This is a genomic window from uncultured Psychrosphaera sp. (genome assembly GCF_947500655.1).
In the GTDB taxonomy this organism is placed as follows: domain Bacteria; phylum Pseudomonadota; class Gammaproteobacteria; order Enterobacterales; family Alteromonadaceae; genus Psychrosphaera.
The window spans coordinates 1-57,671 of sequence record NZ_CANMSK010000017.1 but is presented as its reverse complement, the minus strand read 5'-3'; the positions used below and the strand labels follow the sequence as shown (position 1 = coordinate 57,671).

The window sequence follows — 57,671 nt, the reverse complement described above, 5'->3', positions numbered from 1 at the left end:
ACACAACAAGTGGCTTAGCAAAACCAATTACATTTTCTCTTAGCTGCTCATGCTGACGTACTAAATACCCAGCCAAAAAACTAAAGAAGAACAACTTAGCGACTTCTGCTGCTTGTAAATTAAAGATCCCTACTGACAACCAACGACGACTACCATTTACGGTAGAACCGACCAGTAAAACCGCAATTAATAATACGACAGCAACAAGTAGCAATTGCATATTAAAACGTTGCCACCACTGCATTTTAAAGAACAAAACAACCAACATAGACATTAATGCAACAATAATAAAGCCAGCGTGTTTAATAGAAATATAATACTCGTTATTGTATAACTTTTCCGATATTGGCAAAGATGCTGAGGTCACCATAACCCAACCAAACGCCAATAATGCAAGTACCAGAAATAACAAACCTCGGTCATAAAAAACCGGCTCTTGTTCTTTTATTTTGTTCCGTTTAGTTAAACTAACTAAACCAAAACCAATTTTACTCATTTAGTTAACCCACTTATGGCGGCTAACACATTGTCTTTAAAGTCAATTCCACGGTGTTGATAGTTCTTGTACATATCAATACTTGCACAAGCGGGTGATAATAAAACGATATCCCCTTGCTGCACTAATTTAACCGACTGCTCTACAGCTTCAGCCATAGAGTTCACTAACACTAATTGTTCTGGCTTTAAGAATTCAGTGAATTGAATTTTATCTTTACCAAAGGCAATAACCTTTTTAACATGTTTATTAATATCGTCTCGTAATTCAGAAAGATCAGCGCCTTTTGCATCACCACCGGCAATCAATACTATGTTCTTTTCAGAAGATTTTGCTAATCCATTTATGGCAGCTTGTGTTGATGCAACGTTTGTTGCTTTAGAGTCATCCACAAACAAGACACCATTAGCATCGGCAATAAATTTACAGCGATGCGGTAAGCCAGTGAAATGACTAAGATTATGAAATTCTTCAACAGGGTCAACACCTAGGGCATTGGCTAATGCTAATACAACTATCGCATTTAACCCATTATGTGAGCCAGATAAAGACAGCTGCCCTAAATTACCAATTACTTCATTATTTAAAACGAGCTCTTCAGTTTCTTTATTAAAGTACCAGTAACTTTCAGCACGAGACTGTGCCTCTGTACCAAATGCATGTACCTTATTACAATTTAATAACGGTTTGGTTTCAAAGTCATCATTGTTATATAGACATAATTTTGAGTGTTGATAAATACGAAGTTTCGCTCGGCTATATTCAGAAAATGACTCATATCTGTCCATATGATCTGGCGTAACGTTAAGCACAGTTGCCGCTTCACATATTAAGCTGTGGGTTGATTCCAACTGAAAACTTGATAATTCCATAATGAAAATATCAACAGGTTCACCGTTATAACCATATTCAATAACATCCAAAACCGGCACACCAAAATTACCGCAGGCTACTGCATTTTTCCCCATGCGGCCTAAAAAGTCTTCAAGCCAAGCTACTACAGTAGATTTACCATTTGAGCCCGTTACCGCAATAACTGGTTTATTATTAATACGTGCAAATAACTCTACATCACAGAATACATTTTCGTTATAACGTTGGGCATTTGCTAATGCAGGTTCTTTTAAACTGATCCCTGGGCTAACAATGACATAATCAAAATCTTTAAATTCGTCAATGTTGAACTCACCAAATTGACGCTCAACCTGATTAATAAAACGTTGATCTTTTTCTGCTATTGGCGGAACTAAACGAGAATCAAAAATTTTGGGCGTTATGTCTTTATCCAACATAAATCTAAGAACTGACATGCCAGACATGCCCATACCAACAATAGCTACTTTGCTATGCTGTAATTCTTGAATAAATTTATTGTTCAATGTGTTAGACATAATGCTCTCTGTTTTTAAATTAGCGAAGTTTAAGCGTTGCTAAACCAATTAAAACTAAGATCAAAGAAATGATCCAAAAACGCACAATTACTCTAGGTTCAGGCCAACCACTTAATTCATAATGATGATGAATTGGTGCCATTTTAAAAATACGTTCACCACGTAATTTAAAAGACCCTACTTGTAAAATCACCGACATTGTTTCTATTACAAATACGCCACCCATAATAAACAACACTAACTCTTGGCGAACTAACACGGCAATAATACCTAAAGCTCCGCCCAAAGCTAATGAGCCAACATCGCCCATAAATACTTGCGCCGGATACGTGTTAAACCATAAAAAGCCAAGGCCTGCACCAAAAATTGCAGTACACACAACGGTAAGTTCATCTGCTTTTGGAATATAAGGAATATGTAAGTATTCAGAGAAATTAACGTTACTGGTTAAATACGCAATTAACGCTAACGCCGCGGCCACCATAATAGTTGGCACAATCGCAAGCCCATCAAGTCCGTCTGTTAAATTAACCGCGTTACTGGTTCCAACCAAAGTAAAATACACCACTAATAAATATAACAAACCAAGTTGCGGCATTACGTCTTTAAAGAAGGGAACCACTAATGATGTTTCTGCAGGGTGTTCAGCATTCATATATAAAAAGACGGCAACAACAATGGCAATAACCGACAACCAAAAGTATTTCCAACGAGCAATAAGCCCATTACTATCTTTGCGAATAACCTTACGATAATCATCAACAAAACCAACAATTCCATAACCAAGCACAACGGTTAGGACAACCCAAACATATTGATTAGAAAGATCAGCCCATAATAAAGTACTCACAGCAATTGAGCCTAAAATAAGAATGCCGCCCATGGTGGGTGTACCTGACTTACTTAAGTGACTTTCTGGACCGTCATCTCTAATTGTTTGTCCAATTTGCATACGTTGTAATTTACGTATTAATTTTGGTCCAAAATATAATGACAACACCATAGCTGTAAGCACACTTAGGATGGCTCTAAATGTGATATATGAAAACACATTAAAACCAGAATAATACTGCGTTAAATATTCCGCTAACCAAACTAACATAATCTTACCTTTCTCATTTTCTTACTTGCTTAAACTATTATTAGCAATTACTTGTTCAACTATCTGTTCCATTTTTGCACTTCTGGAACCTTTCACTAATATTGAAATTGCACACTCTGTGTTACTAATTAATTGTTCAAGCTTTGTTATCACATCAGCTTGAGAACTAAAATGTTCACCTTTTTCATTCATTACCGACGACGCACTTTGGCTTAATTCACCAATTGACATCAATACATCTATATTTTTAGTTAGTGCGTACTCACCTACTTCTTGATGATAACGTCTAGTGTCTGTTCCTAGCTCTGCCATATCACCTAATACAAATACATTCTTACCTTCATAGCTTGACAATAAATCAATGGCCGCTTTAACCGACTGCACATTCGCATTGTAGGTGTCATCTATAATTAATACGCTATCTGAAATTTGGTGTATGTCGACTCGACCTTTCACACTGGCCATGTTTAACAAACCAGTCTTAATTTCCTGTAATCTTGCCCCAACTGAATAACACGCAGCCGCAGCAGCTAATGCGTTCGTTACATTGTGTTTTCCAGGGAGAACCAACTCAATCGAAATACTTTCATCATTAATATGTAAAGTGAATGTTGCACAGCCAAGTTTATTTAAGCTTATATTTGAGGCGGTGACAGTACCCGGTATAGAGTTCAGTTCAGCACTTAAACCAAACTGTAAAATATGTTTTGGATTTGCATGAAACTTCTGATTTAAACGTGTTAACCAATATTCTTTAAATTCAGAGTCACCATTTACAATAGCGATACCGTCATCGTTTAAACCGTTAAAAATCTCACCCTTAGCTTGAACCACACCTTGAATACTGCCAAAACCTTCCAAATGCGCTTCTGCAACATTATTTAAAATAGCGACATCCGGCTGAGCTAATTCTGTGGTGTAAGCAATTTCGCCAATATGATTTGCGCCTAATTCGATTACCGCATACTCATGACTCGGCTCTAAACGCATTAATGTATGAGGTACACCAATTTCATTATTAAAATTGCCATTAGTAGCTAATACATTACCTTTGAGAGATAAAATAGCAGCACACATTTCTTTAACCGACGTTTTACCGACACTTCCAGTAATCGCTATGGTTTTAGCATTAACGGTAGATGCAACTTTTGCGGCTAATTTGCCGTAGGCAATCAGCGTGTCTTCAACCACAAATTGAGGAATATCAATTGGACTTGGTGTATCGACAATAACTGCGATAGCCCCTTTATTTTTTACATCTTCAATAAAGGCATTACTGTCAAAATTAGGACCGCGTAATCCAATGAATACATGCCCAGCTTTAATCGTTCGGCTGTCCGTTGAGAAGGCCACAACCTTTTGCTCTGAGCAGTTATCACTAGGCAGATTAAGCACTTGCTCATCGGTTAACGATAACGTGTCTTTGATCCATTTTAACGGGACATTTATCATATCATGCCGCCATGATTGGTAAATGTAGCCATTAGTTTTTCAACATAATCCCGTTCATTGTAATCAATACTTTCAGTACCGATAACTTGATACGTTTCATGACCTTTACCGGCAATTAAAATAGCATCACTTGCCGTTGCACTTTGTAACGCAAGTTCAATGGCTTCTTTACGGCTTTTAATTATTTGATAATTTGAACCTGTCATTCCAGCTTCAATATCCGCAATGATCTTATCTTCATCTTCTGTTCTTGGATTGTCGTTAGTGATGATCACATGGTCTGCATGCTCTTGAGCAAGCTTCCCCATAATTGGACGTTTACTTACATCACGCTCACCGCCACAACCAAAAATAACGTATAACTCACCGGATAAATGTTTTCTTACCGCTAACAAAGACTGTTCAAGTGCATCTGGAGTATGAGCATAATCAACAACAGCAACGGGCAGGTTAGGTTTTACAAATAACTCTAAACGTCCCGGAACCGGTTTTAATTGACTAAAATGACCAGCAACAATTGGCCAATTTAACGTTAACGCAGTTGCAAAAACAGCCGCTAAATTTAAGCAATTAAATTCACCGTAAATTGGCAATTGTAAAAAGCACTCTTCTTTAGCGCCGATAACTTGCCATTCTATGTCGATTGATAAGCCATGTGTATGGCACTCAAAACCACGAATATAAACATAATCTGAATAAGCTTTAACGTTATCCGATTGACCATAAGCAATCACTCGAGTTTGATTGGCAACCATATCCGCAAGGCGACGACCATATTTGTCGTCTACATTTATCACAGCACATTTAGGTTGGTATTCATTAAATAGCTTTGCTTTGGCTTCAAAATACGCTTCCATCGTACCGTGGTAATCAAGATGGTCTAACGTTAAATTGGTAAAGATGGCAACGTCTAAATCTAGTCCTTCAATGCGCCCCTGCTCTAAAGCATGAGAAGACACTTCCATTGTTAATGAGCCATAATTTTTCACTAAAAACTGACTAATTAAACGATATATTTCGGTAACACCCGGCGTGGTATTACTACTTGGCTGTAAGTCGTTTATCGACCCAGTGCCAATAGTGCCAATAACCGCAGACTCTTGCTGTAAACAAATTTGGCTTAATTGCGCCAAAAGATGACTAATAGAGGTTTTACCATTGGTGCCAGTAACCGCTATAACCGGCATAGAAACCGACTGATCTTTTATATAAAACTCTTTGGCTATATTAGCTATTTTTCTCTCTAAATCTGGTACTAACACCACATTACTTAGCTTATTGTACAAGTGTTCATCACAAGCGTCAGATACTAAAATCGCCACCGCGCCTAAGTCTAATGCTTTGTTAATATAACTAGCACCGTCTTGGTCAAAGCCTTTTGTGGCAATGAATATATCACCTTTAGTTACCTGTCTACTGTCAGGTATTAAACGTGCAGAAGGCTCAAGTACAACTTGAGCCTTTTTTAATTGCTGTCCTATATCTTGCCAATTAGTCACCAGAGCTCTCCCTTTTAACATCAGCCAACTGAATTTTAGATTCCCCTAATGCATCGGGCGCAATGTTCAATGTTCTCAATGTCTGTCTCATTATTTTCGCAAAGGTTGGGGCTGCGGTTTCTCCACCATAATAATAATCCCCTTTCGGTTCATTAATCACCACCACTATTGCTATTTCTGGATTAGATACTGGACCTACTCCAGCAAATACATTGACGTAGTCATTTCCATAACCACCGCCAACCGCTTTTATACTTGTACCTGTTTTACCTGCAACGCGATAACCTTTTACAATTGCACGTTTACCAGAACCATCCGCACTCACCACACTTTCCATCATGGCAAGTACGTCATTAGCAATCTCTTTGCTGATCACTTGCTCTTCTGGTTTTTTCAATTCTGTTTTAACAATAGATAACGGCTTACTTACGCCACCAGCACCAATAGTGGTATACATTTTTACTAATTGAGCCGCCGTTACTGAAATACCATAACCGTAAGATAAAGTCGCAACTTCAATATCAGACCAACGTCTGCGTTCATTGAATATCCCAGTGCTTTCACCAATTAAATCAATACCACTGTAATCAACTAATCCCATGCGGTAAAAAATATCTAAAAATGACTCTTTAGGTGTCGATAACGCTAATTTACTAGAGCCCATATTAGAAGAAAATTTAAGTACATCCGCTAAACTAATTTGACCACGGTTTCTCGGATCAGAAACTCGGCTGCCGCCAAGGCGCATATAACCCGGTGAAGTGTCGACTAAATCTAACGTACCGTATGAACCATAATCTAGCGCATTAATAACTGATAAAGGTTTAACCGTTGAACCCGGTTCAAAAGTGTCGGTAATTGCTCTATTACGAATACTGCGTAGTGGTACATTATTACGATTGTTAGGATTAAATGACGGGCTATTTACCATAGCTAATACTTCCGCCGTTTTTACATCAACGACAATGGCAGAGCCGGATGTAGCTTCGTAAGTCTGTACTGCTTTTTTAAGTTCTTGATAAACGGCAGATTGAATTCGTTGATCTATGGTCAATACTACATTTTGTGGTTTTGAACCTTTTTCCTCTTCCAAAACTTCGATTTCTCGGCCTTTGGCGTCTTTAATTATTTTACGCTTACTTGGCGTTCCTATCATCCAATCATTATGACGTAACTCTATCCCCTCGATGCCTTTACCATCTATGTTGGTAAAGCCAACAATATGCGCGGTAATTTCACCAGCCGGATAATAGCGTTTTGACTCTTCTCTTAAACGGACACCAGGAATACGAAGCTGCTGAACATAATCGGCAACAACAGGGTTAGTTTTACGTTTAAGATAAATAAAGCGCTTTTTTGAATTGTTGGTAATACGGGCTACTAATTCATGCTCTTGCATATCTAAAACTTTCGCTAAGGCTTCCCACCTAACGTCAGTTTCAAATTCTGGATACTCAAGTACTTGTTTAGGATCGGCCCAAATAGTTTGTACTGGTACACTTACCGCTAATTCTTCGCCGTTTCTGTCAGTGATCATGCCACGTTGAACGGTACCTTCCTTAATACGAACAGTACGGTTATCACCTTCTATACGTAAACGGTCAGGTTGAATAATTTGTAAAAATGCAGCTCTGGAAACCACAATACTGAAAACTAAAACTAAAGACACAACCACAAACTGAAAACGCCAACGGTTAAATCCCGGCTTAGCGATTTGTTTGGCTTGCTTATTTGATTTATTGCCAAGCGGCTTTTTACCGAGCGACTTTGCATTAGCAGAGCGTCGGCTTTGAGTTTGTTTTTTATTCGTCTTTGAGGATTTATTTAGCCAATCTTTCACGGTAGCGTCACCACAACTTCTTCATCCGTTGTTGGACGTTTCATACCAAGACGATTACGAGCAATGCTTTCCACTCTGCTGTGTTCAGCCAAAGAGCGTTGCTCTAATAACAGATGACGCCAGCGTAAGTCTATATCGTCGCGTTGTTGCAACAATACATCTTGTTGGATCACCATTTGTCTATTAAGTTGTGCCCAATGAACGACAGTGATAGCAAAAATAACATTAAGTAATAAAAACCCAAGAGTAAATTTATACTTACCTATATCCTTAAAGATCAGTTTTGCTAATTCGCTATCGATTATATTTTTCATTAGGCTAGCCTTTCAGCAACTCTAAGAACTGAGCTACGCGCTCGACTATTTTTAGTAATTTCTTCATCTGTTGGCTTATTCGCTTTACCAATAGGCTTAAGTTTAATGCCAACATTTAACTCAGCTTCAGTCATAGGCAGACCTCTTGGTACTTGCTTGCCTTGACTTTCTTTACGAATAAACTGTTTTACAATGCGGTCTTCCAACGAATGGAAACTGATCACAGACAATCTGCCACCGGCTTTCAATACATTTAATGAAGCTTCAAGTGCAGCTTCAATCTCGACCAACTCGCTGTTGATATAAATACGAATACCTTGGAATGTGCGAGTTGCAGGATGTTTCTTTTCCGCTTTGCTTTTTGGTACACAGCTAGCCACCAAAGTCGCTAAATCTGTTGTGGTTAATAAAGGAGACTCTTTACGCGTTTCCACTATTTTTCTGGCAACACGCTTAGCAAACTTTTCTTCACCATAGGTTTTTAAGGCAAATGCAATATCTTCTTCTTCCGCTTTAGCTAACCAAGCAGCAGCACTGATACCGCTGGTATTATCCATACGCATATCTAAAGGGCCTGGTTTCATAAAACTAAAACCACGGTCGGCTTCATCAAGCTGTGGAGAAGAAACGCCTAAGTCCATTAAAATACCGTCTACCTTGCCAATTAAATCATGTTTTTCAATAATAGCTTGTAGCTGGGAAAACGGACAATGATCTATATGAAAGCTTTCATTGTCTGCGAATTTTTTTGCCGCTTCAATCGCGGTTGGATCTCGGTCAATTGCATATAAACGGCCATCACTATTAAGCTGTTTTAAAATTTCACCCGAATGACCACCACGACCAAATGTACAATCGACATAAATACCATTTGGCTTAATTGCCAAAGCATCAATTGATTCTTTTAATAAAACTGAAACGTGTGCTTCTGTCATTACCCTGCCGTATATTTATTTAATCGGTTTATCTACTAATCTGATCATCTATCAATCAGGTTAAAACTAAATTAGAGCGAAAAGTCTTTTAAACTATCTGTTAACTCAAAGTCGCCTTCAAGTTCAGTTTCAATATCGTCCAACATTTGCTGATGCCACTTATTATCAGACCAAATTTCAAATTTGTTTAATTGGCCAACCAACATAATAGGTTTATCTAAACCAGCATGTTGTCTAAGTGCCGTTGGTAATAAAATACGACCACTTTTATCCATATCAACTTCATGTGCGTTACCAAGTAAAACACGCTGAACCCTTCTTTCATGAGGGTTCATTGATGAAAGCTGACGTAGCTTATATTCAATCTCTTCCCATTCCACTAATGGGTAAAGTAATAAACATGGTTGATGGAGATCGACTGTACAAATCATTTTCCCTTCTGATTCAGACAGCAACGAGTCACGATGTCGAGTAGGTATCGACAACCGCCCTTTACTATCTAAAGAAAGTGGATTTGCACCGCGAAACATTGTTCACTCCATTTATGTGGTAATAACCACGTCTATATATTCAATTAGGGATGAAAGTAACACATACTCCCACTTTTTCCCACCAAAGAACAGTTTATGCTTCAAATGTAAACATTGTCAAGTTTCATAGATATTCGAATTTCATCTATTAAGCTTGTTAAATAGGAGTTTTAAATAGTTGTTGAGTGAATGTGGGGTTTTGTGGGATAAGAGTGTGTTTTTTTATTTTTTAGTAGCAGAGCGGGTTAACTCTCTAACTCGGTGTCTTAACTTTGTCATTATATATTCTTGAACTCTAAGGTTTCGCCTCTCGGCGAGTGACCTTTTTGCAACAGCTCAAAAATGTAACCGAAAAAAGCCGCCCGCAACCAAATATCTATTTGTATTAAATACTAACTTTAATCATCAAATACGGAAAAACATTCGTCCATGAACATTTTCCTCAATCGGGCATCCATGCCCTACCGATTTGAGAAAAGTTATATTTAACACAGATATTTAAATCGGGAGTTAGATCAAGAGCTAAAAAACAGATCAAAAGCAAAGAAGCCCATTAGCTAACGCTGATGGGCTTTTATCTGGTTTAATTTACCCCTACGCTTTTATCCTTTTTTCCATTCAAAGCGATATTTGGATAATTTTTTAGTTTTATCAATTGTTCGAATTAAATGCTTTTCATTATATAATTCAATTATCAGTGTTTCGTTTAAAAGGCTGGCATCCAAGTAGTTATAAGAGTTACTCTTAGCAATACGAGTATAAGGCTTTCCTATTGCAGCTAGGAGTTCTTTTAGCTCAGTAGTATCAAAATATTGAACATTAGTAATATAAATTTTTAGTTTTTCTTCCTGAGTTATACTTGATTTTAGTATAGCCATTAAAACTTCATACGGAATTGGGTATTCGAAGTCAAACTTACTAAGAACTTTGTATAAAGCTATCGCATCTTCTTTTATTAACTCATCTTTTCCGTATTCTAGGACAGTCATAAGTTCTATTTCGTTAAGGTCATAATGTAATAAGCCCATTAATTGTTCAGATGCCATTTCTTGAATATATGTAACACTAATGAGGTCATCACGAAAGTTCGACATAAAATACTGTATTGCTGCTGGGTTGTTAGTATTAACATACTCAAAATTATCAGAATCTAATTCTAAACATTCAGATTCAATAATAAACTCACACTCCTCATCACTTAATTTTTTATTTATTTCACCTGCATAAATTGTATAACCAGATGTATTTAGTAGAAACTTAAATAAAATAATATCAATTGTTTTTTCTAGTGCAATTTCTTCAAAGTGATGAAATAAAGATTCATCACCAAGTTCTCCAAAATAAGAATTTAAATTATCTAATTTTTTAGCAATATTTATTGGCATATTACAAATATATGCTTTGGACTCTTCAGAATATTCTTGGCATGCTATAACTATGTTTTCTTTGCTGTACTTATATTTTCCAGCCTGCAGTAAACGCTTAGTTACATCGTCAGAAAAATCGGATGTAATATAATCCAACTCAAAAGTATGATTAGTAACAATATCTTCTATATTTTCAGGGGTTAGTTTTGGCAGTTTGAATAAGTGAATATAATCAACAATAGCATCCATTATTATTTGCTTATCTTTAATAGCTTCTATAACTAAACTTAGTTCCGTATCAAACAACTTATTTATTAATCGTTGATACGCTTCATCTATACCTTCGTTATCCCAAATGTTTAGTTCGTCACTATGAGAGTGGAAAAAACAATACGGTAAAGGTGTATTTTCATTAATTCCATTTAACACTTTAAACGATTCTATATTTAACATTACAAAATCATTCTTAAGAAAAAAACTTATTTGTACCTCTGTTAATTTATTATTAATCGATGTTGTAAACTTTGAGTCTTTTAATGTGTTCTTCAATGCTTCTAATGTAGGCAATAGTCCAGAATTTTTAAGAGTGCCTTCAGAAATCGACTTATTACATTCCTTTTCTATATCAATTATTTGAGGTTGCCTTCTTAGAAAAACTCTTATATTTTTTTGGTCTTCTTTTATTTTTATTTGTTTATGAATAAGTATTGCACTGAAAAAATCATATTTATCAAAACCTTCAAAATCTGGCCTAGTTAAAATTGTTGAAATAATATTGGGGGCTTGGTTGGTTATTTGATTAATAATGTGTTTTTTATATTCAACAAACTCTACCCATTTTAATAGTTCCGAATAATCACTACGTTCAAGGGCTCCACGCACCATCGAATCAATGCAATCTTGATATTCGATTATCAAACTTGCTTTAGAACAAATGACTTTTAAAAGTCCATAATTTACAAATGACTTACTCTGCATATTTTCATAATTAAATACTTTCAAAACATTATCTATGTCTAAAGAATTCACTATATTGGTTTCAGGATCCGTATCTTTGTTACTTGCTATAGCTTTTACAAAGCCCTGTTGTGTTCGGGTTAACAGTCCATCACCTTGCCTACCTATGATCATTTCAAACTTTTCATTTAAGTAGCCATTTATTAATAAATAATCTATCAAAGGATTTATGTATACAATCTGTTTTTGTGTCTTTGCTTTTGTGTCTTCTGGTTCCTCTTTTAACTTATATTCATCAGTGCATTCAAAGTGATTATAGGTTTGATATATTTTATTTTTAATACCTTCAAACTGTAAAATTTCTTTAACTGTTGCATTTCTCATTTTTTTAAATCATTTTCTAAACCTTTAATTGTTTCATTTTGTTTTTGTATTTGTTGGTCTAAATCAGATTTAAACATCTCGATTTGATTTGAAAAGACTTTAGATTGATTTAAAAATTCGTCTCCAGTGACAGGAGTTCTTATAACCTCACCTTGAGGTTCGTTGTAAAACGCTGTTTCATAATAGGCTGCTTTATTCATATTTTTGATCTTACTTAGTGATAGATCAAATGTATCTACACCATTTATACTTAGTATTTTTGTTTTATATTTCAAGTCTAATTCGTGTATTGCATCTATGTATACTTGCTTCAATCTATCTTCATAATTTCTAAGTTGTTCAATTCCTCGTACAGCAGCTAACTCAGAACCTAATATTTCAATATCAGTGTTAATATTTTTAATAATATTGGTACGTTCTATTTCTGCACGTCTAAATATTTGAGCTATATAACCTTTGCCATTATTTAACCTTTCAAAGTCTTCACTATATAAAACCTTATAAATCATTAGTGCTAATAACGATTCGTATTGATTATTTGAATCAGACGGCTCATTTAAGACAACTTTTTTATAATGGTAGTATTCCATTACAATTTGTTTAATCTCTCGAGGGTTTGTGAAATAAACTGATATTTGCCTTAAAAATCTTTCTCCAAAGTCGTTATGTAGATCCAATAATTTTAGCTGTGTTTCAAATACGGAATAAGAGTTAGCTTTAGACATAATTGGAACAATAGGAATTATGACGTCAAATAATTTAGTTAAATCTTGACTTGTAAACAGTTCATCTTTAATTGCATAAATAAACTTAACAGGTAAAGAGTTTTCTCCTACTGACTTTCCAATTTCAGCAGCATCATTAATGATTTTATTAATCTCTGATAATTTCAAGAATATACTGGGAGTTTTGAATCTATCAACGTCCTCTATTACAACTAAATTTACTTTGCTTTTTTTAAAGTAATAAATAATTTCTTCTAAATGATTGTCAAAATCTGGATCACCTTGTGATGAATCATTATGTTTGACCTCTGCTTCTATTGCACCTAACGCGAGGTGAGATATCCGATATTGTCTAACTAAATTTACTAGAGGTTTTATTAAAACAGCGGACGTTATAACAAAAGTTGAATACAAAAAGGTTGCTATAACTATTTTAGCTCCAGACCAAAATGTATTTCGTGGTGTTAATTGCTGGAGAAGAGAGCCGAGGGTAAAATCTGGGTTGAAAATAACAAACGTAAATGAAAGAAACCACAAAATAAAAGTTAGCCACATACCAAAACTTATTTTGTCTAATTCAAATATAGTCCGGTTACGAAATACTCGAGATTCTTTACTCCCCAAACGGTAGAGTAGTTGTTTCAGTATTCCAGCTTCAATTTTTTGTACATCTACATCATGACAATTATCAAGATGTTCGTACTCACCAGTTAAACCTTCAACTAATGGTTTTTTTTCTTTCTTCTGACTCGTTACATCTGTCAACGTTTTAAGCGATATTTCTATCGACTTAATTTTTCTTGATTTGTTTTGGTTATCAATAGATCTAGAGTCATTTTTTACAGATGGACTTGCTCCAAGAGTGTTAAGGTAGGTACTGATTATTGAACTTTTTCCTCCAGCAAAAGAGGAAGTTAAAGCTATATTACATATTCTTTCATCCCTCGCGAGAATCATCTCATCTAGTGAGTCCAAATATATTTGGATATCGTTTACTTTTAACTGGTTGTCATGACTCAAGTCAGGTAAATTTTTGACTTCATCCATTTCAGTTGTCATGCTTTTAAATCCCTTTCACTATATGAATACCGTAAACATCCACTCTAAATTGCACAAACATATAAGTCAATTTTTGTACAAGAATTGTAATAAAACGGGTCAGGGTTAAATTAAGATTTATAACAATGACACTCACCTTTGAATTCAAAAACGAACCGCAAGGTTCGCTCTGCTTTTGCTCTTTGCTTTTCTTTCCCGATTCAAAATATCTGTATTCAATATAACTTTTCTCAAATCGGTTGGGCATGGATGCCCATTGAGGAAAGGTTTTCAGGGACGAAAGTTTTTCCGTATTTGATGATAAAAGTTACTATTTAATACAAAGTGATATTTTGGTACGGGCGGCCTTTTTCGGTTACATTTTTGGGCTGTTGCAAAAAGGTCACTCGCCGAGGGGCGAAATAATATCTATCAATACGCTCAGTGCAACAGAAATAATTCTTTTAGAAAAGAAAGAACACAAGCCTGCGCCTTTTTGGGCTGTTGCAAAAAGGTCACTCGCCGAGGGGCGAAACCTATAGTGAATTTAAATACAGATATCAAAGTTAATACTTAAACTCAGTTTTATTAAGGATAAGAATATTGATTGGAAGCGGCGCTCTGTTTCATAATAAGAGCAGGTTACGTTTTTGGGCTGTTGCAAAAAGGTAACTCGCCGAGGGGCGAAACCTGATACTTCAGAGAATATCTATTAAAGATAACTACATAGATATTAATATATAAAGCGAATTATCTTTTAAAGAAGAAACTAAGCCCACGCCTTTTTGGGCTGTTGCAAAAAGGTAACTTGCCGAGGGGCGAAATAAGATCTATCAATACGCTCAGTGCAACAGAAATAATTCTTTTAGAAAAGAAAGAACACAAGCCTGCGCCTTTTTGGGCTGTTGCAAAAAGGTATTGTTCACATCATGGATGATGGGATGCCATCAATACATGGATGTATTATTGATGGCCGCATGGATGTGCTCGCTTAGGTTGTGTCGGGAACTGACAACCTGCCACAGCATGGATTATGCACTTAGGTTGTGTCAGGAACTAACAACCCGTTTCAGCTTGGGATAACTTCTTAGGAAATAACGACTTTTAACAGCTTTGTAACTTCATCTGTTATTGTTTGTGGTGCTTTTTCTAAGAACTCCATATCACATTCTGAGAAATCTAAAGACTTTACTTGGTGTATTAACACTGCGCCTTGGGTCGATAAATTATTAGGTAGCACGACTTCCAGTTTCATATTGCGGCTGGTGCTGGTGATTGGTGCAACAATTGCAAAACCAGTATGCTCATTAAACACCTTTCTGGAAACCACAAAAGCAGGTCGTCGTTTCATAATTTCACGACCTGTGCTTGGATCAAAACTTAGAGTAACAATGTCTCCTTTGTCAGGCACGTACATTAAAGCACTTCCTTACCTACAGCTGGCATTTCTAACCACTCTTTATCTTCATCTGTCACTTTGAAGCATTCCTTAGGGCTACCATCTAACAAAGACTCTAAAGTCACTTCTTCCTCAACTGGAGTTAAGATTATCTGACCATTTTTTATAGATAAATCTAATTGTGAACCTACCTGCAATCCCAATGTATTAACAATTGCTTTGGGAATGCTCACAATATTAGCCCCACCTGATTGTCTAATTGCAACAGAAGCCATAACGCTTTCTCCTCTCAAACATGTTATACAAAAGTATAACATGTGTTTTATAGAAGTATAACTTTTCAAAATATTTTACTTTCACTAAGTGCAGACTTGGGAATAACGGAGGCAGTCAGCTTAAATAAAACGGGTCAGGGTTAAATTAAGATTTATAACAATGACACTCACCTTTGAATTCAAAAGCGAACCGTAAGGTTCGTTCTGCTTTTGATCTTTTCTTTTCCTTCCCGATTCAAAATATGTGTATTTAATATAACTTTTCTCAAATCGGTTGGGCATGGATGCCCATTGAGGAAAGGTTTTCAGGGACGAAAGTTTTTCCGTATTTGATGATAAAAGTTACTATTTAATACAAAGTGATATTTTGGTACGGGCGGCCTTTTTCGGTTACATTTTTGGGCTGTTGCAAAAAGGTAACTTGCCGAGGGGCGAAATAAGATCTATCAATACGCTCAGTGCAACAGAAATAATTCTTTTAGAAAAGAAAGAACACAAGCCTGCGCCTTTTTGGGCTGTTGCAAAAAGGTATACTTCACTTCATGGATGAAGGGATGTCATCAATACAGGGATGTTTATTTGATGACCGCCGAGGGGCGAAACCTGATAGTTCAAAAAATATCTATTAAAGATAACTACATAGATATTAATATATAAAGCGAATTATCTTTTAAAGTATAAACCTAAGCCCCGCCGTATCACTCTTCAAAATCACCTAATTCTTGTTCAGAAGCTGCAAGTAATTGTTCAGCACCTAAAGACGCAATTGATGTTAATCGCGCATTTGATGGACGAAACTGAGAGCTTTGTGATTTGGACTCAATGATCTTAACCATTTGCTCATAAAGGTCAGCGCTGACCATATAGCCTGCCGTTTTATTATTTGATAAAACAGCAACAGGTTCATTAATAAAATAGTCTGTTGGTTTTTTTCTTAATTCAGAAATTGAAACCGTTTTTTCAGCCAAAATTGATTGAATTGCCATACATCACCTCAAACATATAAAACGCACTTAATTATGTACTAAATTTTGTACATTGCAAGTTTGTTTTATATTAAGCGAACACCTCACTCAATAAGACCCAACTCTTTATAGATAAAACGGGTCAGGGTTAAATTAAGATTTATAACAATGACACTCACCTTTGAATTCAAAAACGAACCGTCAGGTTCGTTCTGCTTTTGGTTTATTTCTCCATCACAAAATCACTTTGTTAAATATTATTTTTTATGAAATTCGAAGCATGGATGCTGAGAAAGGGCTGTTTGTCAGGGACGACTTTTCAGTCCGTTTTTGTAAACAAAAATAACTATTTGATAAAGTATTAGATTTTGTTTGGAAGCGGGCTTTTTCGCCTACCTTTTTTGGCTGTTGAAAAAAGGTATGGTCGCCGAGGGGCGAAACCTTAGAGTTAAGCCAAATACAATGTCACGGTAATCACACAAAAAAAAGAATACAGCGCCTTTTTGGCTGTTGAAAAAAGGTATTGTCGAGTACATGGATGTACTCGCTTAGGTTGTGTCGGGAACTGACAACCTGCCACATCATGGATGATGGGATGCCATCAATACATGGATGTATTATTGATGGCCGCATGGATGTGCTCGCTTAGGTTGTGTCGGGAACTGACAACCTGCCACTTCATGGATGAAGGGATGTCCTCAATACAGGGATGTTTATTTGATGACCGCCGAGGGGCGAAACCTGATAGTTCAGAAAATATCTATTAAAGATAACTAGATAAATATTAATATATAAAGCTAATTATCTTTTAAATAAAAAATAAAGTTAAAACACTTTCCCTTGAACACTCCAGCCATTTTTAGTGAAAAGATTAATTAACTCTTCATGTATGGCACCGGTTGAGAATTTAAAAGATTCGCCATCTGATGATGTGATACTTGTGCTTAAGGAGATCATTCCTTTTTGACGTGTTTTCCCCATACTAAAATAAGAGGAGATTGAGTCCGCTTCTTGTTGGCCTGCTTTCCCCATTCCCAAAGCTGAAAAGATTGAGCTCCTTTGTTTTTTTGCTTCAATTAAATAATCACTAAAAATAGCTTTTTTATTAACGTCATCTAGCCAAAGCTTGATATAAAACTTAACGGCTCTACTTTCAACGTCACCTTCACTTCTCATAGTTAAGGAATATTCAAAGGGGCTAAGTAAATAAACACCTTTGTTAGCATCATGAGTGAAGGTTAAATCATTAACAGTAAATTCACTTAGTCTTTTATCTATTTCTTCTACACTGACTGGAGTCCCCGTCTCGGCTTTCCATCTAAAAACCTTATTACTAATAGCAATAAATATAGGTACAAATAAAACGATCACGCTGATAATAAAGGTAACTATTATTGAGCTAGGCGCTTGATTATTAACTAAAGCAACGCCTATTAGGCTGATAATGCCAAAATAAAGAAGTATATAAAAAAACATTTGTATGGTTTTACCAAACATAACCACAATCTCACTCTAAATCATTGATTTAAATAGCGTTAATGCTAGTTTATATGTATATAACATTCAATCTAATTCTACTATTTAACTTCACTCTAATTTCAGCTTTTTTGGGTTTTTAAGTTGTCACTTTGGGAATAAAAAACGTGGTAAAGAAAAAGCTAAGCCTCACCTTTTGACAAATAAAAACACGACTGTCCTAGCCCAGGTAAAATCTGATCTTTAACTTTAACATTCATGCATAAAAGTTAGTAAACATTTTCTTAGGGATTACCCTACAATTAGCTACTAGTTTGTAATACTTGTTACTGTGTACGGGCTGATTAAGGTATTATTCATGTCTCAACAAAAAATTATTATTACAGAAAATAGAAAATCGGCAGTTAAGTACTTGTAGTATTTACTTTTATTGTTGTTTTCATGAGCACTTTTATTTTCGTTGTCATAAATTGCAGTAATATATTTCACAGTTTTCCATAATAGGTAGGTAAGGTTTGAATACTCAGTCGACATCTAGCCAATCGCAAGGCTTATTACTTTTTAAGTTAACTCAACTTCAAAGTTTTGCATTGGGTACATTAAAAATAGAAGAGATTGTTCCTTACCAGCCTCTGACTCAAATTCCTAAATCGGATCATAATGTCCTTGGCGCCGCTAATTTCCGTGGTAGAACAATTGCCGTTATTGATATGGCTGCTGCTGTTGGATATAAGGCAATAACTGAAGAAGAAAAAAAGGATGCTGTCATTCTTATTACTGACTGTAGTCGTATGACAGTTGGCTTTTTGGTTAGAAAAATTGAACGTATTATAGAATGTAACTGGAAAGATATAGCACCTCCACCAAGTGACTTAGGTACTAGAACTTACATTACTGGTATTACCCGCTTTGAAGATACGCTTATTCAGTTATTAGACATTGAATTGTTACTTGCTCAAATATTTCCTGATGACAGTGATCATGCAGTCGAAATTACTGGCGTACAAAAAGGCTTATTACAAAACTCTAATATCCTATTAGTGGATGACTCTGCTGTTGCTCGTAAACAGTTAGAAACTGCATTAACCAATATAGATGTACCATTTAAGGTCTGTAAAAATGGTAATGATGCGTTAGCGGTAATGAAGGACTGTGCAGAAAAAGGTAATCCTATTGATATATTAGTCAGTGATATAGAAATGCCGGGATTAGATGGCTACGAACTTGCCTTTGAAGTACGAGATCTAGCAAAACTTGCCGGTACTTATATTATTTTACACAGCTCTCTTTCTAGTAACATGAGCCTTGCTCGCGCAAATGAAGTTGGTGCCGATGAAGCATTAACAAAATTTGAAGCTCAAGAGCTAGTTAATGCCATGCTTAAAGGCGCAAAACAAAAATAGTACTAGCACTAAATCATGCTTAAACATTTGCTCAAATAGAAACGTTATGACTAACCTCGGTATAAGTACCGAGGTTTAATAAGTCCCATAAAGATGTTGATAAATTTAGAGTTTCTACCTATTAAAATTGCGACACTAACTTTCTCTCTTTTTTGACGTCCTCTTCTGATATACCTTTATTTTCTGACCATTGAATATTTAGAGTATTATTTTTAATAAAAGTTAATATGCTAGTCCTTTGTTTTATATTACAAAATAAGAGTGAATTTAATTCAAGTGAAATTCCACTTGTGTTGGCGCAATTTCTGCTATTTTAGTTTTTTTTTTTAAGGACTGATATTGTGGAAACTTTTCTATCTAAGCATCAAGATACAATGAAACGAGTCATAAAGGGTGTTAATCAGCATGAAAATGGCTTGAGATCGTTAAGTACTTGGTGGGAAAAGATAGCCCTTATCGGTAAAATAAATAGTCACCAAGTTGCTTCTACTATCTTAGAAGATATGGATGACACCCTAGGTCAATTTAATAAATTGCAAGGCCGTTTAATTGAAAGTTTAGTTAATGAACATACCCGCAAAGTTATCCAACAAAATGTTTCTCGTAGCCAAATGGCAATTGATGTATTAATTCGTAATTTGTTTGAACGAACTGCCGATATTGGCTTTTTAGCCACCGACCATGATGTTACTCAATTCTTAATAAATACCAATAAAACTGAAACTGACAGGGAATTTATTGAGCAGCGTTTACGTGCTTATATCAGTATTTATTCTGTCTATAGTGATGCCCTTTTATTAGCACCCAACGGTGAATTGGTTTTTCAATTAAGCCAGCCTACCCGTAATGGTGTAATGTCGGATGAGATGATCCAACAAGCCATAAAAGACCCTACTGAATATGTAGAGTATTTTGGTAAAACTGAGTTAATGGGAAATTCCCAACCACACCTTTTGTATGCCAACGCGGTTGTTGAAAATGGTAATGTGGTCGGCGTTATTGTTTTATGTTTTCGTTTTAATAACGAATTAGAAGGTATTACTAATCGGCTACTATTAAAAAATGAAGTCGACCATTTTTTTCTCTGCGATGGTACTGGTGAAATATTACGAGCGCCAAGCAACAATAAATTAGATGAACAATTAAAACTAACATTAGCCACTGAGCCAAAAATAGTCACGGTTAATAGTAATAGTATGATTGAGATCTGTGCTAAAGGTCAGGCCTATCAAGATTATGCAGGCCCAAAAAATTGGCATATAGGTTCTTTATTGCCAATTGATAGAATCAATGATTCTGATAGCGATACATCGGATGCCACAACAGAACTATCTGATCTTACAGGTATTATTTCTGAAGATTTATTTGATATTCGCCGTCAGTCAATATCGATTAATGACGATCTACAACTAATAGTATTAAACGGTATTATCACTGCGGCTCGTAAAGATGCGGTGGAATTTATGCCTGTATTGGAAGCCATCAAGAAAATTGGCCAAGATATCAATAATGTGTTTTCTGACTCCATTGAATCTTTATTCTCAACCATAGTTTCAAGTCAACTAAATAGCGTACGTTTACAAGCTAGTTTAGCGGTAGATATTATGGATAGAAATTTATACGAACGAGCCAATGACTGCCGTTGGTGGGCGGTAAGTAGCATTTTAAGAAAAGCCTTATCAGCAACAAGTCCAGACAAAGAAATAATCCAACAAACGTTAGCTACAATTCATTCTTTATATACGGTTTACCACACACTATACGTTTATGATAAACAAGGTCATTATGTGGCGTTCTCAGACGACCAATACAATGACCAAATAGGTCAGAATATTGAAGCTAATTCTGGTGCAGAGGCTGTTTTCAAATTAACCGATATATATCAATATACCGTCTCACCTTTTAAAGAGTTTGACTGCTATCAAGGAGCTTCTACCTACATATATAACGCAGCTATACGTGATATGTCGCAAATGGATAATATTATTGGCGGCATAGGTATTGTATTTGACTCAACTGTAGAATTTAAGGCCATCCTTATCGATATTTTGCCCCGTGAAAATGGTGAAATAAAATCAGGTGCTAAGGCACTATTTACCACAGAGCAAGGCACTATCTTGGCAAGCTCTTCAGACGAATATTCTATTGGCGAGGTTTTTATTCCTCAAATAGATATGACCGAACTAGACAAAGAAGGGACTATTGCAACGGTTACTCATTTAAATGATAGTCCTTACCTTATTGGCGGAGCAAAATCGTCGGGTTATCGCGAATACAAACGTGATGATGGTTATAACAATACAGTTATCGCCTGGGTATTAATACCAATTGAATTAATGAATTGATTAGTTCAGAGCTATGTTAGAGGTGTGAGAATAAGCAAAATTTGTGTCGATATAGTTATTCTCGGCTTTGTCTTCTGAGTCGTTCTATCTCCTGCATCCATGCAGTCGTACATCAAATAAATTTTGCGCTGCTCATATGAATAGTTTGGCGCACCTCTAACAAGCTCCCAAAGGGCGAGTTTAAAAGCTTCATATGCTTTGTTGCCCTACAAGGATGTAGGGTAAGGTGACAATGCAGGAGCATATTGTCTTTATTGATTTCAACAAGGGAACAACCATTCTCTTCAATCAATGCCTCACCTATGAACCTTTTAATTCTCGCTGAATAACTAATTCATTAAGACAATTGGTATAACTCCTTGCTAGGTACCTTATTAATACTCCTGATGTAATTACTAAACTTAGCTCTGCAATTAGCTTAATTCCTAGCTCTGCACTTAACTCTGTGCTTAAAAGTTTTAATACTTCCTTCACTCTTATTCTTCTATTTTAAAAAAATAACATAACAAGCAAAACATTGATCTAGTTCAATATAGTTACATATTGCTAGGCGCATTATTAACTTAGGCAAAAAATTATACATTTTGTACAACACTAGAGTTAATAAAGGGAAGCGTTATGTCTTTAAAAATGAATTCCAAATTTGATATTCCAACAACTGCAGCAGATGGTTTTGAACATGAGCCTGATGCCTCCAAAGATTTTTGGCATCACCAAAAATTGAACACCTTACCACCAAGAGATTACACTGCTCCTTACTCTCGTCATAAGCCGTTACCGACTCCGGGTGTAGAAAAGCGCAAAGCTTGGATTATTGGTGGTGGAATTGGAGGGCTTGCCGCTGCATTTTATCTTATACGTGATGGCCATATGCCTGGTAAAAACATCACTATTTTAGAAGAAATGGATATTGCTGGCGGCTCTATGGATGGCTCTGGTGATCCAGAAAACGGCTACATAATTCGCGGTGGCCGAGAAATGAATTGGAATTACGACACCCTTTGGGATATGTTCCAAGACATTCCAGCCCTTGAACTACCTGAAGGTTATTCTGTACTTGACGAATATCGACTGGTTAACGACAACGATCCAAATTACTCTAAAGCACGGTTAATTAAGACAAGCGGTGAGATTCTAGATGACCAAGACTTTGGGCTAAGCAAGTCTCAACAGTGGGAAGTCGTTCGCTTAATACTCAAACGCAAAGAAACCTTAGACAATCTCAGCATTGAAGACTATTTCAGCGAAGGTTTTTTAAAAAGTAATTTTTGGTTTTTATTCCGTACCATGTTTGCCTTTAAAAACTGCCATAGCTTGTTAGAAACTAAACTGTATTTGCATCGCTTCCTAGACTCCATCGACGGTTTTGGCGATATGTCTACCTTGCTGTTTCCAAAATATAATCAATACGACACGTTTATTAAGCCAGTAATCAACTACTTAAAAGACAAAGGCGTTACGTTTCAGTTTGATACTTGTGCACACGACCTTGATATCAATTTCACAGGCGATAAAAAAACAGTTACTGCTATCAACACTGTGGTTGACGGTAAAGAATTACAAGTTGCAGTGGCACCAGAAGATTTAGTCTTTGCTCTTAATGGCTCAATGACAGAACAAACGGCTTATGGTGATATGGAGACAGTGCCAGTCCTTACTTGCGAAAATGATGATCCAGGAAAAAACAGCGGTTGGGATTTATGGAAAAACTTAGCGGTAAAATCACCTGTATTTGGTAAACCTGATAAATTTTGTGGCAATGTTGAAAAGTCTATTTGGGAGTCAGCGACGCTCACATGTAAACCTTCAGCGCTTATTGATAAATTACAAACTCTAGCGGTAAACGACCTTTATTCTGGCCGAACAGCAACAGGCGGCATTATTACCGTTACCGATTCAAACTGGTTGTTAAGTGTGACTTGTAATCGTCAGCCTCATTATCCCGAACAACCAGACGATATATTGGTGATCTGGGTTTACGGTTTATTGATGGACAAAAAAGGCAACCGAGTTAAAAAAACCATGGCTGAGTGTACAGGCAAAGAGATCCTTGAAGAATTATGTTTCCACCTTGGTATTGTTGATCAACTTGATGATGTTGTTGCCAATACAAAAGTACGCACTGCATTAATGCCGTACATTACCTCACAATTTATGACTCGCGCTTCAGGCGACAGACCAAAACCAGTACCAGAAGGTTGCACTAACTTAGGCTTTGTTGGTCAGTTTGTGGAAACTCGCAACGATGTCATTTTCACTATGGAAACCTCCATAAGAACTGCACGTGTTGGTGTATACAAGCTATTGAATATTCCTAAACAAGTGCCGGATATAAACCCAGGGCAGTATGATATTCGTAGCATGTTAAAAGGGGCAAGAGCTCTTAACAGTGGTAAGCCTTTCTTTGGTGAACGTTTGTTACATCGTTTACTGGATAAAACTTACTTTGCTCATATTTTGCCTCCACTGCCGGAGCCAGAAAGTAAAAAAGATTGGCATTTTCAAGAGGAAATGAACGAATTACTGGGCAAAGGCAATACTGTAATGCATAAGTTTGGTGCTTGGGTAAGTTCACTGAGAGAAAACTTCTCAGGTAAAGACAAATAGCTAACTGCGTTTATCTGATTTTTAAATAAACGTTTACATACAAAAAAGCCGCGGCTAATTTTTTAGCAAGCGGCTTTTTTATAACTGACTTTTATGGCTGTTTTTCGTCATGTTTTATAGCTATCTTTTATAAAATCGCCCCTAAAAACAAAGTTATAAACAGCTATTATTTAACTTACTTTCTACCTGTGTAAGCGTAAATAATTGAATCAATAATTGGACTCCATAATTCTTTTGTACCATCAATATCTCGTCTTACCCAAAAATAGTAATGTGTTTCCGACCAATTCCAATAATATTGTTCATTTAATTCCGCTGGTAAGTTGAAACTATAACCACCTTCTGGCCAAGTACCATCTAACAGCTTTTGCTGGTATTGAGATTTAAATTTATTAAACGATGCTTGGTCTTTTTCAATCATGCGATAGATGATTTGTAGGCCAGCTAAGTTATTCAACAGTCCATACTTTTCCATCCTGGATTTAGTCGCCGATACAAAGGACTTATTACTTAATAGCTCTGACACTACGCTACCAAAATACTTTACGAACTCTGGATTGTAATGACCAAAGGTGTATTTTGAGGTTAATACTAATTGATCATCATAATGTGGCCCCGACAGGAAAATACTCATAGGCATATCATTTTGTAATGACTCAAAAGGCACTAAAGAACGCAGGTATTCAAATGTGTTAAGTAGCCCAGGTCCTTCCGTTAATCCGTAATCATGGCTCCACCCTTCCCTAACAGTAACGAACACAGCTTTAGGCAAGTTTTCAATAACATAGGTTAATTGTGAATACAGAGCCGACTCTCGTATCTGTTGCTCAGACACCTCTGTGTGATCCTGCTGTGCTGTATTGTTTTTTATTTCAGAGTTCAGTGCCAAAGTGGAAAAGGAGGCTCCAAGGCAAACACTAAACATCAAAGTTACTGATGCAAACCAATTTATTACTTTGGTTTGCTTTTTATTAAACTGACTTCCGTTGTTTTGTTTTATTTGTTTACGCATTAATGTCACTCAAAGATTGATAATTAATTAAAGAAAATAGCCCAAATGACCTTCCATTTTATTGCTATTAGCCCCTCATGTTTTGTCATTGTACCAACATCTTTGTTTACCAGATACTGTAATTAAAAAGCCCCACTACTTTTATCATCTAAAAATAGTAAGGCTTTTTTCAAATCACAGACTTAAGTTTTAACTTAGTCTTTAACTTAAGCTACTCGTTAAAAGAATCCCATTGGGTTTGCATCATAACTTACCAACATGTTTTTAATTTGTTGATAATGCTCCAACGCTATTTTATGTGTTTCGCGGCCAATGCCTGATTTTTTGTAACCACCAAATGCAGAGTGAGCTGGATAATGGTGATAACAATTCATCCATACTCGGCCCGCTTCAATACCACGCCCCATACGATAAGCAAGGTTTGTATCACGAGTCCAAACACCAGCACCTAAGCCAAAATCACTATCATTGGCAATCGCTAATGCTTCGGCTTCATCTTTAAACGTAGTAATACTTATTACAGGGCCAAAAATTTCTTCTTGGAAAATGCGCATATCATTTGTACCTTTGAATAATGTAGGCTCAATATAAAAACCATTATCAAAGCCTTCAACTTCAGCAACATTACCACCGGTAAGTAGCTCTGCACCTTCATTTTTACCAATTTCAATATACTCTAAGATTTTTTCATATTGAGCTTGAGATGCCTGAGCACCAACTTGTGTTTCTGTATCGAGTGGATCACCACGTTTAATGCTTTTTGTTCGTTCAATTACTAATGCAATAAACTCATCGTAAATTGATTCATGAATTAAGGCACGAGATGGACAAGTACAAATTTCACCTTGGTTAAAGAAAGCTAATACTAGACCTTCCACACATTTGCTAATGTAAGACTCTTCTTGTTGCATAATATCAGCAAAGATAATGTTTGGAGATTTGCCACCTAACTCAACCGTTGAAGGTATAAGGTTTTCTGCTGCACATTTTAATACACCTTGCCCTACTGGTGTAGAACCTGTAAATGCAATTTTAGCAATACGCTTACTAGACGCTAGCGCTTGTCCAGCTTCTTTACCAAAGCCATTAACAATATTTAATACGCCCGGCGGTAATATATCTTGGATTACTTTTACTAGTTCAAGAATAGAAACCGGCGTTTGTTCTGCTGGCTTTAAAACTACACAGTTACCTGCTGCAAGTGCTGGCCCTAATTTCCATGCAGCCATTAAAAGAGGGAAGTTCCAAGGTATTATTTGACCAACAACGCCTAGCGGTTCATGAAAATGGTACGCTACTGTATGTTCGTCTATTTCTGCAGCCGTGCCCTCTTGAGATCTTAAACAACCGGCAAAATAACGGAAGTGGTCAACAGCTAAAGGAAGATCAGCGTTCAATGTTTCACGTATTCCTTTGCCGTTATCCCAAGTATCGGCCACAGCTAACGCTTCTAAATTTTGCTCAATTCTGTCAGCAATTTTCAATAACATATTAGAACGTTCTTGAACTGATGTTTTTCCCCAAGCTGCTTTTGCTGCATGGGCAGCATCTAATGCTAAATTAATATCTTCTTCTGTAGAGCGAGGAATACGACAAAATACCTCACCATCGACTGGACTTACGTTATCAAAATATTGTCCTTTTACTGGTGCGACCCATTCGCCTCCAATAAAGTTACCGTACTCAGCCTGAAATGTAATAAGGCTACCTTCACTTCCCGGTTTTGCATATATCATAGTCATTTTCTCCGTTTCATTTTTAGTAGAAATAAACCTGCAACTCACTGTAATAACAATAAAAAAATATAACTTGCCTGTCAGTCCATAAAACTTGCCCATCAGTCCACAACGCTCTTTTTGAAAATCGATTTTAATAATGCATTTATGATTAAGTAGTGAATAAATGTGTTGACCAATAAACAATCAAAGGTGATTATGGGCAAAGTAAAAATCTGGAAGTCACTTCACGATTGACAAAAATCAGTAATGAGTCAGTAATGGAATAAGAGGTGTAGATGAAGCATTCTTCGTATATGGAGAAAACGCTGCTCCAACATAAACGTTCGCCCGTTAAATTGGTCGAAAATCGAGTCTGCTTTGCAGGCCCTCACTCTGAGTTAAGTATTTACGATACTTATGAGCAGGCTGAAAAAATCAGCCTTAAAGCTGAGTCTTTACTCTATTGTGGCATGGTTAGCGGTGCCAAAGTCATGCATACACAACACTTGAACGACATATCTTTTCTTCCACACGAATCTTTTATACTTTCCCCTAATGAAGAAGTTTTTATAGACTTTCCTGACGCGCAATTAAATAAGCCAACAACCTGTTTAACAATAGAAATTTCTAAAGAACGTGTGGCTAAAATTTGTGAGCGAATGAATGATCTTTTAGCCCATTCATTACCAACTGGCGCATTTATAGATCCAAACCAACCGCTACATACCTTTCATACTCAAGCAACCCAACAAGTATTAGACCGATTAACTAGTCACTATATACAAGATGATCCAGACCGTGATTTATTAGTAGATTTTGGCGTGAGTGAATTGGTTACGCGGATATTAAGGCATCATGGCAGAGACGCCTTACTGCATTTTACTAGAAGTGCTCCCGATGCAAACGGACTCACCAGTGTTTTACATTATATTGAAACCAACCTCGCCTTACCTTTAGAGCCAGACGAATTAGCAAAAATAGCCTGCATGAGCCGCAGTCGCTTTTATCAAACCTTCAAGCTACAACTCGGTTGCACACCGCTTGAATATCAGCATCAACGCCGAATGAATAAAGCTTATCAGCGCTTACAAGAAAAACAATCGGTGACCGCCGTGAGTTATGAATTGGGCTATCAAAGCCTGAGTCATTTTAGCCGACGTTTCCAACAACACTTTGGTATATCACCAAGTCAAATATGCCAAACAAAAACAGACCAATTAAATTGATCTGTTTTGTTTTGTAGTTTTGTAGAAACATATCAATAAATAAAAAACGCCACTGAGGCAGTTAACATTAACTTCCACTATGGCGCTTTACGTTAGCTTGGTCATCACTATTTCATTTACTAAATAGTGAATAACCAGCTAACCGCTTTGTATTTCAATTTATAACTCAGTTATGGTTACCCGCACATCACGTAACTCTGTGCTATAACCATCGGTAACACTAATAGTCACTTCATAAACGTTATCTAAATCAACATCCTCTGGTGTTGTAAGTGATTTGGCATTAATAAACGTCAAACTACCATCGGCGCTGTCAATACTGAACAAAGCGGCATCATCACCACTATCAATTGCATAAGTTAATGTTTGGCCGTCAGCATCAGTTGCTGAAAATGTTGAAACAACCGTTTCACCTTCAACAACATCAAGCTCAGTTCCCGAAAATCCAGTGTGTAGCTGAACTTCGTCACTTTCATAATTAGCCGTCATGACGTCAACATATCCATCTTCATTCACGTCCGTTACATAGATTGCGTCTATCGTATCGACCAATGTGAAGTAATCTTCACGCTTGGTAAAGCTTTCTTCACCATCATTTTCATATACAATAATACCGGTGTTATAATCAGTTCCAACAATAAAATCAACATCACCATCATTATCGATATCCGTTGCAGATAGAGATAAGGCAAAGTAATTTTTGGTTGAGATAATCACCTCAGTAAAGTTACCATCACCATCATTTTCAAGCCAAGAAAGCGTATAAAGGGAACTAGGAGATGAGTAAGCTAAATCCACATCACCATCGCCATCAATATCAGTGGCAATAACCGCGCTAGCACTTCTATTATTGGTGGTTAATACCTCTTTAGTAAACCCTTGACTACCATCATTTTCATACCATTCTACAGAACTATCATTAGTAGAAGTGGATATTAAATCGATATCACCGTCATTATCGAGATCGGCTGCGGTCACAAAGCGAGTACCATCGGCATCAGTAGTGACAACGTGTTTCATAAAGAATTCATTACCATCATTTTCATACCAAGCAATGGTGTCGTCGTTAATAGAGGCTGACATTAAATCAATATCACCATCACCATCGACATCTAATGCGTAAACAGAATAAGCACCATCAACACCAGTTGCTACTATGTATTTAGTGAAATTTTCATCACCGTCGTTCTCATACCAAGCGATAGTGTCGTTATCATTAGACGCCGACATTAAGTCAATATCACCATCACCATCAATATCTAACGCATAAACAGAAAACCCTACAGAAACTGTATCTGTTACAACATATTTAGTGAAGTTTTCAGCCCCATCATTATCATACCAAGCAATAGTACCATCGGCAGATGATATGGATACCATGTCAATATCACCATCGCTATCGATGTCTGCTGCATAAACAGAGCGTGGGCCATCAACGACATCATCAACAATATTTGTTGATACTACGCTGTAAGCATGACTTACGTCCCACTCTGGAGTGAAGCTATTTCCTGCATCATTTGGCGTAGTGTCACTGTTGTCACCAACACCATCGCCATCTGTATCTAGTGTTTCACTATCATCTAATGGAAAAGCGTCATTAGTATCTAACACACTATCATTGTCATCATCGGTATCGCTATTGTTACCAATGCCATCGCCATCGGTATCAGTTGTTTCAGTTGCATCCTCAGGGAAAGCGTCACTGTAATTTGATACGCCATCTCCATCAATGTCAGTATCATTGTCATCACTGATACCATCACCATCTAAATCACTTTTGATAATGACACGTACATCACGAAATACATCATTGTAACCATCGTTTACACTAATCGTTACTTCATAAATGTCATCACCATCAGCATCTTCTGATGATAACAGTGTTTTAGCGCTAGCAAATGACACACTACCTGTACTAGTGTCTATGTTAAACAACGCAGAATCATCACCACCTGTAATTGCATAAGTTAGTGTCTGTTCGTCAATATCAGTGGCTGACAATGTTGATACAAAGGTTTCGCCTTCAAAAACATCAATCTCTAAACCTGAAAAACCAGAATATAAAATAATGTCATTACTGCTAGCGTTAGTTGCGAGCACATCAACATAACCATCGTCATTCACGTCCGCCGCATACACAGAATAGTTATAACCATCACTGCTAAATTTATTACTAATAGCTGTGAAATTTTCGCTACCATCGTTTTCGTATCGATAAAGACCATCGCTATATCTACTACCAGAAAGGAAATCAACATCACCATCATTATCTATATCACTAGCATGCAATGATAAAATATAATTAGTTGACGTTGTAACCACTTGCTCTGTAAAACCACCTACTGCATCATTACTAAACCAACCCAGTGTTTCGTCGTCTTCTGAGGTATAAGCCAAGTCAAGATCACCATCACTATCAACATCAACGACAGTAACCGCTGACGCACCTTCAGCATTCGTTGTTAAAATTTGTTTCGTGAAATTTTGACTGCCATCGTTTTTATACCAAGCAATGGTGTCGTCATTTTCAGAGGCTGACATTAAATCAACATCTCCATCATTGTCGATATCTGCGGCTGTTACAGAACGAGCCCCCTCAGCGTTAATGTCCACGCTACGTTGAGTAAAGATCTCGTTGCCGTCATTTTCATACCATGCAATGGTATTGTCTAATGCTGAAGCTGACATGAAGTCAATATCACCATCACCGTCCACATCTAATGCATAAACCTTCTGAGCGCCATCAGCCGTGTTTGTAACAACATGTTTAGTAAAACCTTGACTGCCATCGTTTTCATACCATGCAATGGTGTCGTCATAATAAGATGCAGACAGTAAATCAATATCACCATCGCCATCAACATCCAGTGCATAAACAGTGTTAGCACCATCAGCATCAGATACTATAATATGCTGATTAAAACTTTCACTACCGTCGTTCTCATACCAAGCAATGATGTCATCATCGAAAGATGCTGCTACCACATCCATATCGCCATCATTATCCATATCAATAGCGTAAACAGAACGAACACCATCAAAATTACTATCAATAGTATTGGTTGATAACACGAGGTACACAGCACTTGCATCCCACACAGGAGAAGCACTATTATTGGCATTATTAGGAGCTGGGTCGCTGTTATCACCAATACCATCACCATCAGAGTCTACGGTTTCAGTACTATCTAATGGGAAAGCATCGTCAATATCTAAAACACCATCATTATCATCATCAGTGTCGCTATTGTTACCTACACCATCACCATCACTATCAATTGTTTCTGTAGCATCATAAGGTAAGTCGTCGTCGTCATTTAATACGCCATCGCCATCAATATCAGTGTCTTGTTCGTCAATCACACCGTCGTTGTCGGCATCACCAATAATAGTTACGCGAACATCACGAGTGATAATAAAGTACCCGTTATTCACACTAATGGTTACTTCATAAACGTTATCTGCATTAGCATCACTTGGCGCTGCCCATGACTGAGCTGTAATAAATGACAAACTTCCATCGGCACTATCAATATTAAATAACGCGGCATCATCACCACTATCAATAGCATAGGTTAGTGTTTGACCATCGGCGTCTGTCGCTGAAAACGTTGATATAACAGTTTTACGCTCAAATAGGTCAATCTCCACACCTGAAAAACCAGAATACACAGTCAGAGTATCTTCTGTATTAGACACCGCTACTACATCTACATGGTCATCGCCGTTAACATCTGCGGCATAAACTGAGTTTATATAACGGCTACCGGTGAAATAACCATCGTGTAGTGTAAAGTTCCCGCTACCATCATTTTCAAACAATTTAATTTCAAAGTTATAATTATTACCGGAAACAATATCCACATCACCATCAGCGTTTATATCCGTAGCATATATAGATAAAACCTCATCAGCCAATGTTGTGATAGTGCGCTCTGTAAAGCTAGCTAGCCCATCATTTTCAAACCAAGTAATCGTGTCATTTTTTCTAGATGCTGACACTAAATCAATATTACCATCGCCATTAACATCAACAGCAAGCACTGTATTAGCTCCGTCTGCACTCGTCGTTAATATGTTTTTAGTGAATACTTGATTACCGTCATTTTCATACCAAGCAATCGTGTTGTCATCATAGGATGCTGACATTAAATCAATGTCACCATCATTATCGAGATCGGCAGCCGTTACTGACCGAGCATCTATAGCGTCGGTAGTAACAATATGTTTAGTAAACCCTTCATCACCATCATTTTCATACCAAGCAATGGTATTGCCTATTCCAGAAGCAGACATTAAATCAATGTCACTATCACCATCAATATCCAATGCGTAAACAGAGTGCGCTTCATAAGCATTAGTCGACACAGCGTGCTTTGTAAAACTTTGACTACCATCGTTCTCATACCAAGCAATAGTATGGTCATTAAAAGACGCTGACATTAAATCAATATCACCATCGCTATCGATATCTAGCGCATAAATAGAACGAGGATCGTAAACATTGCTGGTAATAAGGTGCTTGATGAAGTTTCCACTACCATCGTTTTCATACCAAAAAAAGTCAGTATCGTAGTTCCCCCCAGCGATGAGATCAACATCACCATCGTTATCAATGTCTGCACCATAAGTCGCTGCGGAGTCTACAATGTCATCGTCAATCACTTGTAACGATAAAGTGCTGTAACTGGCCTCATCATTCCATACAAGAGAAGTTGTATCTTCAGGCTCTATTAGCTCTGTTGGATCTGTCGGATCTGTTGGATCTGTTGGATCTGTCGGGTCTGTCGGGTCTGTTGGAACTGTTGGCTCTGTTGGCACCACTATTTCGTCAGTTCCTCCACCAGAGGAACCACCACACCCTGACAAAAACAAGGTGAGCACACATATCAAAAGACTAAACTTAAACATCAAACACCTACTTTATGTATAAAAATCAGAACCTTACACCAAATGTAAATTTCAAAAAAACTTGGTAAGTAAGTCATTGTAGTACGGATGCACAAGCATACCGATCAGTAAGGTCGCGAGTCTAGCAAGTGAAATCAACGATGTAAATACGTGTTTATAATAGAATCAAAATGACTTGCAAATATAGATTTTAAAGGGATTACAAAACACGAACCATGTTATGGAATTTAACGTCATTCATAAAAACATGATCGTAAGCTGCCAAACATATATTGCTATCATTGTTATTAAAGTGGGCGGAATAATTTATATCTCATCAATGATGTGAAGTCTCTGAGATGTGACGGAAAATAGCGTAAGTAAAACTAAGGTAAGGTGATTGACAATAACGCACCAGCATTTGTGTTGCTAATAGTTAACTTACCTTGATGTAATTGGATGATGTCGTCACAAAGTGACAAGCCTAAACCGTGACCTTGTTTTTTAGTGGTGTACAAAGGGGTAATTGCATTTTCTACGTTGGAAAAACCTGGCCCGTTATCTTGAATGTTAATGGTTTGTTCTTTTCCGTTGTTGGTCTTTGATACGGTTATTACACACTGATTTGGATTTGCTTCTTTTGCATTTTTTAATACGTTAATGATTAACTGTTCAAACAACATGGCGTCGGCAAAACATTGAGTGTCACCTTGATAAATAACATCAACGCCTTGTTCATAAGCATTTTGCTCTATTAATAGCTTTAAGTTGAAGTGCTGCGGTGTTGGCTCTGGCAGTTTGCTTAATTGGATATAGGCTTGAATAAACTCCAATAACCTTTCGCTGCGATTTCTTATCCGTGCTAAGGCTGAGTTGATTTGCTCTCTAGGCATGTCATTGGCGCTTAATATTGAGTCGGCTAATGATGCTATAGGTGTAATTGAATTATTAAGCTCGTGAGAAAGTATTCTAATTAAATCTTGTTGTGATTCCCTTCTTACTATTTGTAATTGGCGTCTTATATAACTTGCGGTGATCAAACGTAAGCTGTTGTTTGCTAGTGAAAAGCTTTCTACTTTCCATTCATTGTTTAACTTAGGGTGATGACATTGGTCCTCAATATGAACAAAACCACATTCTTCCATTGTCATGCCACGGCATAATGGCGAATTGAGACTTTTGTACATAGCTTGATTAAAAAACACCAATTCATTTTCAGCGTTAAAAATAATGACAGGGAAAGGCCATTGCTTAAATACACCATATAAAATATCCAGCTCAGCTGCTTGAGGCATTGCCTTCTTAGAATGTACTTCTGCTGCTTGCTCACTTTGAACAACAGAGTTAACACTATTCATCAGTAACTCACGAATAGGTGTAAATAGTAAATGGTAAGTGTGGTAACAAAGATAACCAACAAAATAAGCAATCAAAGTTGTTAATGACAAGCTCAGTAACACATCATGGTAGTTAACGTATAACAGGCTATAGGAAAAGATAACCATAGTTATACCAATGACTATAAATAACCACTGCAACTGGCTACGGATTCGTCTTAGCTTTTTTACTGAGTCTGTTTTAAGAATATCAGACTGCGCTATTTCACTTTTCACTAAATCATTCATGCCAATTGGTACTTTTCTAATCGTCTGTAGAGTGCATTCCTAGAAATACCTAAATCCGTAGCAGCTGCGCTTATTTGACCATTATTTGCTTTTAATGCCTTGTTTATTCGCTGAATTTCCATTTCTTCCAGTGTTTGCTCTGTGTGTTGTGGCTCTGACTGTTTTAGGTCTGCCTGTAGTCCAAATTGTACTTTCGTTTTCCCTGTTAAATCTAAATTCAAATGTGAACTATGTATATTAGTGCCAGAGTTTATTAATACTGCCCTTTCTATAACGTGACTTAACTCACGAATATTACCTGGCCATGAATACCCTTTTAACACAGACAGTGCCTCCGGTGAGATATGGTTAGTAGAGCGGTTATATTTTGTTGCCATCTTTTGTATAAACTGCTTCGCTAATTTTTCGATATCATCCGCTCTGTCCCTCAGTGGTGGCAAGGTGATAACAAAAGTATTAAGTCGGTAAAGTAAATCTTGTCTAAACAAACCATTTTTTATGGCCTCATCTAAGTCTTGATTGGTGGCGGCAATAAGTCGCACATTCACTTTACAAGATGTACTTGCACCTAAAGGCGTAAATTCACCAGACTCTAAAACGTGCAGTAGTTTGGGTTGCAGTTGTATAGGAAGTGTACCAATTTCATCCAAGAACAGTGTTCCTTGGTCTGCACGTAAAAAGGCACCGTCACGATTACTTTTGGCATCGGTAAATGCGCCCTTTTCATGCCCAAACAATTCACTTTCAAATAACGTTTCTGCAATTGCTCCCATGTTCAGTGGTAAAAACGGCTGGTTACTTCTACCACTTAAATCATGCAGCCGTTTAGCTAACATAGACTTTCCAGTGCCATTTTCACCTAAGATCAATATATTGGCATCTGTTGGTGCAAGCTGCTGTATTTCATTCTCAAGTTCAAGCATTGATTTAGAAGACGTTATCCAGCTATCGGTTTTGCTTGCTTGGGAATGCGGTTTATTACAATATTGCCCCACCTTAGATAATAACGCATTCTTATTCCACGGCTTTTCAATAAAGTCGCTAGCTCCCATTTGAATTCCATTTACGGCAAGTTCAATGTTAGCCCATGCGGTCATTAGAATAACAGGTACGTTAAATTGAATAAGCTTGCTTAATAGCTCGATACCTTCTGCACCAGAGGTGGTATCTCGGCTGTAATTCATGTCCAATAAAATAAGATCTGGCTTTTTTCGTTCCACCATAAGTAAACACTGAGTGGGATCTTTTGCCTCTAACACTTTGTAGCCATGTTGAGTAAACATCACAGCAAGCGCTAGACGAATATCTTCGTCGTCATCAACCACTAATATTGTTTTTTGCTTCATCTTTTATTGAAAGTGGCCAAAGCCACTTTCCCTTATGTGCTGTTTAATTTTCTCTTAATGCTTTCATTGGATCTTTGTTTATCGTTTTCCATACCACCAGCGTAATGGCAGAACACACGATAGCCAATAATAATACATTAAAGAGTAACAATGACTGCCAAGAAAAGTCTGGGATCTCGATGATTTTTTCTTTTAATATTAAATAGATAGTAGACGCTAATAATACAGAAATAATTACCGAGCTTAACAATAAACCACTAAAGTCTTTTATTGTTTTTTTCAATAACGACATTCTTGACGCGCCCGTTGCCATTCTCACTGCTAATTCAAAACGTTTCAATTCAGTAAAGCTAAGCGCCATGCCGTTACTGCCTAACGTTGCCAGTAACAAGGTTAAAAAGGTTAACATCAACACAAAATAGAACTGTACTCGCTTACCTAAGTTAAGATTATCCAATGATTCAACTAAATTCCGTACAATAATATTCTTTATAGGTAAATCGCTCGACCGTATCGTCGACTCCAACAAGTCATGGTCTATATGTTCACCATTTGGTACTTGCAGAATTACCTGAATAGTTTGTGGCCCTAGGTTGACTTTAGAATAACTTAAACCAAAGCCATTAACCCCATCATTCATACGATCGTAATGGTTAGCAATTACACCAATAATTTGTTCTTTATCAAGTTCAGTCCCCAAAACACTTGTAATTTCACCATCTTCCGACAAGTTTTTCGCCAAGGTTTCATTAATAATGACCACTTTATCGTTGTTATTAAATTCCTCTTCAGTCATGTTTCTACCGGCAATTAACTTAAGTTTAAATGTAGGAATATAATCCGGTGCAATATGTTTATAACCGTAAGTTAAGGTATTACCATCCTTGGGGTTTTCGCTAATTTTTATTCCTCGGAACGTTAGCCCTAAAGGCTCACTTTGACTTTTAAGTACGTTAGCGTGTGGGAAAGCTGATGTAACAAGTTCTGACATCTGTTTATGGAGTGCTTGGTTATATTCTTGCCTTTTTTTAAGTTCTTCCTTACGCGCAAGTTCATCCTCAGGTAATGGGTCTTGAGACAACTCCAACTCTACAGATGCTGAATATATATTTTCTATTTCAAAGCCTAAATCGACATTAAGTTTGGAATAAGCCGAATCCGCTAACATCGCACTACCAGTTAAAATAATCACTGCGGATGAAACTTGAGCAACAAACAAAAATTTACTCATAAAATTAGCTTTAACCGAATTTACCCCTTTATTACCTGAGTTTAACTCCATTAGTAGCTGTTTATGATCAAATTGTTTTATCGCTATTGTTGAAAAAACCAAGTTAATTAATAGAACGATACAAACTGAACTTATTATAGTGAAAGCATCCAACTGTATAAGCTCCAAATGTTTGATATTACCTCCACTCACTATAGGCAATAAACGAATAACCCAAGCCGCGCCTAACAGTCCTAAAAATGACGACAGTAAAAACGTGGGTAAATTTTCAATAAAAACCATTCTTTTTAACTTGCCGACACTGGCTCCAAGAAAAAGCTGAGTTGCAAATTCTTGTCGCCTCTTTTGATAATAAGCAATAAACAAATTTAAAAGATTTAAGCTCGACATTATTAACAGCACTATCACTGTAACTAATAATAAAATCAGCATAGAGTTTTGCTCATCAAGTAAAACATCACGAAATAACGTTACCTGCACGTCTTTTTCAAACATTTTAAGCCAACTGTTCTTAGATTTTTGCTCTGGATTATTTTCAGCATAATTATTAAAAAACTGAATAAGATCATCGGCTGTAAGTGCTTTATTGTTTTGCCTAAAAAACAAATCCATTGAAGCACCTACAGTGCTACTTTCAGCATTTAACAGTGCCTCATCTAAAGAATAAAATTGCCATATTTGTTGCTCATTTTTTTCAGAAAGTGAATTGTAAGAGATCAAGTTTTGATAAATCCCTTTGATTTGGCGGGTTTTATCGTTCACTTCAAGCGTAGTATTTAACACGTTAATATTAGCTTGATACGCATTACGCCATAAGGATTCACTGATCCAAACGCCATTATCTATATTTTCCTTATTAGGCGCTTCCCCCAACATCAACCTATTATGAGTAACCACTGTTGGGAAGTTAGTTGAGGCCTCAAATTTTGTAACCTCCACTTCAGACTCATTAATATTTAAAGAGTCACTACCCGAGCGCAACGATCCAAAATCACCAGACTGATGGTAAGCCTTAGCCAGTTCAGCCAAACGCTTTTCATCAATATAAGGGATTATTACTACGTCTGAAGCTTTAAGGTTAAACTTTACTGAATAAAGCGTTTCTTCATTTTTAATATCGGGTAATGGTTTTAATACCATATTGCTGATCATTGCAATAACCGCTAATACACCAGCAAGGGTAAGACTTAACGTTAAAACAACGGGAAGTGATAACCTGGGTAAGGTAAATAAACGAGAGATGCCTTGGTAAAATACTTTTAAATAGAAGTTCATTCCGACACCTCGCTATTCTCAACCATGATTTTACCGTCAAACAAACGAATATGTCGGCTTGCCATTTGACTGTACCTTTCATCATGGGTCACCATAACAATGGTTGCCCCTTGTTGATTTAGCTGCTTTAACAGCAACATAACCGCATCGCCATTTTCACTATCCAGATTACCGGTTGGTTCATCCACCAATAACAAATCTGGCTCACCGACTAGCGCTCTGGCGATAGCGACTCGTTGTTGTTGTCCACCTGATAATTGATTTGGTGAATGGTCAATCCGATCAGCCATATTCACAGCTGCAAGTTGCTTTTGTACTAAATGCTCAATATCTTTTGGCGGCTTTGCTCTGTGTTCTAACGGCAACGCTACATTTTCATAAACGCTTAAACTGTCTATCAAATTAAATGATTGGAAAACATAACCAATATGTTGGTTTCTAATTTTTGAGCACTCATCCACAGACAAGCCCTTTACATTAATGTTTGCTAATTGGTATTCGCCTGATGTTGGCGTATCTAATAAGCCTAAAATACTTAACAGTGTGGACTTTCCACAACCTGACGGACCAGAAATAGCAATAAACTCGCCTTTTTCTATGGTTAAAGATATATCCTGAAGCGCCATCGTCTTAATTTGACCTTTGCTAAATTCCTTTTGGATATTGCTTATTGTGACTAATGTCGTCATCGATTTATTCCTTAATTTATGGGGCTTCTAAAGCCAGTTGATTGTATGTGTCCCACCGCTTCATGTCATTAACTACTAATACATCACCTTTTTTAGCACCAGATGAGATCAGTAATTGATGATTTGATAATTCACCAAAGTTAATGGTGGTTTTTTCTAACGTGGGATTGTTATTGGTTTGCGTAAAAATAGACATTTGAGAAAGCGGGATTAACCCAGGCTTTTGCTCTACAAACAGTGCTTGTTTTTTATGAGTAATAAATAGTTCTGCATTTAAAGGCTGTGAAGGTTTAATGGTTTTAGGTAGTTCGCTGGTTATTGCTGCTTCTGCTACCACAAAACCGTTCTCAATCACAGATCCCATTTGCGTAATATGGCCTTTAAGGTGTTGGCTTTTATTGGTAATAATTATTGGCGAGCCATGAGCCACAAGCTGAGCAAAACGTTGAGGGATATTTATTTGCGCAATCAGTTTGTTTTTAGAGCCAACTTTACCGATTTGAGAGCCTGTGGTTAATCGTTGCCCAACTTCTATGTCTAACGATTGTAAAGTGCCATCGATGCCTGCGGTGATATTAAGATCATTTATTTTGGTACTTAAGCGTTTAACATATTGTTGCTGTTGCGTGATGAGTATTTGTTGTTGTTCTAACTGCAACTTATGCATTTCTAATAACTTTGTATAACGATACTGAGCAAACTCTGTGCGCTTTTTTATTTGCGCATAAGCCAATGACGAACGCTCTAATTCAATAGCTCCCGTTATACCTTGCTCAACTAATCGAGTATTAACATCAACATCCAATTTAGTTGTTTGAATTTGGCTATCCATATCTGCCAAGTCACTTTGAAAAGCTAATTGCTCATTTTGTTTTAAAAATTTGAAAGATAAAAACTCAGATTTCATTCTTTCTAGCTTTAGTTCAGCTTCATAATGATCTTGCATTAAATCTGGATTTGCCATTGTAGCAATGACGGTATCTTTGCTTACATCCGCTCCTGGACGTATAAACACTTCAACAACTTGCCCTTGGCTAGGTGCGGTAATTAACCGTTGATATTCAGAAGCATATGAACCAAACACAGGAAGATAGACATCAATGTCCCCTTGCTCGACCACCACAGTATTTAGCTCTGACTTATCTAGAGTCGGAGTTCCAGGGTTAAGCGTTAAGTACAATGAAGCAACAGAGGCTGTTAAAGCCAAAGTAAGAAACAAAAACTTTGTCGTTTGAGAACGTTTCGTTGCGGTTAAATTTATTTGCATTATTTTCATTTAGGTTTTAGTAATAACCTAACATTGAAAGTTTAATGCCAATATTTTTCTACTTTAAATTCAACACGTTACTAATTTACAGAAATATAAGGGGACGTTTAAGTTCGGAACCGAACACATTTGTTCGATTCCGAACAGGTGAACAATAATCAAGAAACTTATAACTCGAACTATTTGCCTGATTAATAAAGAAAATACTCCCTAAACTTGAATTAAATATGCCCAACTTTTACTAGAATAATTGTATCTTGTTCTACGTATGGATGATGGCGGCTTAAATGCGGAGAGCGTATCCAGGTTCCTGCTGGGTATCGGCCATGTTCGTCAATGAACTCGCCTTGTAAAACAAAAATCTCTTCGCCTCCCATATGGGTATGCGGTACAAATTTTTCTCCGGCTGGCCAAAAAACTAATGCAGTGGATTCTGTACCAAAGCTATGTAACGGCATTACCTGTAAGTTACCTTGTCCCTGTAACCACTGGGTTTGTTGCGTATCTATTCTGACCTGCTCGGAGTCATTGGCTTGAAATTGATATAACTTTACAAACAGTGTGCAGCCGTCTTTGCTAAACGGACTGTGGCTAAAACCTTCTGGGTTTCTTATGTAAGTGCCTGCTGGGTAATCGCCAGTTTCATCAGAGAATATCCCGTCTAACACAAATATCTCTTCACCTTTTGGGTGTGGGTGTTCTGAGAATTGAGAGCCAGCTTCATACTTAACCACGCTAGTCGCATGTCCACGTTCTTGTTCTGCTCTGGCTAATGGCTTACGCCACACACCTTGCGCTGGGCTTGGTTGCCATGGTTGTTGAGTGGTGTCTATAACAACCTGTTGTTCAAAGTTCATATTTAGCATAATGTTTGCGTCTCTTTGCGTATTTTTAGCGTGCCAGTAACACGTTACTAGTGACGAAATAGTTCATCAGATAGTAAACAAGCCATTTAAAGTATATGCCAATATTACGCTCCATAGCTAAAAGGCTAAAGTCATATCTATAAAAACGAGAGATTTTATTATTGTGCAGTTGTGTAGGCTACAAGCTATTGACGCACTATGAGCTGGTCCACGTGGGCTTTATTAACTGTGGACTGTAGTTTTATAACTGTTGGGCTTTAGCTCTATTGAGAAAGAACCGTGTTAGTTTACTGAGCTTTTGATTAAAGATTTAACCGAGTTGTGAAAATTGGCGAATTAAGTTGTGGTAAACATTATGTAAACGGTCTAATTCTTCGCGACTGGTTTTATCGTCTGCTATTAGGTTTTGAATGGTGCGATCTAGCTGGAACAAGGTTTGTCTTAAGCTCGTGTCCGCTATCATGCTTTGCATCCATGTAATGGCTGCCACACGTTGACCTGAGGTAACTGCATTAACTTTGTGTAAGCTGCTAGAAGGATAAACAACGGCATGCCCTGCTGGTAGTTTAACTTGTTGCTCACCAAATTCTGTAGCAATAACTAATTCGCCACCTTCATAATCACTTGGATCATTTAAAAATACAGTCATGGACACGTCACTACGTAATACTTCCTGAGTACCTAGAATACGCATAATAGCGGCGTCTACGTGATAACCATACTCTTGAGTTTCACTGTATAAGTTAAATACTGGTGGAAATATTTTATGCGGTAAAGCTGCAGATATTAATGTTGGATGTTGACCAATCTTCGCCAACAACTCATTTGAGAGTTGGCGAACGTTGGCGTCTGAACTATCAGCTTGATTGTTATTTTTTACCGATGATGCCATTCCCATTGCGGTGTTAGTGCCGTCTTGCCAAGGCAAGTCAGATAACGTTTGACGAAAGTAACTAACGTCTTGGGCTGATATCAAAGGTTCAATAACAATCATGCTGTTTCTCTAAAGTTAAAACTCGTAAGTTGCGGTTAGTTTAGTACTAGCTGCATTACCTAAATACATAAATGCACCACTGCGATATGCGGCAGTATAATATGTTTCGTCAAACGCATTACCAATATTTAATCTAAATGTTAACGCATCTGTTGCGTAATAGTTAGCAAATAAGTTAACCACTTGGTAGTCAGGTACAACAATGCTGTATCGGTTATTTTCAGCATCATAACCAGCGGCCGTATCAGGTTGTCCTGCATACATTTCGCTTTGATACGCATAATCACCACCAATGACAAACTGGTCGTTAATTTCATATCTTACTTGTAAATATGCACTGTTTTCAGCAAAGTTACTTAATGTTAAACCAATATTACTTTCGGTAATAGAGTCTATTACTTCTGCGTCCATTGATGTTGCTGAGAACTGAACACTTAACTGCTCTGTAATATCACCAACAAAACCAATCTCGATACCTTTTACTTTATTTTCGCCCGTATTCAGCGTGCCTAATGCCGCGTAGTCATCATCACCAACACTTTCCATTACATCACGTTTAGTGATTTGGAATAAAGAGGCTGTGAACATAAATTTGTCATCTAGCGCCATAAACTTAGTGCCGATTTCAATATTTTCTACACGCTCAGGATCTGAATCAGGAACTTGGTCCACTGAACCACAAACACCACCATAACCACAACTTGCGCCTAAGTCAGACTCGCCACCATTAATATTGGTTGCTGTGCTGTAATTAGCATAAACATTAACGTCTTCTGAAAGGTCATAAATTAAGCCAATGTTACCATTGTACATAGTGTCTGAATATTCATAAGCGGTTTCTACATCTTGTCTTAAAGTATCATTACTGTAATCAAAACTATCTAACCTAGCGCCATAATAAAGATCAAGTTGTTCATTAATCTTAAACGTGTCCATCATGTAAAGTGATACAGTTTCAATGTTCATAACGGCATCATCATAATCATCGCTATAAGTTCTGCCCATCAATTGACTGATGTTACTCACTTCATTGCCTTCGCCATCTAAAATACAATATGCACCAGCATCGCCTCGTCTACCACTTGTTACACAATTAGTAGGATTAGCATATTCAATGTTATAAACACCGTTGCTAACGCTTTCATCAGTAAATTCAAGACCAAAAACAAAGTTATTCTCAAAACCTAAAACATCGGTATTCCAGAACAAGTTAAATTGTGAACTAACATACTCAACGTCTTGATTACCTTGGTGTGTACTTAAACTAATAGTTGCAGCACCTGGGGCAATGGTATCGCTATCGGCTCTAACTGTGCCACTTGCGCCTGTAGTTATATAACCATTTTGTGTTTCACCAATACGTGTTGCATTGTAAAGCGTTACGTTATCGTTTAATTCGTATTCGGTGCGTAAAGTAAACGTTTTTACTTCAGAGTCTAAAAAATCTGAGTCTTGTGCGTAAACCGGAATATCAGCAAAAGGTTCGCGAGTTTCCGTATCAAAGTAGCTGCCTAAATCTGATACGTCTTTTGCATCTAAATAATAACCGTCAGCGGTAAACGACAATTTGTCAGTTGGTAAATAAACACCCGATACTTGTAGACCCGTTCTTTCGCTTGAAATATCTTCACGGCCAGGCTTATCTTTGTCAGATAATAATGCATTAACACGAATAGCAGAGATGTCAGACAGCGGTAAGTTATAATCTAACGTAACACGTGAATATTCATCTGTTCCTAAACCGGCTTCAACACGGCCAAGGTTGTAAGCAACAGATGCTTTTTTAGTAACGCTGTTTACTGCGCCACCAGATGAACCACGACCAGCAAACGTTGAACTTGGGCCTTTTGTAATTTCAACACGCTCAGTAGCAAAACTTTCGCGCGTGCTCATACCTGGATCACGTAAACCATCAACAAACACGTCACTGCGTGCTTCATGACCACGGATAATATAACGGTCACCAAATGCGTTACCGTTTTCGCCAGTACCTAAAGTAACACCGGCTTGCGCTGATAAAATATCTTTAAGGTCGGTTTTACCGGCTTCTAAAATTTGGTCTTGAGTAAGTACAGTAATAACTTGCGGCGTATCAACAAGTGCGGCAATACGACGAACATCACCAGAATCTTTATTCAAATAAACTGAACTTCTTACACCGTGAACACGGATTTTTTCCATTGTTTCATCGGTTTGCTTAATTTCACATTTAACATCTTTACTGTCTGCACATGCTTTTTCAACTTCGCTATTGTTAGCTTGGTCTGCATACACAAACGGGGCAGAAAACGCTAAAGCAGCAGCTACTGCTTGAGCACCAAGTGCACGTTTATGGTTTGTATTATTTTTATCCATTATTAAATCCCTTGTTAATTTGAAAGCTTGAATTAAATTGTTGTGTAAATTTTCGCATAGGATAAAGAATAACAACTACATTGTAAATAAGAATCGTTATCATTAACGTTTATATGGTTAAATTTCAACCGCAGTAATAACTAGATATTTGAGAAGATAGATCAGGGGTGTGCTGACAGGATGGCTCTGGAACGGATGTTCCCCGTAAAAGTAGGTACAGGGACACCGCTTTTTACATATTTGTTATGCATTTTCATCAGGACAAGGACATTCTTGATGTTTTCTGCATAACTTAAAATTCATCCCGTGAGCTAACACCATTAAGCTTGCGCCTAATAGGGTAAGTACTTTTTCACCAAGTGGGTTTGGGTTTAGTGATATTTGTTATTTGAAGTTTAGAGGTTAAATTCAGTTATCAATGCAATGAAAAATAAGCAGAAACTTCGCTTTACCCTACAAGTGGAAAATGAGTAACTGAGCTTGATTTAAATTATCTGGAGTGAAGGTAGCTTTATTGCTTGTTAAGTGACCATACGTTACAATGTACCATTTAACGTACATGAACACTTTGGAGATTCACATGGATGCTATAAGTTACACAGCCGCAAGAGCAAATTTAGCAAATACAATGGCGGACGTCTGCAATGATCACGCACCTATAATAATTACACGTAAAAGTGAAGATCCTGTTGTTATGATGTCGCTAGAAGATTATAACGCCATGGTGGAAACTACATATTTATTAAGATCCCCTGCAAATGCTAGAGACCTTTTAGAGTCTATTGCCGAGCTTGAAGCTGGCAATGGCACTGAAAGAGAACTTATTGAATGAAATTAACATTTTCAACAAACGCTTGGGAACAATATCTTTACTGGCAAACCACCGACAAAAAAATACTTAAACGTATTAATTTACTTATTAAAGATATTCAAAGAACACCTCAAGAAGGTATTGGTAAACCTGAAGCATTAAAACATGGATTATCGGGGTATTGGTCACGCCGTATAAACGATGAACATAGGATTGTTTATAAACATCAAGATGACACCATTCTGATTGCTCAGCTCCGATACCATTACGGCACATAACGGCTAACTAATTAAACTAAACAATTTGTTGGACTAGCTTGTTGCATCGTTTGTAACTAAAAATGACAAACCAAAGTGAATCACTGTTTATTCTCTTGTTAGCTTTACCACAACATTAAGCCAACTGTTTTTTTGTCCTTTTGAGTGACTTCTTATATGCCGATTTGACTCTGATTTATTTTTGATGTTAAAACATGATCTTGCCAAAAACCAGCTATTTTTAAATAAGACTTTGCCAACCCTTCTTTTTGAAATCCAAGTTTATCTAATAACTTGCCAGAACGAATATTTGATGGAATATAATTAGCCATTACTCTATGTAAATTATATTCAGTAAATACGTACTGTATTGATGCTTGGAGCATTTCAAACATTAAACCTGCCCCTTGCTTTTTCTCAGAGATTGAATAGCCAAGATTACAAGCTTGAAACGCACCATGAACTATATTTGAAAATGTACATGAACAAATAATTTCAGATTGACTTTTATCAAAGACAACAAGAGAAATTGAAGAGCCTAAATGAAAATTTTCAAAGTTTAACTCTACACGTTTTTTAGTTTCTTCAAACCAAAGTATTCTTTGACTCTTGTTGGCTCCCACGGAGATAAATGGCTACGATTATCATTTTCATATTTGATGAGAAACTCAAAATCGTCGGAATTTAAAACTGAAATAATTAAGTTTTCAGTTTCTAATTCAGGAATCAATTTCAACCCCAATTTCTCCTAGGCATATAACTTTCCTATAACGGGCGCAAGCATATGGGGCATAATGGCGAAACAGCCCCGCGTCTATGCGTCCCAGCGAACTAAGATAGTGAGTTTATTGGGTTGTTATGCGCGTAATTACACTCTACATTATTTCAGCTCGGTTATTTTATTAAGAATTTACATTTTTTGATTTCCAAGCTATTAAAATTATCATGCCGAGAATTGAAGAGCCGATGACAAAGCCTGACCAAAAGGAATTACTTAGGCCAAAAATCATCTGAGGTTCCATATTTGCCAGTAAAGGAACGACTACCGCAAGTAATAGAAGCAGACTAACCCACGCAGCAGTGAATGATTTGTTTTCAATTTTCATATTTATTTCCTTATGTGAATATTTTCTCAAAGCTCATAACGAGGCTGTAGAATTACTCCAACAACCCAAATTGATGAAAAATCTAGCAACTGTAACAAATGCTAAGCGGCTAAAAATGGCTGGCTATAATAGCGCTTTATGGTCTTGTTATATGCACGCACTGCTAATTATTGATTTTTGTTTATTAATTTCACTAGCTTTTTTATCTGCTTCAGCAATAGCCAAATCTATTTTAGCCTTTCTACACTTGTCAGATAGCTCCTTACCCATAAGGTAGACTTGATCTTTTTGTTGCTGAGCTAAACCCTCTACACCATTATATTGATCTCTATCTTCTGGCATTCTATCTTTTTGATAGGCTGGTGCTTGGGTTGCACTACAAGCTGATAACAAAACGATCAGCGAAATTGGAATTAATTTATTTAACAATGTTTGATACTCCTTGTGCATATAACAATTTAATATCGACCCAATGGGTCGTATTTCTGCCGACGATTGGGTTGTTTCTATTCTGTCATTATTTTTAGCACATAATTTAAGCTATTACTATCTATAGACTTTATAAATTAAGAACAAATTTCATACAAGACAAAAACGACCTTTAGGTCGTTTTCTTAACTATAGGACAAACTATAACTTACCTTATTTTAATAAAGTAAATACGGCTTACGTTGTTGTTTAAATTCCGTTAAATCCGCTTGCCAGCTTTGTTTTATGGTTGCCAAATTCTGGCCTGCTAACATGGATTTTCTTAGTTTGTCGGTGCCGGCTAATTTATCCATAAAGTCAGGGCGTTGGAAGAACTCAACTTTGTTTTGTTCAAAGACTTGGAACCAGTTAAAAAACAGTGACAAGTCAAATCCTTTTATATCTGTCTGAGTCAGGTTTTGGCCTGTTAATAACACGCCGTTTAATTTAGGATTTTTGCTCACGCCTTTTATTGGTTTTGGCGTAAACGAAAAATCGCCTACAAAAGTGTTGTTATGACCAAGAACTTGAAATGGAAAGTCGGTTCCACGGCCAACGCTGACAGGCGTGGCTTCAAATAAACATAATGATGGATATAAGTTTATTGCTTGCTGGTTAGGTAAATTGGGACTTGGCGCAACAGGTAAAACGTAACTGTCTTGGCGTTGGTAGTCTTTAACGGGGATAACGGTTAATTTCAACTTGTAGTCAAAACCCACTTTTTTGGACTCGATAGACAGCCAACCTTGGCCAACAATCATTTTAGCTATTTCACCAACAGTCATACCGTGGCTTAATGGAATTGGATGCATACCAACAAATGAGCGAAACTTATCTTCTAAAATAGGGCCATCAATATATTGAATATTTGGGTTTGGTCGGTCTAGTACTAAAAACTCAACATTGTTTTCTGCCGCGGCTTGCATCATGTAATGCATGGAGCTGATATAAGTGTAAAAGCGCACACCAACATCTTGAATATCAAAAATAATGATATCTAACTGTGACATTAATGCTTTGCTAGGCTTTTTGTATTTACCGTATATAGACTCAATGTTAATGCCCGTTGCGGCATCGATGCTGGATTTAACTTTTTCACCCGCGCTATGGTCGCCCCTAAAGCCGTGTTCTGGCGCAAATATGGTTTGCACATCAAAGCCGTGTTTAGTTAATAAGTCTACCAAATGCATATTTTGAACACGAGAGGTCTGGTTAACCACCACACCAATACGTTTGTCTTTTAGCAGGGGAAAGTATTCTGCGGTTTGTTCCGCTCCAACTTGGCTAGGATTGATTGCTTTTGGATTTGACGCACAGCCGCTTAATATCAAAATCGCCACTAACAACAATAAAAATGACCATGTAGAAGAAAGTAACTTATTGATTAGATTTTCTTTATTAAACATTAGCTTCCACATTATCGGTTAAGAGTGACATTGATAAAAAGTGCTATAAATTAAACGCTATTTATGAATTAAGAGCTTCCACAGAACTACGTAAAAAGCCTTTATTTTGCAATAAGGTCAATTCACCTTGCTTTGGCTCTACGCCAGTTAAAATATGTAAAATAGCCAACTTCACTTTGAAGCTTGTCTTTTTCAGTGCCTGTTCGGCTGTGTCGGCATCACATTCGGTTGCTTGCATCACAATACGAATGGCTCGCATATATAGCTTTTTGTTACTGGCGTTTACATCAACCATTAGGTTTTCGTAACTTTTCCCAGTTCTGATCATGCTTGCCGTGCTTAACATGTTTAACACCAGCTTTTGTGCGGTACCAGATTTTAAACGAGTTGAGCCAGTTAATACCTCAGGGCCAACAATTGGACAAATAACAATATTTGCGTGCTTTGTCATTTCAGAGTCTTCATTGCAAACTACACATACGGTTTTAGCGCCAATTTTATTGGCATAATCCAACGCACCAATAACATAAGGAGTTCGGCCACTTGCTGCAATTCCAACTAAAATATCATTGTCATTAAATTCAATAGCTTCTAAATCTTTTTGCCCTAATACTAAACTATCTTCAGCACCTTCTACTGCCTTATATATGGCTTTTTCGCCACCGGCTATAATACCAATAACCTGTTCTGGTGATATGCTAAAAGTAGGTGGGCATTCAACTGCATCTAACACACCTAAACGACCACTTGTGCCAGCGCCCATATAGATAAGTCGTCCACCTTTGTTAAACGCATCAACTATCATGTCGACCGCTTCACTCATAGGTTTAATGCAATGTTCAACAGCTAAAGGGACTTTTTTATCTTCGTTATTAATAAGACGTAAAATGCCTTGGCTATCCATTAAATCTATTTGCTTGGAATTTGGATTACGCTCTTCTGACACCATATTATTTAACTGTTGTAGCAAAACAGGATCGCTAACTAATTCATCGGTTTGAACTGCCGCTTTACGAGGTTCACTTACAACATTATTTATATTTTTTTCAGCTAATAAACACGCACCATCAAGCGAAGTACCTAACGCCAACTGGCAATATTCCGTGACGTCTTCACTTAAAAATGGGAAGGTTACACCTGACAAACCGCCGAGTAATACAACGGGCGTTTTAGAGTTTTTACGGCTAGTTAAAATGAGCTGTTCACAGTGATGTACATGTTGCTTAATGAGTTTTTTGGCCAGTTTACATTTAGGCTCTAAAGAAAATATAAGTGGGCAAATTGCAGCATACATAGAAGGTGTTGCACTTTGTAACCAATCAGGTAAGTCACTTGGCTTAGGGCCAATCATTTCTAATAATTGTACAAGTAATGCTGGACTAGACTCTGGAAGAGTAGTTGTATTCAAATCTTTTTTAGCATCATGGCTATCAAGTTCATGTAATAAGCTTTGCACCGCACTTAAGCCTAATTTAGCACCACCACCATCATCACCAACAGGAAAGCCCCATCCACCATAATAATGTTCGCGGCTTTCATCATTGCTGTCGTTATTACTTGAAGCAGCCGCATCTAAACGAGCACCAACAGAACCAGTGCCTAAAGCGACAACCGTTACAGGCTCACCATTATTAGCACCAAACAATGACGTTTTTGCATCGTTACAGATTTGTAAATTTGCAAATGAAAATGGTAATTCTGACTGCAATCTATCTGCTTGAGATACCACACCACCACCAGCAACACCAATAACCACGGACACATTTTCTGGCTTACAGTTAGCATGATCTACAAACTTACTCATTAATTGGTTTAATAAGTTAGTAATATTTTTAGTTGCTAATGCAAAATCATTGCTAAGTGAAGAAGCTCCACCTTTCACTTCAAAAAAAGACCCTGTACTAATTTCCTTAATACGACCTTCTGTTTTAGTGCCGCCACCATCAATTCCTATGATAAATTGAACAGACATTATATTGAGCCTCGATTGTTAATGATTGCTTATAGCTATTACAGATAAAGTAAGCGGGCTATTATACTGAATTAAAATAGTGATGAAAGACATAGAAAAAATAATGACACGTTAGTAGATTCTGACGATTTATTAGTGGAACCATGTAAACTTAATTTAATTAATGCAATTTATATTATAAGATAACAAGAAATGCAAAATAATTTATTCCAACATTGGACAATTTAAAGGAAAATATGAAATCATTACACTCACAGAAAAAGATATTATTTATCACCTTAATATCAATCTCCTTTATAACAGCCAACTTTCTCATAGCCTTTAATGTTTATTCCTCTACGAATAATTGGAATATTCCACCATTTTCTAAAAACACCAGTCCCACTCAAGATAGTACTCATAATAGCAATGCTATAAAGCTCGCACTGGCTCAAAAGATCATGCTGGATTTACGTTATTATTGTCCAGATAGAGTTGAAGAAACAAATCCAAACATCAATCCATGCAAAACACCCATGACTAAATTACCGCCAGAACTCGCGAATATGATCACCAATAGTAATTTGGGCGGTATCATTCTATTTGGCGATAATTTACAAAATACAGCACAAATAGTGCAATTAACTCAAAACTTACAACAAGCGGCAGGTCGTTCAAGTTCACAAATTCCATTATTTATATCTGTAGATCAAGAAGGTGGCCGAGTTGCTCGATTACCAAGAGCTACCTCAACTTCTTTTAGTGGCAATATGGCAATAGGCGCAACCTATAAAAAATACGGTACCAAATACGCAACGATAGTTGGTGATGTATTAGGGAAAGAGTTGTCAGCAACAGGATTTAACGTTAACCACGGACCAAACGTAGATGTAAACATCAATCCTAATAATCCGGTTATTAACGTTCGCTCTTTTGGAGAGACCCCAACAACCGTTGCCAAGTTAGGTTTAGCACAGCTACAAGCGATGCAAAAACATAATGTAATAGGCACATTAAAACACTTTCCAGGTCATGGTGATACAAGTGTCGATAGTCACACTGGTTTACCAAGGGTGAATCATAGCTTATACAAAATTAAACAAGTGGACTTAGCCCCTTTTCAATATGCTATTGATAATAAGCAAGTCGATATGATCATGACGGCGCATATTCAATATCCAGAATTAGACAACTCAACCTTTTTGAGTAAATCTGGCGATGTGATGATGAAACCAGCCACTATGTCTAAAAAAATATTAACCGACTTACTGCGTAATGACATGGGTTACCAAGGGTTGATCATTACTGATGCTCTAGATATGAGAGGCATAAGTGAATTTTTTACTGAAACTGAAGCGGTAATAGAAACCTTTAATGCAGGCACAGATATAGCATTAATGCCCTTTAAAATAAGATTTAAACAAGATGTAACTAAATTGCAGTTACTATTAAGCAAATTAAACCAAGCCATCACAAGCCAAAAACTGAATGCCAAAGAAACGCTAAATTCATTTCAACGTATATTAGCAGTTAAAGAAAAATACATTTCTCCTTCTCTAACAAAGCAACCTCAAACAAGTAAAGCCAATAAAATACTTGCTAATAAAAAGCACAGAGAATTAGAACAAGAACTATCGGATAACTCTGTAACTTTAATCAAAGGTGAGCCTAAGTTAGATAACAATTTCACGTCATTGCATTTGTTAATGCCAGATAAAAGTAAATGCGCGGCCCTTACTACTGCAATTCAAAAAGTAAAACCAAAACTAATACTGACTTGCAGCTCAATATTAAACAGTAATGATGCGGCTGATATGAAGCTGATAAAACAAGCTAATGCGGTATTAGCTGGCAGTATTACACCCTACCAAAGTATGGCTGAGATGGGTGGGATGGATGATATGGCGGCATTTAAAAAAGCTTTTGGTTCTTTATCCTCCAACAAAAAGCGTTTGGATAGCAAACTTAAGAGTCTATTAAGATACGCAAAACAAATCAATAAACCTGTTACCTTTGTCAGTCTAAGAATGCCTTATGAAGTTGAACAGTATAATATTTATGCGGACACTATTATTGCCACTTACTCTTATAATCAATATAAAGATATCCATACAGGCCTGTTCACCAGTCCAGTTTATAATTCACTGGCAAAGCTTATAGCAGGTAAATTGACAGCAACAGGAAGCTTACCTGTTTCGGTAAATATGAATAAGTAGCCCTAAATCATGTCACTTTAGGTGAAGAAAATAGGAATAAATTAATTTAAATCAAACAAATGTAATTTGTATATCAATTTGAGTAAATACCCTATATCCAGTATTTTAAAAATACGGTAGAATTCGCCTCTTAATTTTGTATGGATTTATTCCATTCATCATATAGTTCTTTTAAAGTGGAGTGTCACGTGTTTAAAACTTTTGCCAGTATCAGTCTTGTTGCTTTAAGTTTAACCCTACCATCTATCGCGTTAGCTGAAGATGTTGCGGATAAAGCAGAAATTGGAAATCACCAAAAAGGTTCATGGTACGCCTTTTGGGGTTGGAACCGTGGTAGCTATTCTGATTCAGATGTAAGATTTGAAGGTGATGATTACGACTTTACAATCAAAAATATGAGTGCATCTGACCGTCCCACAACTGTTGGTATTTATCCGTATTTAAGCCCACTAGATATGACGTTGCCTCAAACTAACTTTAAAGTTGGTTATTTTATTGAAGATAATTACGCTATTTCTTTTGGTGTTGATCATATGAAATACGTAATGGACCAAGAGCAAACTGCATTAGTAGATGGGTACATTAATGTTGGCAGTCAACACGATGGAATTTATGACAACCAAGCAGTGTACTTAGGTCAAACTGATGCCGCTGGTGATGTTACTTTCTTAGCTTTTGAACATTCTGATGGTTTGAATTACGGTAATATTGAAATCAGCCATTTTGATGAAATATATGCATTTACACCTGACTTTAAATTCAACCGTAATATTGGTGTTGGTGTTGGTTTTTTATTACCTAAGACAAATGCAAAGTTATTACAAAATGAACGTAACGACGCATTCCACCTTGCTGGTTGGGGCGCGCATATCAAAGGTGGTTTAGAGTTAAGTTATGGAAAATACTTTTTCCGTAGTGAAGTAAAATTAGGTTACATCAATATGCCAGATATTAGAACAACTCAGTTTTCATCTGACACGGCATCGCAAGACTTTACCTTTGCAGAGTGGAACTTCTTATTTGGTCGTTACTTTTCGTTTTAAAGGAACTCTTTTTAAAAGAAGTATTTATAGAATTTCAAAGAAAGCATTTATCAGTAAAGCGTAAACAAAAAAACCTACCTATTGCAAAATACGTAGGTTTTTTTATGTCTGGATTTAGCAGGAATTATTGCCGCAAATTAATAACGATTAACTTCTGTAAACCGTTTTAATCAAGTGATAACCAAACTGTGTTTTTATAGGCCCATGTACTTCAAGTATTGGTCTTTTGAATACCACATCGTCAAATGCTTTAACCATGTCGCCTTTTTCAAACTCACCTAAGTCGCCGCCTTTTCTTCTAGAAGGACAGGTAGAGTGCTGTTTAGCTAACTTTTGAAAGTTGTCGCCTTTATCTAATTTCTTTTTAATTTGTAATGCTTCATCTTTGGTTTTAACCAAAATGTGATAAGCCGATGCGCGTGCCATTTCAACCTCAATTTTTTACAATAAGTATCTGTTGTGAATTATACCTTAATATTTAAAACTATCGTTTTATTTTCTATTTTTGATGTATTATCTTAGATGGAAACAGCTTTAAAATAAACTTAACCAATAAGGTATCTATCTTGAGCACGCTTTATGTGACTGCCGATTGGACGTTCAATCTATCTACTCTCACAATAGACTTCACTCAAAGTGAGCGACAAGTCACATTAGATCCAAAACAAGCTAAAATTCTGTCCTACTTAATGAAGCACGGTCAGACTCCAGTATCCCGCGACAAGCTATACTTTGAAATATATGGTAATGACCCAGCTAAATCTGATAGTACAATCAATCCCTATATTTCGAAGCTTAGGCGTATTTTATCGTCACATTCTGATAATAAAGAAGCACATATTAAAACCATACCTAAAGGTGGATACCAATTTGTCGCCCCATTCACAATAGAGAAGCTTGAGATCGTAGAGCCCACTACAATCATTAGGCAAGTTACAGAGCCTGAATCGAACTATCAAACGGTTGGTTACGACAAGTTTTCATCGCAACCTAAATACAAAAACATCGCTATTATTGTTATTCCATTGCTAATTGTGACCTTAGCTCTCACATTTCTATTCATGGAAATGCTTAACTCAAAACAGCAACAACCCATACTAAAAAGCACACAAGTGCTGGTACATGATAACGGATCAGAAGGTGATTTTGATGTTAGCTCAAATCAACAATACTTAGTCTACGTAAATGAACACGAAGGCCTATCAAATAACATCCGTATTAAAGATATGATCAGTGGAAAAATAAATGAGCTGTATACCAGTCATCAAGGTAAAATTTACTCTCCGGTAATTTCCCCTGACTTTTCAAATATCCTTTTTGCAACAACTGAGTCTGGTATTTGCTATATAAAGCAAATGCAATTAATCAAACAAGAGAATAATTATGTAGCTGGTGAAGTTGAACAATTAACGGCTTGTAGTAAATTTAATGGCTGGACTAAATTAGAATTTATTCGTGATAACCAAATTATTTTTCACTATTATGAAGATTACTCGAAGCCTGTAACAATCAAATTACTAGATTTAGAAAGTAAGCAATCCCACGTATTAATCTCTCCTCCGCTTAATACTCAAGGTGATGTGGCATTTAATTATAATTCTAAATTACACAAAATTGCATTGCTCAGAAGTTTAGACAATAACAATAAATCTCTCTTTTTATATGATATTGACAACACCGAACTTAAACTATTGACGACATTACCCGCCTCAGTATTCCATATCACTTGGTTTAATGATTCAGAACTTCTCTTTATAAAAAATGAACAAGTTATATTGTTTGATATAAGTACAAAAAAACAACAGATAATTTCCTTACCTATTGTTAATTTACAAAATATTACCGTACGGAATAAACACATTTACGCAAAAAAAGGGCCATGGAACCATTGGGATATTTATCGCTTTGATATAGATACTTTTCAATTTTCAGCAGAAATTGATTCCGCATACTCCGAATACTTACCCAAAGCTGTAGGTAAAGAGCAGATGTATTATGCTGCAAAAAAAAGTGGCAGTGTGCAAATATGGTATAAAAATAGAAAACAACATAAGCAAATTACTCACTTCAATGACAAACGTCAAATAGACAACTTTATTGTCACTGACGATAGCCTAGTTGTGTTAAATACCCAGTCGATAACCTTACTTGATCTAAAAGGCCAAGAACAGACTCAGTTTAAAAATACATTTAACCTATCTCTAATCTTGCAAAAAAATAATAATATACTTTATGCCGAACAGCATAATCTAAGTGGTACTTATCTTGTTAAGCTCAATATCAAGACTAAAAAGTTAACTAAAATCAAACAGGTTTATAAATCACTTTATGCTGAGGGTAATTATTATTACATTACACCTGATAAAAGTAAGATTGTTAGATTAGATAACCATGCTGAAAAAGCACTAACCGTCTTTAACATACCAAAAAAATTCCAAAACGGTTATTTATGGCAAATAATAAATAACCAAATTGTTTTTGCTGCTGCAGGTGATTGGAATATTTTCAATATATCCACAGGCCAGATTAAAAGTACATATGACTTTCCATTCCCTTTTGCATATTTACATTGCAAAAATGTTGAAAACGCGTGTTTCTTTGTTGCCTTTCGTCCGGCAAACACTGAAATAATAAGGGTTGAATAAGAAAGCTAGACAACACTTTTTTCAAAGTACTAATTAATAGATTCTTTAGATAATTATCCAATAAATTGCACAACAAGTTTGTTCATACCGAATAAATAAATGTTGCATTTTTTTGGAAAACACAATGAAATTATCATCAAAAAAAATCTTCGCATCATTCCTATTTACACTATTCTCGTCACCTTATGCTATGAGTACACAATGTTTAGCGCCTCCACAATTTTGTATCCCGCCAAGTGAACTAATAGATTTGAAAGAAATCATCAAACCCCAAGTACAAATATCAAATGCGGATGCAATGCCAAATGCAGAGAGTTCTATAGTTCAAAAAAAGTTTGATAATACAGAGTTATTAATCAAAAAAACGGTTTATTCGAAAGTGGTTGCATTAGAAATAGCTGAACCTCTATAACAAACAAGAGCCAAGAATATTAGGTGTAATATCCTGTAATATTAATTGCATGAATACAATTGGTACAATATTCAAGAGCCGTTATTTAGAATAATAAGTTATTCATTAGGTACAAAAATGATCAAAAAATTTAAATCTATATTAATATATATTCCAACAATTGTTGTTATCCTTATCTTTTTGTATGGTGTATTTTATATGTAATATAATAGATTCACGTAGTTAAAGGTTTTGTACCAAAAGTATAAACAAGTGAATATTGTAATAAAAAAGGCACTATAAAGCTGTCTCTTATACACAAATCCCTGCTAGTAATTAGCGGGGATTTTTTTTGAACTAATTGCCTTGTTTGTGATCAG

42 protein-coding genes and 1 pseudogene (1 of these 43 running past the window's edge) are annotated in these 57,671 nt (G+C 36.6%); 10 read left to right on the top strand and 33 right to left on the bottom strand.

The genetic code is table 11. From position 1 onward, the window contains the following. The 15 genes from ftsW to Q0940_RS13515 all read right to left on the bottom strand — a co-directional run. A protein-coding gene (gene ftsW, locus Q0940_RS13585; protein WP_299269456.1) for a cell division protein FtsW crosses the window boundary here: on the bottom strand, positions 1 to 496 show its beginning. It extends 683 nt beyond the left edge of the window; only the first 496 of its 1,179 coding nucleotides appear in the window; it begins with the start codon at positions 494 to 496; the stop codon falls past the left edge of the window. Further along, on the bottom strand, positions 493 to 1,887 hold the full coding sequence (gene murD, locus Q0940_RS13580) for a UDP-N-acetylmuramoyl-L-alanine--D-glutamate ligase (RefSeq protein WP_299269453.1): 1,395 nt from the start codon (positions 1,885 to 1,887) through the stop codon (positions 493 to 495). The genes ftsW and murD overlap by 4 nt, the downstream gene beginning before the upstream one ends. Before the next feature lie 19 nt (positions 1,888 to 1,906). Next, positions 1,907 to 2,989, bottom strand: coding sequence for a phospho-N-acetylmuramoyl-pentapeptide-transferase (gene mraY / locus Q0940_RS13575; protein WP_299269451.1), 1,083 nt, complete (start codon positions 2,987 to 2,989; stop codon positions 1,907 to 1,909). A gap of 21 nt (positions 2,990 to 3,010) precedes the next feature. Then, positions 3,011 to 4,441, bottom strand: coding sequence for a UDP-N-acetylmuramoyl-tripeptide--D-alanyl-D-alanine ligase (gene murF, locus Q0940_RS13570; RefSeq protein WP_299269448.1), 1,431 nt, complete (start codon positions 4,439 to 4,441; stop codon positions 3,011 to 3,013). Beyond that, positions 4,438 to 5,940 (bottom strand): UDP-N-acetylmuramoyl-L-alanyl-D-glutamate--2,6-diaminopimelate ligase, encoded by a 1,503-nt coding sequence (locus Q0940_RS13565; RefSeq protein WP_299269445.1) that lies wholly within the window; start codon positions 5,938 to 5,940, stop codon positions 4,438 to 4,440. Before Q0940_RS13565 ends, murF begins: the two co-directional genes overlap by 4 nt. Continuing rightward, positions 5,933 to 7,780 carry a penicillin-binding transpeptidase domain-containing protein gene (locus Q0940_RS13560; RefSeq protein WP_299269443.1) on the bottom strand — a complete coding sequence of 616 codons (1,848 nt, stop codon included), beginning with the start codon at positions 7,778 to 7,780 and terminating at the stop codon, positions 5,933 to 5,935. The genes Q0940_RS13565 and Q0940_RS13560 overlap by 8 nt, the downstream gene beginning before the upstream one ends. After that, positions 7,777 to 8,094 carry a cell division protein FtsL gene (ftsL, locus tag Q0940_RS13555; RefSeq protein ID WP_299269440.1) on the bottom strand — a complete coding sequence of 106 codons (318 nt, stop codon included), beginning with the start codon at positions 8,092 to 8,094 and terminating at the stop codon, positions 7,777 to 7,779. Before ftsL ends, Q0940_RS13560 begins: the two co-directional genes overlap by 4 nt. Next, the gene (gene rsmH, locus Q0940_RS13550) at positions 8,094 to 9,029 is read right to left on the bottom strand and encodes a 16S rRNA (cytosine(1402)-N(4))-methyltransferase RsmH (protein ID WP_299269437.1); all 936 of its coding nucleotides are present in this window, start codon (positions 9,027 to 9,029) and stop codon (positions 8,094 to 8,096) included. The genes ftsL and rsmH overlap by 1 nt, the downstream gene beginning before the upstream one ends. A gap of 71 nt (positions 9,030 to 9,100) precedes the next feature. After that, positions 9,101 to 9,559, bottom strand: a complete 459-nt coding sequence (mraZ, locus tag Q0940_RS13545) for a division/cell wall cluster transcriptional repressor MraZ (protein ID WP_299269434.1) — start codon at positions 9,557 to 9,559, stop codon at positions 9,101 to 9,103. A gap of 602 nt (positions 9,560 to 10,161) precedes the next feature. Beyond that, positions 10,162 to 12,267: a hypothetical protein gene (locus Q0940_RS13540; protein ID WP_299269430.1), complete on the bottom strand. Its 2,106-nt coding sequence runs from the start codon at positions 12,265 to 12,267 to the stop codon at positions 10,162 to 10,164. Further along, a complete protein-coding gene (locus tag Q0940_RS13535; protein ID WP_299269427.1) occupies positions 12,264 to 14,051 on the bottom strand; it encodes a hypothetical protein in 1,788 nt (595 codons plus the stop codon). The genes Q0940_RS13540 and Q0940_RS13535 overlap by 4 nt, the downstream gene beginning before the upstream one ends. 1,066 nt (positions 14,052 to 15,117) lie before the next feature. Further along, on the bottom strand, positions 15,118 to 15,447 hold the full coding sequence (locus Q0940_RS13530; RefSeq protein WP_299269424.1) for a type II toxin-antitoxin system PemK/MazF family toxin: 330 nt from the start codon (positions 15,445 to 15,447) through the stop codon (positions 15,118 to 15,120). Beyond that, positions 15,447 to 15,704 carry an AbrB/MazE/SpoVT family DNA-binding domain-containing protein gene (locus tag Q0940_RS13525; RefSeq protein WP_299269421.1) on the bottom strand — a complete coding sequence of 86 codons (258 nt, stop codon included), beginning with the start codon at positions 15,702 to 15,704 and terminating at the stop codon, positions 15,447 to 15,449. The genes Q0940_RS13530 and Q0940_RS13525 overlap by 1 nt, the downstream gene beginning before the upstream one ends. A 698-nt stretch (positions 15,705 to 16,402) precedes the next feature. Continuing rightward, complete coding sequence (gene yafN / locus Q0940_RS13520) at positions 16,403 to 16,690, bottom strand: type I toxin-antitoxin system antitoxin YafN (RefSeq protein WP_299269418.1); 288 nt, start codon at positions 16,688 to 16,690, stop codon at positions 16,403 to 16,405. A gap of 804 nt (positions 16,691 to 17,494) precedes the next feature. Beyond that, positions 17,495 to 18,145, bottom strand: coding sequence for a hypothetical protein (locus Q0940_RS13515; RefSeq protein WP_299269415.1), 651 nt, complete (start codon positions 18,143 to 18,145; stop codon positions 17,495 to 17,497). 515 nt (positions 18,146 to 18,660) lie between these two features. On the opposite strand from Q0940_RS13515, the gene Q0940_RS13510 reads away from it, so the two are divergent. From Q0940_RS13510 to Q0940_RS13500, 3 genes are all read left to right on the top strand, one after another. Next, positions 18,661 to 19,548: a chemotaxis protein gene (locus Q0940_RS13510; protein WP_299269412.1), complete on the top strand. Its 888-nt coding sequence runs from the start codon at positions 18,661 to 18,663 to the stop codon at positions 19,546 to 19,548. Between the two features lie 341 nt (positions 19,549 to 19,889). Then, positions 19,890 to 21,893, top strand: a complete 2,004-nt coding sequence (locus Q0940_RS13505) for a cache domain-containing protein (RefSeq protein ID WP_299269409.1) — start codon at positions 19,890 to 19,892, stop codon at positions 21,891 to 21,893. 618 nt (positions 21,894 to 22,511) lie between these two features. Beyond that, positions 22,512 to 24,500 (top strand): oleate hydratase, encoded by a 1,989-nt coding sequence (locus Q0940_RS13500; protein ID WP_299269406.1) that lies wholly within the window; start codon positions 22,512 to 22,514, stop codon positions 24,498 to 24,500. Between the two features lie 175 nt (positions 24,501 to 24,675). Here the strand turns inward: Q0940_RS13500 and Q0940_RS13495 are convergent, their stop codons facing one another. Together Q0940_RS13495 and Q0940_RS13490 are read right to left on the bottom strand one after the other, a co-directional pair. Further along, positions 24,676 to 25,512, bottom strand: coding sequence for a hypothetical protein (locus tag Q0940_RS13495; protein ID WP_299269403.1), 837 nt, complete (start codon positions 25,510 to 25,512; stop codon positions 24,676 to 24,678). Positions 25,513 to 25,730: 218 nt separating this feature from the next. After that, on the bottom strand, positions 25,731 to 27,248 hold the full coding sequence (locus Q0940_RS13490; RefSeq protein WP_299269542.1) for an aldehyde dehydrogenase family protein: 1,518 nt from the start codon (positions 27,246 to 27,248) through the stop codon (positions 25,731 to 25,733). Between the two features lie 278 nt (positions 27,249 to 27,526). Here Q0940_RS13490 and Q0940_RS13485 point away from each other — a divergent pair, with 278 nt between their 5' ends. After that, positions 27,527 to 28,456 (top strand): helix-turn-helix domain-containing protein, encoded by a 930-nt coding sequence (locus Q0940_RS13485; RefSeq protein WP_299269400.1) that lies wholly within the window; start codon positions 27,527 to 27,529, stop codon positions 28,454 to 28,456. Positions 28,457 to 28,615: 159 nt separating this feature from the next. Here the strand turns inward: Q0940_RS13485 and Q0940_RS13480 are convergent, their stop codons facing one another. The 9 genes from Q0940_RS13480 to Q0940_RS13440 form a co-directional block, all read right to left on the bottom strand. Next, positions 28,616 to 33,370, bottom strand: coding sequence for an FG-GAP-like repeat-containing protein (locus tag Q0940_RS13480; RefSeq protein ID WP_299269398.1), 4,755 nt, complete (start codon positions 33,368 to 33,370; stop codon positions 28,616 to 28,618). 365 nt (positions 33,371 to 33,735) lie between these two features. Beyond that, on the bottom strand, positions 33,736 to 34,974 hold the full coding sequence (locus tag Q0940_RS13475) for a HAMP domain-containing sensor histidine kinase (RefSeq protein WP_299269395.1): 1,239 nt from the start codon (positions 34,972 to 34,974) through the stop codon (positions 33,736 to 33,738). Continuing rightward, complete coding sequence (locus Q0940_RS13470; protein WP_299269393.1) at positions 34,971 to 36,320, bottom strand: sigma-54 dependent transcriptional regulator; 1,350 nt, start codon at positions 36,318 to 36,320, stop codon at positions 34,971 to 34,973. Before Q0940_RS13470 ends, Q0940_RS13475 begins: the two co-directional genes overlap by 4 nt. Before the next feature lie 43 nt (positions 36,321 to 36,363). Beyond that, complete coding sequence (locus Q0940_RS13465; protein WP_299269389.1) at positions 36,364 to 38,826, bottom strand: FtsX-like permease family protein; 2,463 nt, start codon at positions 38,824 to 38,826, stop codon at positions 36,364 to 36,366. Continuing rightward, positions 38,823 to 39,515, bottom strand: a complete 693-nt coding sequence (locus tag Q0940_RS13460) for an ABC transporter ATP-binding protein (protein WP_299269386.1) — start codon at positions 39,513 to 39,515, stop codon at positions 38,823 to 38,825. Before Q0940_RS13460 ends, Q0940_RS13465 begins: the two co-directional genes overlap by 4 nt. 16 nt (positions 39,516 to 39,531) lie before the next feature. After that, positions 39,532 to 40,782: an HlyD family efflux transporter periplasmic adaptor subunit gene (locus Q0940_RS13455; RefSeq protein ID WP_299269383.1), complete on the bottom strand. Its 1,251-nt coding sequence runs from the start codon at positions 40,780 to 40,782 to the stop codon at positions 39,532 to 39,534. Positions 40,783 to 41,003: 221 nt separating this feature from the next. Further along, the gene (locus Q0940_RS13450; RefSeq protein ID WP_299269380.1) at positions 41,004 to 41,648 is read right to left on the bottom strand and encodes a cupin domain-containing protein; all 645 of its coding nucleotides are present in this window, start codon (positions 41,646 to 41,648) and stop codon (positions 41,004 to 41,006) included. A gap of 310 nt (positions 41,649 to 41,958) precedes the next feature. Further along, complete coding sequence (locus tag Q0940_RS13445) at positions 41,959 to 42,642, bottom strand: Fe2+-dependent dioxygenase (RefSeq protein ID WP_299269377.1); 684 nt, start codon at positions 42,640 to 42,642, stop codon at positions 41,959 to 41,961. 15 nt (positions 42,643 to 42,657) lie between these two features. Next, positions 42,658 to 44,997 carry a TonB-dependent receptor gene (locus Q0940_RS13440; protein ID WP_299269374.1) on the bottom strand — a complete coding sequence of 780 codons (2,340 nt, stop codon included), beginning with the start codon at positions 44,995 to 44,997 and terminating at the stop codon, positions 42,658 to 42,660. Positions 44,998 to 45,577: 580 nt separating this feature from the next. On the opposite strand from Q0940_RS13440, the gene Q0940_RS13435 reads away from it, so the two are divergent. Then, positions 45,578 to 45,829 (top strand): type II toxin-antitoxin system prevent-host-death family antitoxin, encoded by a 252-nt coding sequence (locus tag Q0940_RS13435; protein WP_299269372.1) that lies wholly within the window; start codon positions 45,578 to 45,580, stop codon positions 45,827 to 45,829. Beyond that, positions 45,826 to 46,086 carry a Txe/YoeB family addiction module toxin gene (locus Q0940_RS13430; protein WP_299269370.1) on the top strand — a complete coding sequence of 87 codons (261 nt, stop codon included), beginning with the start codon at positions 45,826 to 45,828 and terminating at the stop codon, positions 46,084 to 46,086. Before Q0940_RS13435 ends, Q0940_RS13430 begins: the two co-directional genes overlap by 4 nt. A 152-nt stretch (positions 46,087 to 46,238) precedes the next feature. Here Q0940_RS13430 and Q0940_RS13425 read toward each other — a convergent pair whose 3' ends face one another. The 6 genes and pseudogenes from Q0940_RS13425 to Q0940_RS17105 all read right to left on the bottom strand — a co-directional run. Continuing rightward, entirely contained in the window at positions 46,239 to 46,688 is a 450-nt protein-coding gene (locus tag Q0940_RS13425; RefSeq protein ID WP_299269368.1) for a GNAT family N-acetyltransferase, read from the bottom strand. A 279-nt stretch (positions 46,689 to 46,967) separates the two neighbouring features. Continuing rightward, a complete protein-coding gene (locus tag Q0940_RS13420) occupies positions 46,968 to 47,171 on the bottom strand; it encodes a hypothetical protein (protein WP_299269366.1) in 204 nt (67 codons plus the stop codon). A gap of 147 nt (positions 47,172 to 47,318) precedes the next feature. Further along, entirely contained in the window at positions 47,319 to 47,600 is a 282-nt protein-coding gene (locus Q0940_RS13415; protein WP_299269364.1) for a hypothetical protein, read from the bottom strand. A 218-nt stretch (positions 47,601 to 47,818) separates the two neighbouring features. Further along, positions 47,819 to 49,045, bottom strand: coding sequence for a DUF1343 domain-containing protein (locus Q0940_RS13410; protein ID WP_299269362.1), 1,227 nt, complete (start codon positions 49,043 to 49,045; stop codon positions 47,819 to 47,821). A 61-nt stretch (positions 49,046 to 49,106) separates the two neighbouring features. Beyond that, positions 49,107 to 50,015 carry an N-acetylmuramic acid 6-phosphate etherase gene (gene murQ / locus Q0940_RS13405; protein WP_299269539.1) on the bottom strand — a complete coding sequence of 303 codons (909 nt, stop codon included), beginning with the start codon at positions 50,013 to 50,015 and terminating at the stop codon, positions 49,107 to 49,109. Between the two features lie 306 nt (positions 50,016 to 50,321). Further along, a pseudogene (locus tag Q0940_RS17105) lies at positions 50,322 to 51,017 on the bottom strand (BadF/BadG/BcrA/BcrD ATPase family protein); the annotation flags it as partial. 236 nt (positions 51,018 to 51,253) lie between these two features. Between Q0940_RS17105 and Q0940_RS13400 the strand changes: the two are divergent. Then, positions 51,254 to 53,212 (top strand): glycoside hydrolase family 3 protein, encoded by a 1,959-nt coding sequence (locus Q0940_RS13400; protein WP_299269360.1) that lies wholly within the window; start codon positions 51,254 to 51,256, stop codon positions 53,210 to 53,212. A 188-nt stretch (positions 53,213 to 53,400) separates the two neighbouring features. Continuing rightward, positions 53,401 to 54,255: a hypothetical protein gene (locus Q0940_RS13395; RefSeq protein ID WP_299269358.1), complete on the top strand. Its 855-nt coding sequence runs from the start codon at positions 53,401 to 53,403 to the stop codon at positions 54,253 to 54,255. A gap of 147 nt (positions 54,256 to 54,402) precedes the next feature. On the opposite strand, the gene Q0940_RS13390 is transcribed toward Q0940_RS13395, so the two are convergent. Continuing rightward, positions 54,403 to 54,681: a peptidylprolyl isomerase gene (locus Q0940_RS13390; protein WP_299269356.1), complete on the bottom strand. Its 279-nt coding sequence runs from the start codon at positions 54,679 to 54,681 to the stop codon at positions 54,403 to 54,405. 140 nt (positions 54,682 to 54,821) lie between these two features. Between Q0940_RS13390 and Q0940_RS13385 the strand changes: the two genes are divergently transcribed. Continuing rightward, positions 54,822 to 56,900: a winged helix-turn-helix domain-containing protein gene (locus Q0940_RS13385; protein ID WP_299269354.1), complete on the top strand. Its 2,079-nt coding sequence runs from the start codon at positions 54,822 to 54,824 to the stop codon at positions 56,898 to 56,900. Positions 56,901 to 57,024: 124 nt separating this feature from the next. Further along, positions 57,025 to 57,312 carry a hypothetical protein gene (locus tag Q0940_RS13380; RefSeq protein WP_299269352.1) on the top strand — a complete coding sequence of 96 codons (288 nt, stop codon included), beginning with the start codon at positions 57,025 to 57,027 and terminating at the stop codon, positions 57,310 to 57,312. Positions 57,313 to 57,671: the final 359 nt, after the last annotated feature.

What these genes read in the sequence shown, in the direction of transcription:
- murD (WP_299269453.1), bottom strand. Translation starts at nt 1,887, where the DNA reads ATGTCTAACACATTGAACAATAAATTTATTCAAGAATTACAGCATAGC.
- mraY (WP_299269451.1), bottom strand. Translation starts at nt 2,989, where the DNA reads ATGTTAGTTTGGTTAGCGGAATATTTAACGCAGTATTATTCTGGTTTT.
- murF (WP_299269448.1), bottom strand. Translation starts at nt 4,441, where the DNA reads ATGATAAATGTCCCGTTAAAATGGATCAAAGACACGTTATCGTTAACC.
- ftsL (WP_299269440.1), bottom strand. Translation starts at nt 8,094, where the DNA reads ATGAAAAATATAATCGATAGCGAATTAGCAAAACTGATCTTTAAGGAT.
- rsmH (WP_299269437.1), bottom strand. Translation starts at nt 9,029, where the DNA reads ATGACAGAAGCACACGTTTCAGTTTTATTAAAAGAATCAATTGATGCT.
- mraZ (WP_299269434.1), bottom strand. Translation starts at nt 9,559, where the DNA reads ATGTTTCGCGGTGCAAATCCACTTTCTTTAGATAGTAAAGGGCGGTTG.
- Q0940_RS13540 (WP_299269430.1), bottom strand. Translation starts at nt 12,267, where the DNA reads ATGAGAAATGCAACAGTTAAAGAAATTTTACAGTTTGAAGGTATTAAA.
- Q0940_RS13535 (WP_299269427.1), bottom strand. Translation starts at nt 14,051, where the DNA reads ATGACAACTGAAATGGATGAAGTCAAAAATTTACCTGACTTGAGTCAT.
- Q0940_RS13530 (WP_299269424.1), bottom strand. Translation starts at nt 15,447, where the DNA reads ATGTACGTGCCTGACAAAGGAGACATTGTTACTCTAAGTTTTGATCCA.
- Q0940_RS13525 (WP_299269421.1), bottom strand. Translation starts at nt 15,704, where the DNA reads ATGGCTTCTGTTGCAATTAGACAATCAGGTGGGGCTAATATTGTGAGC.
- yafN (WP_299269418.1), bottom strand. Translation starts at nt 16,690, where the DNA reads ATGGCAATTCAATCAATTTTGGCTGAAAAAACGGTTTCAATTTCTGAA.
- Q0940_RS13515 (WP_299269415.1), bottom strand. Translation starts at nt 18,145, where the DNA reads ATGTTTTTTTATATACTTCTTTATTTTGGCATTATCAGCCTAATAGGC.
- Q0940_RS13500 (WP_299269406.1), top strand. Translation starts at nt 22,512, where the DNA reads ATGTCTTTAAAAATGAATTCCAAATTTGATATTCCAACAACTGCAGCA.
- Q0940_RS13495 (WP_299269403.1), bottom strand. Translation starts at nt 25,512, where the DNA reads ATGCGTAAACAAATAAAACAAAACAACGGAAGTCAGTTTAATAAAAAG.
- Q0940_RS13490 (WP_299269542.1), bottom strand. Translation starts at nt 27,248, where the DNA reads ATGATATATGCAAAACCGGGAAGTGAAGGTAGCCTTATTACATTTCAG.
- Q0940_RS13485 (WP_299269400.1), top strand. Translation starts at nt 27,527, where the DNA reads ATGAAGCATTCTTCGTATATGGAGAAAACGCTGCTCCAACATAAACGT.
- Q0940_RS13480 (WP_299269398.1), bottom strand. Translation starts at nt 33,370, where the DNA reads ATGTTTAAGTTTAGTCTTTTGATATGTGTGCTCACCTTGTTTTTGTCA.
- Q0940_RS13475 (WP_299269395.1), bottom strand. Translation starts at nt 34,974, where the DNA reads ATGAATGATTTAGTGAAAAGTGAAATAGCGCAGTCTGATATTCTTAAA.
- Q0940_RS13470 (WP_299269393.1), bottom strand. Translation starts at nt 36,320, where the DNA reads ATGAAGCAAAAAACAATATTAGTGGTTGATGACGACGAAGATATTCGT.
- Q0940_RS13465 (WP_299269389.1), bottom strand. Translation starts at nt 38,826, where the DNA reads ATGAACTTCTATTTAAAAGTATTTTACCAAGGCATCTCTCGTTTATTT.
- Q0940_RS13460 (WP_299269386.1), bottom strand. Translation starts at nt 39,515, where the DNA reads ATGACGACATTAGTCACAATAAGCAATATCCAAAAGGAATTTAGCAAA.
- Q0940_RS13455 (WP_299269383.1), bottom strand. Translation starts at nt 40,782, where the DNA reads ATGCAAATAAATTTAACCGCAACGAAACGTTCTCAAACGACAAAGTTT.
- Q0940_RS13450 (WP_299269380.1), bottom strand. Translation starts at nt 41,648, where the DNA reads ATGCTAAATATGAACTTTGAACAACAGGTTGTTATAGACACCACTCAA.
- Q0940_RS13445 (WP_299269377.1), bottom strand. Translation starts at nt 42,642, where the DNA reads ATGATTGTTATTGAACCTTTGATATCAGCCCAAGACGTTAGTTACTTT.
- Q0940_RS13440 (WP_299269374.1), bottom strand. Translation starts at nt 44,997, where the DNA reads ATGGATAAAAATAATACAAACCATAAACGTGCACTTGGTGCTCAAGCA.
- Q0940_RS13435 (WP_299269372.1), top strand. Translation starts at nt 45,578, where the DNA reads ATGGATGCTATAAGTTACACAGCCGCAAGAGCAAATTTAGCAAATACA.
- Q0940_RS13430 (WP_299269370.1), top strand. Translation starts at nt 45,826, where the DNA reads ATGAAATTAACATTTTCAACAAACGCTTGGGAACAATATCTTTACTGG.
- Q0940_RS13420 (WP_299269366.1), bottom strand. Translation starts at nt 47,171, where the DNA reads ATGAAAATTGAAAACAAATCATTCACTGCTGCGTGGGTTAGTCTGCTT.
- Q0940_RS13410 (WP_299269362.1), bottom strand. Translation starts at nt 49,045, where the DNA reads ATGTTTAATAAAGAAAATCTAATCAATAAGTTACTTTCTTCTACATGG.
- Q0940_RS13400 (WP_299269360.1), top strand. Translation starts at nt 51,254, where the DNA reads ATGAAATCATTACACTCACAGAAAAAGATATTATTTATCACCTTAATA.
- Q0940_RS13390 (WP_299269356.1), bottom strand. Translation starts at nt 54,681, where the DNA reads ATGGCACGCGCATCGGCTTATCACATTTTGGTTAAAACCAAAGATGAA.
- Q0940_RS13380 (WP_299269352.1), top strand. Translation starts at nt 57,025, where the DNA reads ATGAAATTATCATCAAAAAAAATCTTCGCATCATTCCTATTTACACTA.